The 45,928-nt window shown below is 72.4% G+C and carries 42 protein-coding genes and 1 riboswitch; of the genes, 18 read left to right on the top strand and 24 right to left on the bottom strand.

What is annotated here, in order from left to right:
* Positions 1–324 precede the first annotated feature (324 nt).
* The 3 genes from MXD60_RS19035 to corA all read right to left on the bottom strand — a co-directional run bounded on the left by MXD60_RS19035 (position 325) and on the right by corA (position 3,976).
* Entirely contained in the window at positions 325–1,428 is a 1,104-nt protein-coding gene (locus tag MXD60_RS19035; protein WP_518468250.1) for a C40 family peptidase, read from the bottom strand.
* A 4-nt stretch (positions 1,429–1,432) separates the two neighbouring features.
* A riboswitch (cyclic di-AMP (ydaO/yuaA leader) is annotated at positions 1,433–1,609 on the bottom strand.
* A 344-nt stretch (positions 1,610–1,953) separates the two neighbouring features.
* Positions 1,954–2,337 (bottom strand): hypothetical protein, encoded by a 384-nt coding sequence (locus MXD60_RS19030; protein WP_248820671.1) that lies wholly within the window; start codon positions 2,335–2,337, stop codon positions 1,954–1,956.
* A 430-nt stretch (positions 2,338–2,767) separates the two neighbouring features.
* Positions 2,768–3,976 carry a magnesium/cobalt transporter CorA gene (gene corA / locus MXD60_RS19025; protein WP_248820670.1) on the bottom strand — a complete coding sequence of 403 codons (1,209 nt, stop codon included), beginning with the start codon at positions 3,974–3,976 and terminating at the stop codon, positions 2,768–2,770.
* Positions 3,977–4,312: 336 nt separating this feature from the next.
* Here corA and MXD60_RS19020 point away from each other — a divergent pair, with 336 nt between their 5' ends.
* The gene (locus MXD60_RS19020; protein WP_248820669.1) at positions 4,313–5,026 is read left to right on the top strand and encodes a PhzF family protein; all 714 of its coding nucleotides are present in this window, start codon (positions 4,313–4,315) and stop codon (positions 5,024–5,026) included.
* 63 nt (positions 5,027–5,089) lie between these two features.
* On the opposite strand, the gene MXD60_RS19015 is transcribed toward MXD60_RS19020, so the two are convergent.
* Positions 5,090–5,473 (bottom strand): hypothetical protein, encoded by a 384-nt coding sequence (locus MXD60_RS19015; protein ID WP_248820668.1) that lies wholly within the window; start codon positions 5,471–5,473, stop codon positions 5,090–5,092.
* A 182-nt stretch (positions 5,474–5,655) separates the two neighbouring features.
* On the opposite strand from MXD60_RS19015, the gene MXD60_RS19010 reads away from it, so the two are divergent.
* The 6 genes from MXD60_RS19010 to MXD60_RS18985 all read left to right on the top strand — a co-directional run bounded on the left by MXD60_RS19010 (position 5,656) and on the right by MXD60_RS18985 (position 11,110).
* Entirely contained in the window at positions 5,656–6,435 is a 780-nt protein-coding gene (locus MXD60_RS19010) for a hemerythrin domain-containing protein (RefSeq protein ID WP_248820667.1), read from the top strand.
* A gap of 140 nt (positions 6,436–6,575) precedes the next feature.
* Positions 6,576–7,772, top strand: a complete 1,197-nt coding sequence (locus MXD60_RS19005; RefSeq protein WP_248820666.1) for a PP2C family protein-serine/threonine phosphatase — start codon at positions 6,576–6,578, stop codon at positions 7,770–7,772.
* Positions 7,772–9,445, top strand: a complete 1,674-nt coding sequence (locus MXD60_RS19000) for a sensor histidine kinase (protein ID WP_248820665.1) — start codon at positions 7,772–7,774, stop codon at positions 9,443–9,445. The genes MXD60_RS19005 and MXD60_RS19000 overlap by 1 nt, the downstream gene beginning before the upstream one ends.
* Entirely contained in the window at positions 9,442–9,882 is a 441-nt protein-coding gene (locus tag MXD60_RS18995) for a response regulator (RefSeq protein WP_248820664.1), read from the top strand. Before MXD60_RS19000 ends, MXD60_RS18995 begins: the two co-directional genes overlap by 4 nt.
* Positions 9,883–9,928: 46 nt before the next feature.
* Complete coding sequence (locus MXD60_RS18990; protein ID WP_248820663.1) at positions 9,929–10,588, top strand: TIGR03085 family metal-binding protein; 660 nt, start codon at positions 9,929–9,931, stop codon at positions 10,586–10,588.
* A gap of 42 nt (positions 10,589–10,630) precedes the next feature.
* Positions 10,631–11,110: an NUDIX hydrolase gene (locus tag MXD60_RS18985; RefSeq protein WP_248820662.1), complete on the top strand. Its 480-nt coding sequence runs from the start codon at positions 10,631–10,633 to the stop codon at positions 11,108–11,110.
* A 26-nt stretch (positions 11,111–11,136) separates the two neighbouring features.
* Here MXD60_RS18985 and MXD60_RS18980 read toward each other — a convergent pair whose 3' ends face one another.
* A complete protein-coding gene (locus tag MXD60_RS18980) occupies positions 11,137–12,453 on the bottom strand; it encodes a glycoside hydrolase family 26 protein (protein ID WP_248820661.1) in 1,317 nt (438 codons plus the stop codon).
* 537 nt (positions 12,454–12,990) lie between these two features.
* Here MXD60_RS18980 and MXD60_RS18975 point away from each other — a divergent pair.
* Both MXD60_RS18975 and MXD60_RS18970 read left to right on the top strand, forming a co-directional pair.
* The gene (locus tag MXD60_RS18975) at positions 12,991–13,479 is read left to right on the top strand and encodes a CD225/dispanin family protein (protein WP_248820660.1); all 489 of its coding nucleotides are present in this window, start codon (positions 12,991–12,993) and stop codon (positions 13,477–13,479) included.
* A 6-nt stretch (positions 13,480–13,485) separates the two neighbouring features.
* Positions 13,486–13,881 (top strand): CD225/dispanin family protein, encoded by a 396-nt coding sequence (locus MXD60_RS18970; protein ID WP_248820659.1) that lies wholly within the window; start codon positions 13,486–13,488, stop codon positions 13,879–13,881.
* Here the strand turns inward: MXD60_RS18970 and MXD60_RS18965 are convergent.
* The 7 genes from MXD60_RS18965 to MXD60_RS18935 all read right to left on the bottom strand — a co-directional run bounded on the left by MXD60_RS18965 (position 13,850) and on the right by MXD60_RS18935 (position 20,151).
* Positions 13,850–14,575: a cytochrome b/b6 domain-containing protein gene (locus tag MXD60_RS18965; protein WP_248820658.1), complete on the bottom strand. Its 726-nt coding sequence runs from the start codon at positions 14,573–14,575 to the stop codon at positions 13,850–13,852. The two genes, MXD60_RS18970 and MXD60_RS18965, sit on opposite strands and share 32 nt — an antisense overlap.
* Positions 14,562–15,221 (bottom strand): molybdopterin-dependent oxidoreductase, encoded by a 660-nt coding sequence (locus MXD60_RS18960; protein WP_248820674.1) that lies wholly within the window; start codon positions 15,219–15,221, stop codon positions 14,562–14,564. Before MXD60_RS18960 ends, MXD60_RS18965 begins: the two co-directional genes overlap by 14 nt.
* Before the next feature lie 122 nt (positions 15,222–15,343).
* Positions 15,344–16,018 carry a CD225/dispanin family protein gene (locus MXD60_RS18955; RefSeq protein ID WP_248820657.1) on the bottom strand — a complete coding sequence of 225 codons (675 nt, stop codon included), beginning with the start codon at positions 16,016–16,018 and terminating at the stop codon, positions 15,344–15,346.
* Positions 16,019–16,132: 114 nt separating this feature from the next.
* Positions 16,133–16,954, bottom strand: coding sequence for an ABC transporter (locus tag MXD60_RS18950; protein WP_248820656.1), 822 nt, complete (start codon positions 16,952–16,954; stop codon positions 16,133–16,135).
* Entirely contained in the window at positions 16,951–18,036 is a 1,086-nt protein-coding gene (locus tag MXD60_RS18945) for an ABC transporter ATP-binding protein (RefSeq protein WP_248820655.1), read from the bottom strand. The genes MXD60_RS18950 and MXD60_RS18945 overlap by 4 nt, the downstream gene beginning before the upstream one ends.
* 133 nt (positions 18,037–18,169) lie before the next feature.
* Entirely contained in the window at positions 18,170–18,811 is a 642-nt protein-coding gene (locus MXD60_RS18940; protein WP_248820654.1) for a response regulator, read from the bottom strand.
* Positions 18,808–20,151, bottom strand: coding sequence for a sensor histidine kinase (locus MXD60_RS18935; protein ID WP_248820653.1), 1,344 nt, complete (start codon positions 20,149–20,151; stop codon positions 18,808–18,810). The genes MXD60_RS18940 and MXD60_RS18935 overlap by 4 nt, the downstream gene beginning before the upstream one ends.
* A 136-nt stretch (positions 20,152–20,287) precedes the next feature.
* On the opposite strand from MXD60_RS18935, the gene MXD60_RS18930 reads away from it, so the two are divergent.
* Both MXD60_RS18930 and MXD60_RS18925 read left to right on the top strand, forming a co-directional pair.
* Positions 20,288–20,731: a hypothetical protein gene (locus MXD60_RS18930; protein WP_248820652.1), complete on the top strand. Its 444-nt coding sequence runs from the start codon at positions 20,288–20,290 to the stop codon at positions 20,729–20,731.
* On the top strand, positions 20,728–21,384 hold the full coding sequence (locus tag MXD60_RS18925) for a dTMP kinase (RefSeq protein ID WP_248820651.1): 657 nt from the start codon (positions 20,728–20,730) through the stop codon (positions 21,382–21,384). Before MXD60_RS18930 ends, MXD60_RS18925 begins: the two co-directional genes overlap by 4 nt.
* A 29-nt stretch (positions 21,385–21,413) precedes the next feature.
* Here MXD60_RS18925 and MXD60_RS18920 read toward each other — a convergent pair whose 3' ends face one another.
* Together MXD60_RS18920 and MXD60_RS18915 are read right to left on the bottom strand one after the other, a co-directional pair.
* Positions 21,414–21,866 carry a hypothetical protein gene (locus MXD60_RS18920; RefSeq protein WP_248820650.1) on the bottom strand — a complete coding sequence of 151 codons (453 nt, stop codon included), beginning with the start codon at positions 21,864–21,866 and terminating at the stop codon, positions 21,414–21,416.
* 156 nt (positions 21,867–22,022) lie between these two features.
* Positions 22,023–22,961, bottom strand: coding sequence for an acyl-ACP desaturase (locus MXD60_RS18915; RefSeq protein ID WP_248820649.1), 939 nt, complete (start codon positions 22,959–22,961; stop codon positions 22,023–22,025).
* 194 nt (positions 22,962–23,155) lie between these two features.
* On the opposite strand from MXD60_RS18915, the gene MXD60_RS18910 reads away from it, so the two are divergent.
* Positions 23,156–23,920, top strand: a complete 765-nt coding sequence (locus MXD60_RS18910; protein WP_248820648.1) for a response regulator transcription factor — start codon at positions 23,156–23,158, stop codon at positions 23,918–23,920.
* On the top strand, positions 23,917–25,515 hold the full coding sequence (locus tag MXD60_RS18905; protein WP_248820647.1) for a sensor histidine kinase: 1,599 nt from the start codon (positions 23,917–23,919) through the stop codon (positions 25,513–25,515). Before MXD60_RS18910 ends, MXD60_RS18905 begins: the two co-directional genes overlap by 4 nt.
* A gap of 105 nt (positions 25,516–25,620) precedes the next feature.
* Here MXD60_RS18905 and MXD60_RS18900 read toward each other — a convergent pair whose 3' ends face one another.
* From MXD60_RS18900 to MXD60_RS18885, 4 genes are all read right to left on the bottom strand, one after another.
* Complete coding sequence (locus MXD60_RS18900) at positions 25,621–26,898, bottom strand: cytochrome P450 (RefSeq protein ID WP_248820646.1); 1,278 nt, start codon at positions 26,896–26,898, stop codon at positions 25,621–25,623.
* A gap of 74 nt (positions 26,899–26,972) precedes the next feature.
* Positions 26,973–28,454 (bottom strand): CoA-acylating methylmalonate-semialdehyde dehydrogenase, encoded by a 1,482-nt coding sequence (locus MXD60_RS18895; protein ID WP_248820645.1) that lies wholly within the window; start codon positions 28,452–28,454, stop codon positions 26,973–26,975.
* 112 nt (positions 28,455–28,566) lie between these two features.
* A complete protein-coding gene (locus MXD60_RS18890; RefSeq protein WP_248820673.1) occupies positions 28,567–29,730 on the bottom strand; it encodes an amidohydrolase family protein in 1,164 nt (387 codons plus the stop codon).
* 198 nt (positions 29,731–29,928) lie between these two features.
* The gene (locus MXD60_RS18885; protein ID WP_248820644.1) at positions 29,929–30,810 is read right to left on the bottom strand and encodes an alpha/beta fold hydrolase; all 882 of its coding nucleotides are present in this window, start codon (positions 30,808–30,810) and stop codon (positions 29,929–29,931) included.
* A 233-nt stretch (positions 30,811–31,043) separates the two neighbouring features.
* Between MXD60_RS18885 and MXD60_RS18880 the strand changes: the two genes are divergently transcribed.
* Positions 31,044–31,880: a FadR/GntR family transcriptional regulator gene (locus MXD60_RS18880; RefSeq protein ID WP_248820643.1), complete on the top strand. Its 837-nt coding sequence runs from the start codon at positions 31,044–31,046 to the stop codon at positions 31,878–31,880.
* Here MXD60_RS18880 and MXD60_RS18875 read toward each other — a convergent pair.
* Positions 31,787–32,890 (bottom strand): helix-turn-helix transcriptional regulator, encoded by a 1,104-nt coding sequence (locus MXD60_RS18875; protein WP_248820642.1) that lies wholly within the window; start codon positions 32,888–32,890, stop codon positions 31,787–31,789. The two genes, MXD60_RS18880 and MXD60_RS18875, sit on opposite strands and share 94 nt — an antisense overlap.
* A gap of 98 nt (positions 32,891–32,988) precedes the next feature.
* On the opposite strand from MXD60_RS18875, the gene MXD60_RS18870 reads away from it, so the two are divergent.
* Positions 32,989–33,408, top strand: coding sequence for a VOC family protein (locus MXD60_RS18870; protein ID WP_248820641.1), 420 nt, complete (start codon positions 32,989–32,991; stop codon positions 33,406–33,408).
* A 32-nt stretch (positions 33,409–33,440) separates the two neighbouring features.
* On the opposite strand, the gene MXD60_RS18865 is transcribed toward MXD60_RS18870, so the two are convergent.
* Positions 33,441–33,977: a DinB family protein gene (locus MXD60_RS18865; RefSeq protein WP_248820640.1), complete on the bottom strand. Its 537-nt coding sequence runs from the start codon at positions 33,975–33,977 to the stop codon at positions 33,441–33,443.
* 98 nt (positions 33,978–34,075) lie between these two features.
* The gene (locus tag MXD60_RS18860; protein WP_248820639.1) at positions 34,076–34,612 is read right to left on the bottom strand and encodes a DinB family protein; all 537 of its coding nucleotides are present in this window, start codon (positions 34,610–34,612) and stop codon (positions 34,076–34,078) included.
* A gap of 229 nt (positions 34,613–34,841) precedes the next feature.
* Between MXD60_RS18860 and MXD60_RS18855 the strand changes: the two genes are divergently transcribed.
* A complete protein-coding gene (locus MXD60_RS18855; RefSeq protein WP_248820638.1) occupies positions 34,842–37,775 on the top strand; it encodes a tetratricopeptide repeat protein in 2,934 nt (977 codons plus the stop codon).
* 18 nt (positions 37,776–37,793) lie between these two features.
* Here the strand turns inward: MXD60_RS18855 and MXD60_RS18850 are convergent, their stop codons facing one another.
* Complete coding sequence (locus MXD60_RS18850) at positions 37,794–38,234, bottom strand: hypothetical protein (protein WP_248820637.1); 441 nt, start codon at positions 38,232–38,234, stop codon at positions 37,794–37,796.
* Between the two features lie 68 nt (positions 38,235–38,302).
* Positions 38,303–39,472, bottom strand: coding sequence for an amidohydrolase family protein (locus tag MXD60_RS18845; RefSeq protein ID WP_248820636.1), 1,170 nt, complete (start codon positions 39,470–39,472; stop codon positions 38,303–38,305).
* A 362-nt stretch (positions 39,473–39,834) separates the two neighbouring features.
* Here MXD60_RS18845 and MXD60_RS18840 point away from each other — a divergent pair, with 362 nt between their 5' ends.
* Positions 39,835–41,235: a type I glutamate--ammonia ligase gene (locus MXD60_RS18840; protein WP_248820635.1), complete on the top strand. Its 1,401-nt coding sequence runs from the start codon at positions 39,835–39,837 to the stop codon at positions 41,233–41,235.
* 155 nt (positions 41,236–41,390) lie between these two features.
* Positions 41,391–44,831 (top strand): pyruvate carboxylase, encoded by a 3,441-nt coding sequence (locus MXD60_RS18835; protein WP_248820634.1) that lies wholly within the window; start codon positions 41,391–41,393, stop codon positions 44,829–44,831.
* A gap of 66 nt (positions 44,832–44,897) precedes the next feature.
* Here MXD60_RS18835 and MXD60_RS18830 read toward each other — a convergent pair.
* A partial coding sequence (locus MXD60_RS18830; protein ID WP_248820633.1) for an HNH endonuclease occupies positions 44,898–45,928 on the bottom strand: 1,031 nt, incomplete at its 5' end.

Below are 45,928 nucleotides of genomic sequence, written 5' to 3'. Positions count from 1 at the left end.
GAGGGCGGGGGGGCGGGCGGGGGCCTGCCGGCCGGAGGGACGGCAGATGGGGGGCCCAGCTGACGTCCGTCCGGTCGGAAGGACAGCAGCCGACGAAGGCGGGAGCGCGCGACCGAGGGTCAGTCGGTTCGCCGCGAAACAAGGCGGGGTGGGGGGGCTCCGTTCGCGACCGAAGGGGGGAGGTCGCGAACGGAGCTACCCAGGGCCTGCTGGACGTGGACGGTCAACCGACACAGTCGTCAGCAGACGACAGTGCTCAGCAAACCGAAGCCCGAGGCGGCATCGTGGGCGCCCTGGCACGCTCGGGTGGCGCGCGGGAAGGTTCTAGACTCGCCCGACGTAGTACGAGGTCGTGTAGATGGCCTGCAGCTTGACGACGCTGCCGGTGTGCGGCGCGACCCACATCATGCCGTCGCCGGCGTAGATGCCGACGTGGTAGATGTTGCCGGGCGTGCCGAGGAAGATCAGGTCACCGGGCTGCTTGTTGTACATCGAGACCCGGGTGGTCGCGGCGAACTGGGCGTCCGTCGTCCGCGGCAGCGTCTTGCCGAGCTGCTTGTAGACGTACTGGACGAGCCCGGAGCAGTCGAACGAGCTCGGGCCATCGGCGCCGTAGACGTACGGCTTGCCGGCCTGTAGGGAGGCCAGGTAGACCGCCTTGGCACCGAGGCCGCTGGCGGGCAGGGGCACGTTGACGTTCACCGACGGGATGGCGGCGATCGCGCCGATTCCCGCGGCCGCCGCTCCGGCGACCTGAGCGGCGCTCGGGGTCTGCACGGTGAGGGTGGCGTCGTTGGCCGAGTGGGCCGACTGCAGGGCGTCCGTACCGTCGAAGATCGCGGTGACGTTCGTGGTGGTGAGTACCCGCGCCGTGTAGGAGGCGTAGCCCTGGGCGTTCGTCTGGAGGTGCTTGAAGGTGGCCCACCCGGTGGGGAGCTTCACCTGCACCTTGACGAGCTGGTCCGCCAGCGGCTCGTGGGTGGCCTCGTTGAACAGCGAGAAGCCGACTTCGACCGGCTGGTTCGCGGCGACGTGGAGGTCCGGGTTGGTGACCCGCAGGCCGACCTGGGCCTTGCCGGCCAGCGGCGGGGCCTCGAGCCCGATGGACGTCCCGAGAGCGGCGCCGGTGCCGTGCGAGCTGACGGCGGCTGCGGCGATGCTGCCGCCGAGGGCGGCGCGGGAACCGATCTGGGTGGCGAGAGCGACCGGGGCCGTGTTCGACGACTCGTCCCGCACCGTGTCGGCGTGGGTGTCGGTGGCGCAACCGGCGAGGCCAACACCGGCGACGGCGACGGTCCCGGTGGTCATCGCGGCGAAGGCGCGTGCACGGGCCCGACTACGGGCGGCCGGCTGAGGTGACGGGGCGCGGTGACGGCCGCGACCGGCAACTCGCGAATCTTCGTCGAGCTCCAGGCTTTGCGCGGACAACAAGTATTCCTTCCCGTACGCCTGCGAAGTGAGCTGTCGGGTTCGGGCTGGGCTGCCCGGTCCGAGGCGTGGCCTTCACGCACTCGGACTTCACCCCGAGACCAGCACCGCGGATCGGTGCCGGCCGGTGGAGGTGGGTCCCCCGCTCCTGCCCCAAGTGACGACTCGGAGGGGACACCTGGGCCGGGGGCAGGATTCGGCGTTCGGCCCGGTGTTGTTTCGTGACGTCGGCAGTGAGACTAGTCCACTCGGATGGGGCGGGTAAACACTAGTCCTTCCCAACTACAGGCAGTGTGCACCGAAGTGCCACCCGCCCCGGGGCTGTCCCCCGGGGGTGGCGCGGCCACCGTGGCCGCCGCTCCGTTCCGAAAAACCCCTCCTGTGCTGCGATTTCCGGCGAACGAAGGGTGAGCGGCGGGGAGCCCGTCGCCGATTAGGACGGAGGTGGTCCCCCGGTGTCCCGCGGGGGTCCCGGCGCAGCCGGTTGCGGAAGGTGCCCGCGTGAACGGCGGTGGTACCGGCTGCTCAGCGACCCCGACCGCGGCGGGTCAGGAAGCCCGCGGCGTCGAGCACCTGGAGTTCGACGGCGAGCTCGTGAACCTCCGGCGGCAGTGAGCGCTGGTGGGCCAGCGCGGTCAGGGCGGCGCGCGCGTGGTCGGCCAGTTCGTCGAGGGCACGCTGCCGCTGGCGCATCCGGGCCCGCTCCTCCTGGATGGTGCGCACGGTGTCCTCCTGCCAGCGACGGGTTCGCAGGATGTGCTCGCTGGCGTCGGCGGCCTGGCGTTCGGCGTCCTCCAGTCGGTTGAGCAGCCCGTCGAGGACCTCGAGCCGGCCGGCCAGTTCGACCATCAGGTCGTCCCGGTCGGGCAGCGTGGCGGTCTCGCGCCGCTTGGGGTCAGACGAGGGCATGTACTCCCCTGGCGGGTGGCGGGATCGGGGGGTGACCGCACCGAGCGACGGGTACGCGACCCGGCTGCTCCGACACGGTTGGTTACGGTAACCGACAGGGGCGCCCGGGTGTAACCCATCGTACGGATTCGTCGGGACTGTCAAGTAATAGCAATAAAGAGCTATGGACCCTCTGTCGGTGGCGCATGCTCCGAGTTCATCGTCCGTCCGGTTCGTTTGCGTGATCAGGCTGCGGGACGCGGGCTGCCGCGGTACCCACCGTGCCGGCTCCGGTACGGCAAACGGGGTCGTCGGCCTCGGCTCCCACCGGTCGGGCGCACCAGGATGTTGGCCGCGATACCCGGTCGGGGGCGGCTGTCCGGACGTTCGCCCCCCGTCGGCCGTCACCTTCCGTCACACCCGGCCGGTCTCGATGCCTCCCGGGTCCGGCTTACAACCAGCCGTTGCGTTTGAAGGCCCGATACAGGCAAACGCAGGCGGTGGCCATCACTGTGAGAACCGCGGGATATCCCCATACCTGATGCAGCTCGGGCATGTGGTCGAAGTTCATTCCGTAGATTCCGGCGAGCGCGGTCGGCACGGCCGCTATCGCCACCCAGGCGCTGATCCGGCGCATGTCCTCGTTCTGCTCGATGGCGAGCTGGGTGAGCGTGGCCTGCAGCACCGAGGACAGCAGCTCGTCGAAGTGCCCGATCCGCTCGCTGACCTGTTCCAGGTGGTCGGCGACGTCGCGGAAGTAGCGCCGCATCGCCGGCTCGACCAGCCGTGGGCTGTCCGAGAGGAGCGTGCGCAGCGGACCGGCGAGCGGCTGGACGGCGTGCTTGAGCTCGAGCAGCTCCCGCTTCATCTGGTAGGCGCTCTCGGTGGCCGGGTTCCGCTCGCGCCGGAACACGCCGGCCTCGATCTGGTCGACGTCCGCCTGGATTCTCTCGACGGTGTCCACGTAGTCGTCGACGATGCGGTCGCAGATCGCGTACAGCACGGCGGTCGGACCGTGCCGCAGCATCTCGGGCGCTGCCTCCAGCTCGCCGCGCAGCCTCGTCATCTCGCCGTGGCTGCCGTGCCGCACGGTGACGACGAAGTCCTCGCCCAGGAAGATCATGATCTCGCCGGTGGTGACCACCTCCGACGTGCCCGTGAGCTCCTGGTGCGCCACGTAGGTGGCGGTCTTCAACACCATGAACAAGTGGTTCTCGTACTGCTCCAGCTTGGGCCGCTGGCCGCCGGTCACGGCGTCCTCCACGGCGAGCTTGTCCAGGCCGTACTCCTCGGCGATCGTGGCGAGCTGCTCGTAGGTCGGCTCGAACAGGCCGAGCCAGGCGAAACCGGCCCGCTCGGACCGGGCCAGCCGCAGCGCGTCGCAGTGGTCGACGTCCATCGTCACGCGCCGCCCGTGGCTGTACACGCCGCAGGCCATCACCCTGCCGTCGGGCGCGGTCGGGATAGGCGCCGACCGGGGCCGGCGGCGCTTGCGCCCGACCCGGACCAGCGACACCGCCGGACGGCTCAGCGCGCCGGCGAGCCGGTGCGCGTTCACCGAGGCATGCTCCAGGGCGTCCAGCACGGGATGCTCCGCCTCGTGGCGCCTGGGGCCGCCCGGTTCCGCTGCCCGCGGTACCGCCGCGTCGTCTCGCGTCATCGCGTCCTCCCTGAGATTCGGCAAGCCTGAGATTCGGCAAGCCTGAGATTCGGAATGCCGGGTCCGGCCGGTCCGGTTCCGGGCGGCGGCGGCCGCCCATGTCGGGCCCGTCCCATGGTGACGTCCCATGGTGGCAACGCGGCGACCGTGGTCAGAGGGCGATCCCCGCACCCTGACCACATGGTCAGGTTGACTGTGTCAGCGTGGACGGAAACCGGTGGCGGTGGTCCGTCTGGTGCGTACTGGCAGAACTCGCGTACAGGCAGAGCTGACGGACTGGCCCGGGCTGCCGGAATCACCCGGGTCAGCGTGCTGACGGGCTGATGGGAGGCGAAGGTGACGGAGATCGAGGTACGCAGACTTCGGGTTTTCACCGACGAGACCGGTGCCGCGGGCAGTCTGCTCGACGTCGTGCTCGATGCCGTGAAGCTGCTTCCCGATGCCCGGGAGCGGGCGGTGGTCGCGCGGCGCCTCGGTGCCGTCGCCACGGTCTTCGTCGACGACGTGGAGCTCGCCGAGCTGGAGGTCTACACCCCCGGACGGCAACTGCCGACGGCGGGTGACGCCCTCGTCGGCGCGGCCTGGTTGCTGGGCCGGCTGCTTGGCGGGCATCCGGCGGTCCTGCGGCCGGCCGGCGGTGACGCGGTGAGCTGGCAGGAGAACGGTCGGGTGTGGGTGCGTGCGGCGCTGGCCGGACTGCCCGGCTGGACGCATCACCAGGTGGCCTCCCCGGCCGAGGTCGACGCGCTCACGCTGCCGCGCCCGGCCGGGGAGGACCTGCGCCAGGTCTGGGCCTGGCTGGCCGAGCCGGCCGGGCGTGTGCGGGCCCGGGCGTTCGGCGAGCGGCACGGGGTCGCCGAGGACGAGGCCTGCGGGTCGGCGTCGATGCTGCTGGCCGCCGCGCTGGACCGGCGGTTGGAGATCCGTCACGGGGTCGGGTCGGTCGTGCTGGCCGCGCCCGGGCCGGCCGGCTTCGTGGACGTCGGCGGCCTCGTCGTCGAGGACGAGACGCGGCTCATCGACGATCTGGACGAGCTCCTCGCCGGCTGAGCCCGCGCCGGCGGCGGCGGCGCCGCGGCCTGGGCCGGCCGCGGGCCGAGGTCGGTTCCGGACTCAGCCGGCCGCGTCCGCGGGGCAGCGCAGCCCGCGGGTCCAGGCGCCCTCGGCGATCTCCCCGCGGGCGTCGATGATCGCCCAGTCGATGATGTCGGCGCTGGGGATCCGCAGTAGCGCGCCCATCCGGATGTGGGCCAGCGACGGGTGGGCGCCGTCGTTCAGGCTGCGCCCGCGCAGCAGGGCCGGACTCGGCCAGCTGGACACCCGCGCCCAGGGCCATTCGGCTTCGGCCCCGTCCGGGATCGCCACCTGATGTCGGACGATCAGGCTGCCCAGCGGCGGAAGGTCATGGCCGAGGAACCGGCGGCGAATGTCGGCAAGACGCGAGCGAGCGGCGAATATCGCCTGGTCCCGGGCTAGGGGGACATTGCTGGCAGCCATGGGTGCGATAGTAGTCGAAAGCTGTCGCAGGGTAGGCATCCCGGCGGGAGTCTGGCACGGTTCGTTGACGAGGGGATTGCAATACGTGAGGCTGGTCGGGATGCGCTCCTGGTCGGTGGGGCGTAACTTCGAGGTATCGGCGACTTTCCGTAAGGAATCTGTCTCTTACCGGCGAGGTGACCATGGCTGAGGCGTTGATGACCCTGGTGGACGCGGCGCACTCCGATGCCGCCCGCCTCGTCGGGATGGCCGACGGCCTCGGTGCCGCGGCCGGTCCGTCGGAGGGACCCGCGTCCGACCCGCGGCAGGCCCTGCACGCCAGTGACGCCGCCGTCGCGGCGATCTCCGCCCACCTCGGTGTGATGGAGGCGGTGGTCTACCCGGAGCTGGCCCACCGGGTGCCGGGCAGCCGGGCGCGGGTCGCCGAGCTCGGCCGGCTGGCGCGGCGCTGCTCGTCGGTGATGCGGGGGATCGAGCAGTACGTGCAGGGTGATCTGAAACACCCGGCGGACAGCGTCGCGAGCCTTCGCCACGACCTCGCCGGGCTGCTCGAAGCGCACACCCGGGCCGAGGACGACCTGCTCCGGGAGTTCGATGCACGCCTGACCGACCCGGAGCGGGACCGCCTGCTCGGACGCTTCGCCGCCGCCATGCGCCACGCCCCGACCCGCCCCCACCCGCACCTCGGCCACGGCGGCGCCGGGCGCGGCAGCCTGGCTCTTCGCCTGCTGGGCACCGTCGATCACCTGCTGGACGTGATGGACGCCCGCGAGGTGGCCGGCGCGCCCGTCCGGGAGCCCGCGCCCGCCGGGCTGTGGGGCTGGTACCTGCTGGGCCGCCCGACGTCCGTGGCCCCGGAGTGGCCGGCGTCGGAGTCGTCGGCGTCGGAGATGCCCGGGACCAGCGCGGAGCCGGCCGGACAAGGCACAGATCCCCGACGGACCAAGGCCGATATGCCCTGACCTGATGGTGAAAGATTGCTGACCGCGGTCCGCCGGGCTGCCCGTTCGGTGCTCCCGTCCGCGCGATCGCCCTTCGACATGCCATGCTTCGGGTCCATGATGGGCCAAAATGGCCCGCGCATCGCACTGCCGAGGAGAGAGTGTCAGCAACCGAGAGCGCCGCGGTCCGCGCGTCGGAGTCCGATCCGGCGAACGTGATCTGGCCGATCCTTCTCGTCGAGGATGACGACGCTGATGCCTATCTGGTGTCAGAACTGCTCGACGAGGCCGCGGCGCCGGTCGAGGTAACCCGGGTACGTACCGTGGCCGAAGCGGTACGCGGCAGTGCGGGCAGCGCCTGCGTCCTGCTGGACCTGGGCCTGCCGGACAGCGAGGGCCTGTCGGCGCTGCGCCGGCTGCTGGCGGTCGAGTCCGGCGCGCCGGTGGTGGTGCTCACCGGTCTCGTCGACGAGTACCGAGGCGCCGAGGCGGTGGCCGGCGGCGCCCAGGACTACCTGGTCAAGGGCCAGGTGAATGGTCGTGACCTGGTGCGCGCCGTGCGCTACGCCATCGAGCGCAAGCGGGCCGACACCGCCGCCCGGGCGCTGCGCGAGTCGGAGCTGCGCGCCAACGAGCGGGCCCGCCTCGAACGCGGCCTGCTTCCGCGCCCCCTCTACGACGACCGCCGGCTTCGGCACACCGCCCGCTACCGCCCGGGCCGGCGCCAGTCGCTGCTCGGCGGCGACTTCTACGACATGGTGTCGACTCCGGACGGCACGGTGCACGTCCTGCTCGGCGACGTGTGCGGGCACGGGCCGGACGAGGCCGCCCTCGGGGTGAGCCTGCGCATCGCCTGGCGCACCCTCGTGCTCGCGGGGGTCCCCGAGGCCGACCGGCTCGGCTACCTGCAACGCGTGCTGGTCAGCGAGCGTCTCCACGACGAGATCTTCGCGACGGTCTGCGCGCTGTCGGTCGCGCCCGACCGGGAGAGCGCGCGGATGCGCCTCGCCGGCCACCCGCCGCCGGCCCTGCTGCACCCGCGGCTCGCCGCCCTGCCGGGCGCCGTTGTCGGCCCCGCCCTCGGCATCCTCGACGAGGACCTGACCGAGGAGGTCCACGTCGAGCTCGGCTCCCGCTGGGCGGTGCTGCTCGCCACCGACGGTCTGCTGGAGGGGCGCGACGGCCCGGGCGGGGAACCCCTCGGCTGGGAGGGCGTGCTGCCCGAGATCTCCCGCCTGTGGCCGGACGGCGGCCCGGACCACCTGCTCGACAGCCTCATCGACCGGGTCGAGGCCCGCAACGGCGGTCCGCTCACCGACGACGTCGCTCTCCTTCTTCTGCTGTGGGGGGACGACTGATGACCGCGGCGCCGGAGCTGGCCTCGCCGGCGGGACAGGCATCCCCGGCCGGGGCGCCGCCGCGCGGCTGGCTGCTGCGCCGTCGCCTCGGGGTGACCTACGCGGTCGCGGCGGTGGTGCTGCTCGCCATCGCCGGGACGGTCGCGTGGTCACTGGTCCGGCTCGAGGACGCGATCCACACGCGCAGCGACGAGCTCGCGCCCGCGCTGCTGAGTTCCACGCAGCTCGTGAGCAGCCTGGTCGACCAGGAGACCGGCATGCGCGGCTACCTGCTGCAGGGCACCGAGGACTACCTCGAGCCGTACAACAACGGGCGGCGGCAGGAGCCGGTCTACCTCGCCGAGCTGCGTCAGCGCCTCGCCGGTCGGCCTGATCTGCTGGCCGAGGTCACGGCGCTGAACCAGCGCACCCACGCCTGGCACACCGAGTACGCCGACTCCGCGATCGCCGCGGTGCGCGCCCGCGGCACGGCGGCCGCGAAACAGGTGCCGCTGCTGCGCGGCAAGATGCTGTTCGACCAGGTCCGGGCCGCGGCCGACGACCTGGGCACGGCCTTGCGCACGCGGGCGGTGATCGCCCGCCACAACGTCACCGGCGCGACGCGGTCCCTGGTGGTCGCGCTGTCGATCGGCGCGGCCGTGCTGATCGCGCTGTTCGCGGCGATCGCCTGGGCGTTGCGGACCTGGGTGACCCGGCCGATCGAGCGGATCGGCCGGGATGCCCGCACGGTCGCCGCCGGCGAGCTCGACCACGTCGTCGAACCCGCCGGCCCGCCGGATCTCGCCGCGCTCGCCGCAGACGTCGAGTCGATGCGCCAGCAGCTCCACGGCGAGCTCGGGGTGGCGCAGGCCGCCCGGGTCGCGGTGGAGACGCAGGCCGACGCGCTGGCGCGGTCCAACCGCGACCTGGAGCAGTTCGCCTACGTCGCCTCGCACGACCTGCAGGAGCCGCTGCGCAAGGTGGCGAGCTTCTGCCAGCTGCTGGAACGGCGCTACGGCGACAAGCTCGACGAGCGCGGCACCCAGTACATCGCCTTCGCCGTCGACGGCGCGAAGCGGATGCAGCAGCTCATCAACGACCTGCTGGCGTTCTCCCGGGTCGGCCGCACCACGGAGAGCTTCGTCGAGGTGCCGCTCGGGGACCTGTTCGGCCGGGCCACCACCACCCTGTCGCTGACGATCGAGGGCCTGCGGGCCGAGGTCACCGCGGACGAGCTGCCCGTGGTGCGCGGCGACCCGGTGCTGCTCACCCAGCTGCTGACGAACCTGATCGGCAACGCGCTGAAGTTCCACGGTGACGATGCGCCGCGGGTGCACCTCGGCGTGACCGAGCAGCCGGATCACTGGGAGTTCACCTGCCAGGACAACGGCATCGGCATCGACGCCGAGTACGCGGAGAAGATCTTCGTCATCTTCCAGCGACTGCACGGTCGTGAGGTGTACGAGGGCACGGGCATCGGGCTGGCCCTCTGCCGAAAGATCCTCGAGTTCCACGGCGGCCGGATCTGGCTGGGCGCCGACGCCCGCCCGGGCACGACGTTCCGCTTCACGCTGCCGCGCCAGACGGCGCTCGCCGCCGCGGTGGAGCCCGTCGCCCCCGTCGACGTCCTGGCCGCCGCCGCCAGCGCCAGCGAGGTCGCCCCGATCACCAGCTCACCCGGAGGATCCCCGTGACCGAACCGATCGTCCCTGTCGAGGTGCTGCTCGTCGAGGATGACCCTGGCGACGTCCTGATGACCCGGGAGGCCTTCGAGGACCACAAGCTGCGCAACCACCTGAACGTGGTCAGCGACGGGGTGGAAGCGCTCGCCTACCTGCGCGGCGAGGGGCAGTACGCCGGGGCCACCCGCCCCGACCTGATCCTGCTCGACCTCAACCTGCCGCGGCGCGACGGCCGGGAGGTCCTGCGCGAGGTCAAGGGGGACGAGCGGCTGCGGCGGATCCCCATCGTGGTGCTCACCACCTCCGAGGCGGAGGAGGACGTGCTGCGCAGCTATGACCTGCACGCCAACGCGTACATCACGAAGCCGGTGGACTTCGAGCGGTTCGTGGCCGTGGTCCGCCACATCGACGAGTTCTTCGTGACTGTCGCCCGGCTCCCCGGTCAGTAGTGCCACCTGCCGCGGCGGCGGCCGATCCATCGCCTAGAGTGCGGACATGGCGACCGGATCGCAACCCGCTCCGCGGCGGGCGCGCGTGCAGCGGCAGGCACTGGCCGAGCTGCTCACCGAGCTCGGCCCGGGGCATCCCACCCTGTGCGCCGGCTGGACCAACCATGATCTGGTCGCTCACCTCGTCACCCGCGAACATGTGCCCTGGGCCGCCCCGGGCCTGGTGATCGGTGGCCTGCACGGCCTCACCGAGCGGGCCGAGCGGGCCACCATGCGCTCGCACACCTACCCCGAGCTGGTCGAGACCTTCCGCGCCGGGCCGCCCTGGTGGCAGCCGACCCGTATCGGGCTGTTCGACGACGCGACGAACTTCGTGGAGTACTTCGTCCACACCGAGGACGTCCGCCGCGCCGTCCCGGGGTGGAAGCCGCGGGAACTCGACGAGACGGGCCGGGGCGCGATGTGGGCGGCGCTGCGGCTGATCGGTTTCGCCGGGTTCCGCCGGGCGGGTGTCGGCGTGGTCGCCGAGCGCGTCGACCGGCCGGGTCGGCGTGTCCTGCGCTCCGGTGAGCCCGGTGTGGAGATCGTCGGCATGCCGGAGGAACTGGTGCTGTACGCGTTCGGTCGGACGACCGTTGCCCAGGTCGAGCTGCGCGGCGCCGAGACCGAGGTCGAGCGCCTGCGGGACACTCCGGTCGGCCTTTAGCCACGGCCACGGCCACGGCCGCCGGCTGCGAGGCTGGTGGGTATGCCCCTGAAGTCCCGGTTGGCCGCGCGCGTCGTGCTGGTCGACCCCGCCGACGCGATCCTGCTGCTCGAATCGCACGATCCGACCCTCGCCGCGGCGCCCCGCTGGTGGCACGTGCCCGGGGGCGGTCTCGACCCGGGGGAGACCGCCGAGCAGGCCGCGGTCCGGGAGGTGTTCGAGGAGGTCGGCTACCGGCTCGCCGAGCCCGGCCCGGCGGTCGCCACCCGCCGCTCGTCCTTCACCTACCTGGGCCGGGACTACCGGCAGGCGGAGACGTTCTTCGTCGCCCGGGTGCCGCACCGTATCGAGCTCGACGCCTCGTCCTGGACGGAGACCGAGCGTCGATCGATGCTCCGCTGGGCCTGGTGGACCATGCCGGAGCTGCGGGCCACGGCGGAGACGGTGTACCCGACCGCCCTGGCCGGGCTGGTCGAGGGGTGGCTGCGGTCCGGCCCGCCGGCGCGGCCGATCCGTCTGTAGGACGGGGCCGCGCCGGCGGGCCGGGCTCACCACAGCGAGGCGTAGGTGGCGGCGCCGCTCGGGTTCTCGGTCGGGTTGATCAGCGACGAGTGCACGTTGCCCGCCGCGGAGTCGTTGAAGTACGACTCGTAGGCCAGCACGTCCTTGTTCGCCTTGAACGTGTTGTACATGTCGCGGATGTAGACGGGGTTGTCGCCGCCGGCCTGCCCGGCCTTGCCCGCGCCGGTGTCGGACTTCCCGACCAGGCCCCATTCCGGCACCGAGAACTGCTTGCCGTGCACGCGCGCGAACGCGATCACCGAGCACAGCCCGGTGTCCTGGGCGCACTGCGAGGCGAACGCGACGTCGGTGGTGCTCGCCGGCCACTGGTCGTAGCTGTCGATGCCGATGATGTCGACGTAGGCGTCACCCGGGTAGACCGACCAGGCGCCGCCGCTGTGGGCGTTGAGCGCCCAGTCGATACGGGCCTGCGGGTCGGTCGAGCGGATCGCGCTGACGACCTGCCGGAAGCAGTTGACCCAGGTGGTCGCGTTGGTCCTGGACACCGACCAGGGGAACCAGTTGCCGTTGAACTCCCAGGCGAGCCGGGTGATGGTGGCTGGCCGGCCCTTGCTGACCAGCCAGCGGCCGTAGTCGGCCCAGTGGCTGGAGTAGGCGCCGCTCGCGCAGGAGTTCATGTCGCCGCCGCCGGTGGGGAAGAACGGCTGCGAGATCACCCAGGTGCCGCTGAACGTGGAGAACTTGTCCGGTCCGCTGCCGACCCACGGATTGGTGATGGTCTGCCAGCTGCTCCGGTCGGCGAAGGTCATCACGACGGAGGCCGGCGAACCGCGGAAGGCCTCCCATGCCTGCAGCTGCTTCAGCGAACCGGCGGCCACGCCGCTCATGCCACCGGGCACCGAGCCGCCGCCACCACCGGCCGGCACGGCGGGGGCCGCGGGCACCGTCGGGGCCTGCGCGGCCCGGGTGGTGGGGGCCGGCGAGGTAGCCGGCCGCGTGGTCGTGGTCGTGACGGGTTGGCTGCCAGTGCCCGTCGCCCGTGGGTCTCCCGGGGTCGCGCTGGCGGTGGGGATGGTGGTGGGGGTGCCGGCCCGTGCCGTCGTGCTGGGCTTCGGGGTGGGCGTGTTGTGATGCGGCCGGATCCGGGCGGCGGCGGCCTCCACGGTGGCGGAGCCGTCGCTGGTCTCGTCGGTCGGGACGAGGGTCCAACCCAGTCCCGCGGCCAACAGGGCGAGCACGCCGAGCGAGGCGATCCAGGCAGGGTGTTGCGGGCGGCGGCGGCGGCGACGGGAGCCGGCGCGGGCGGTAGGCGAGTTGGGCGGACGCTCCACTCGGTGTTTCACCGCGGTATCCCTCCGTGCGTGGCGTGTCGGCGTCAGAACCCCCCCGGGTCCCGGGCTTCGAGATCGAAGCTCATGACCTCCATGTCGCGCAGCGGCCAGAGATGTGGGTGTGTGGTCGGGATACCCCCTCGGTCTCCCGACCGTTTTCCTGGTCAGATGTGACCAGACATTACACGGACGATTTTCATGCTGCCGTCCTGGCATGAGAGTTATGCACGATTTGCCCTAGTCATCGATCCGTGAGCGATGTGTGGTCCTTGTTCTATTGGTGGGTTTCGCCGTCCAACGGTCATGAGGGGTTCCCCGTGAGTGCACGTCCGGCCCGGCCGAACCGACCGGGCCGACCGGCCACGGGCCGCCACGGACCCCGGGAGCGTGCAGCTGACCGCGCCGCCGAGCTTCCGCCGGACGGCGTGGGACAGCGTTGGTTGTGCCACAATGTGCGCGGTCCGGGCGCCGCCGCGAGGTACACATCCGTGACCGCGTGGGCCTCGTCCGGCCCGCGCCCGCCCCGCCGCATCTCCAGGAGCCCGCCGTATGTCCCAGCCACCCGAGTACCCGCCGGGCGGATATCCCCAGGGTGGTTACGACCAGGGCCAGGGCGGTTATGGCCAGGGAGGGTACGGCGCTCCGCAGGGGTACGGCCCGCCCCCGGGTGGTTACGGTGCGCCGCAGAGCTACGGGGCACCGAACTACGGCGGCCCGGGCGGGTTCGGCCCGCCGCCGCCGTACGGCCAGCCCGTCCCGAACTACCTGTGGCAGTCGATCGTGGTGACGGTCCTGTGCTGCCTGCCGGCCGGTGTCGTCGCCATCATCTATGCCACCAAGGTCGACGGCCGCCGGGCGGTGGGCGACGTTGACGGCGCCCTCGACGCATCCAGGAAGGCGCGCCTGTGGTGCATCATCTCGGCTGTCGCCGCGCTCGTGCCCCTGATCATTCTGATTGTTGTGGGCGTTTCCGGCGGGTTCAGCACGAGCAGCAGTTCGAGCTCGTCGTACTCGACGCTCGGACCCGTCTCCGTCTGAGCCGCCGTGTCGAGCCCGCCCGGTGAGCCGCGGGGCCCGCTGTCCCCGGGCTCCCGCGGGGCGCTCTGGCTGGAGCGGGGACGGGCCTGGATCCAGGGAACGCCACCCGCGGAGCTGGTCCCGCGCGACGCCGCAGCCGACGCGGAGCTGCCCGTGCGGACCTACCTGTGGCAGTCCCTCGTCGCGACACTGTTGTGCTGCCTGCCGACCGGAGCCGTCGCGCTCGTCCACGCGTCGATCGCGCAGAACCGGTTGCAGTCCGGCGATCTCGCGGGGGCCCGGCAGTACTCGGCGCGGGCCCGGCGCTGGTGCGGCGTCTCGCTCGTCGCGTTCGTCGCGGTGCTGCTGCTCTACCTCGTCGCCGTTGTGATCATCGTGGCGGTCGCGCAGCATCGGAGCTGACCGGTCGGTCCGGCGGCTGCTCGGCCGGCGCGGCCAGCCAGGCAGGGTGTTCCTGGGCGGCCCACCAGGCGGGGACCAGGCCGGTGCGGATGCCGAGCCGGGCCGACGGGTCCGCCGCCGCCATCCACAGATGGCCGAGCACGCCGAACAGCAGGCCGTACGCGAGCAGGTCGTGCACGAACGTGGCCCCGGTGCGGTAGGCGACCGGCAGCGCGCCCAGCGGGCCGGCACCCCATTGCATGATCACGCCGGTGCCGAGCATGACCAGGATGCCGCCGGCGACGAACGCGGCGTAGAGCTTCTGCCCGGCGTTGAACTTCCCGACCGCACCGGCGACCCGCGCCCGCTCCCGGGCCCGCCGCCAGGCGCCGAACCGGACGTTGGCCCGCAGCCACGCCCCGTCCGCGGCGGTGAACCGGTTGAGCGCGCGCGCCTCGCGGCGGTAGGCGGCCGAGCCGACGGCCGCCAGCATCGGCACCGGCAACGCGAGGCCCGCGTACAGGTGCACGGTCTCGACCAACCGGCGGCGCCCCACCAGTTGGGACAGCGCCGGAAGGTAGAGCACGGCGCCGGTGAGCAGGCAGCAGCCGAGCAGCGCCGCCGTGCACCAGTGCACCAGGCGCGGCACCCGGCCGAACCGGTGGACCAGGCCGGACGCGCGCGGGTCAGGCCGGGTCGGCTCAGGCCGGGTCATCGTCGCGGCCGTTCGAGCGCCCGATCCAACCGTCGACGTCGTAGCCGCGACGTTCCCAGTAACCGGGCTCGACCGCCCCCACGGCTTCGATCTCGCCCAGCCATTTGATCGACTTGTAGCCGTACATCGGTGCCACGTACAGCCGGACCGGCCCGCCGTGGTCATAGGTCACCGGCGCGTCCAGCATCCGCAGCGCCACCAGCACGTCCGGCCGGGTGGCCTGGGGCAGGGTGAGGCTCTCGGTGTAGCTGCCGTCGAAGGAGCGCAGTGTCAGTGCCCGCGCCGAGGGCTGGACGCCGACCGCGGCGAGCAGGTCGCTCAGCAGCACCCCGGACCAGCGCACGTGGTCCACCCGCCAGCCCGTGACGCACTGGAAGTCACGGACGAGGGTGGTCTGCCGCATCCCGCTGAGATCGGCCAGCGACAGCGTGCGGGCCTGGTCGACCAGGCCGTGGACGCGCAGCCGGTAGTCGGCGGGTCCAAGCTTCGGCACACTGGAGGTCACCGAGTAATACCGGAATCCGCCCACCGGCACGAGGTCGGTGAGCCCCGTCGGGTCCCCGCGCCGGATCGGGGCGATGACCCGTTCGGCCGCCTGCTCGGCGCGCCCGCCGAACGCGACGCCGACGGCGCCCAGGGTGAGCATCCCGAGCACGACGCGACGTCCGACCGGCGAGCCCTCTGATGTCACCTTGTCAGTGAATCATCCGGGTCGGTGAAGCCTCGGGCGCCGGGTCGTCCCGGGGTCGTGCGCCCGCGGCCCGGATGTCAGCCGGGGGCGTGGCCGCCGGCGTAGCTCAGCACGCTGACGAGGATCGCCCCGACCACGGTGCCGGTCAGCGACCAGGTCCGGCCGAGCCGCGAGCGCCGCCGGGCAGCCTCGAGATCGCCGTGGGTGAGCAGGTCGGCCGTCCGGATCGCGTGCACCAGGCCGACCGCGCCGATCGGCGCGCACAGGATCGTGGCGACGATCGAGAGCACCAGGTGGTCGTGCACCCGCGGCGCCCGGTGGCTGTGCGGGCGGGGTGACGGATCCGCCGCGGCGGGCTCGGCGTTTCGGGTTGGCGGGGAGTGCTGGGCCTGCGGGAAGTGCTGGGTGGGCACCGTCCAGAGGCAGGCCGTTGTCCGGGGAGGAGGGGGGACCGGGTGGTGGCGCGCGGTCGCTCCGAGTCGGGTCTGGCCTGGCTCGGCTGGCGGCGGGACGACTGGGCGCGCGTCGTAGTCGTCCCGCCATTTCTCCAGCAGTTCACGGCTGGCGGTGACGAGCTGGATCGTGCGGACCGACTCGGGGCCCCGGCTGACGGGGCTGTCCGGGTGGTGGGCGCGGACCTTCGCCCGGTAGGCCCGGCGGATCTCGGCGCGGTCCGCTCGGCGGCTCACTCCGAGCACGTCGTACGCGTCGGAGTCGCCGAGCTCGCGAAGCAACCGATCGTACGGGCTCACCGTGGTGAACGTCCAGCGGCCATCGTTGGATCTCCCTTGCCACCAGACGGATACTCTGGGTGCTAGATCCTAGCCGGAACGTGTGTGATTACCCGGCTTCGTGTGGCCTTGATCTCACGCGGTGACGTCTCGGCGTGTCAGCGTGACCGCGCCCAACGCCGCAGCTCCAAGCGCGTAGGCCAGGCTGACGGTCAGTGCCGTCCCGTAGCTCGCGTCGGCGATGCCGCCCTGCCCCACCGCGTCGAAGACGAGACCCGGAAACACGTGGGTCGCGCCGCGCCACGAGCCCTGAACGATGTGTTCGAGCGGGAACAGCCAGGCCACGCCGACCGCCAGCGTGAGCGCGGTGGAGCGCAGCACGAGCCCGAGCACGGTGCCGGCCACCCCGAAGAACGTCGACGCCAGCAGGACGTTGCCGTACCCCGACCCGAGCGCGGCGGCGCCGTCGGCACTCCACCAGGCGCCCGTGTCGATGCCGCGGATCCGCGCGACGGCGTATGCCACGCCGACGCTGAGCGCGAGCGCCGCCGCCAGCGCGACCGCGACCAGCGTCAACATCACCGCCAGCCGGCCGGCGAGCCAGCCGAGCCGGCGGGGTTCGCGCAGGAACACCGTCCGCAGCGTCCCCTGGCTGTACTCGAGGGTGATGGTGATCGCGAAGACCAGGAAGATCAGTAGTCCGGTGAAGGTGCTGCCGCCGGTGAAGCCACGGGCGATCCCGGTTGCCGTGGCGAGCTGGTCGGTCGTGACGGCGAACCCGGCCGGACCCTCGACCGGCCGGGTGCGGGGCCGGGCCGGATCGGCCAGGCTGACGATCAGGACCGTCGAGAGCACGGTGAGCGCGCCCAGCAGACCCATCCCCACCACCGTGCTGGGGCGCCACAGCTTGATCAGTTCGGCCCGGAACGAGCGTCGCACGGCCAGGACGAGGTTCATCGGCTGGTCTCCTGATCGGTGCCGCGGGGCTCGGCGGCGGCCTGGGCGACCAGACCCTCGTAGCGGTCCTCGAGGCTGTGGCGGTGTGGCGTCATCTCGATCAGGGTGATCCCGCGGGAGGCTGCGGCCCGGTTCACGGCGGCGAGCAGCCGGGTGTACGCCCGGGGGTCGTCCGGGTCCGTGGCGAGACCGGCCACCACGGCGTCCGCCCGGCGGACCGCCGGCAGGTCCAGGCCCGCGAGCAGATCGGCGAGTGGGGCGACGTCCTCGTCATGCTCCGGGCGCAGGACGACCTCGACGGTCTGGCTCGCCATCAGCCGGTCGGTCGGCCCCTGGTAGGCCAGCCGGCCGCCCTCGACGACGATCAGCCAGTCGCAGATCTGCTCCACCTCGGCGAGCAGGTGGGAGGAGACGAGCACGGTCCGGCCGCGGTCCGCCCGCGCGTCGGCGGTCGGCTCGGCCGCGTCAGGCCCGGGCCGGGTCGCGAGCGAGCGGATCAGTTCCCGCATCTGCCGGATCCCGATCGGGTCCAGGCCGTTCGTCGGCTCGTCGAGAATGAGCAGGTCCGGGTCGGTGAGCAGGGCCGCGCCGATGGCCAGGCGCTGCTTCATCCCCAGGGAGTAGGACCGCACCCGGTCGTCGCCGCGACCGGCGAGCCCGACCTGGTCCAGGATCGCCTCGACGCGCGCCGACGCCTGGCCGCGGTCCAGCCCGGCGAGGGCAGCGAGGGCGGCGAGGTTACGCCGGCCGGATAGCGCCGGGTAGAGCGCCGGGCTCTCGATCAGCGCGCCGACCCGCGGCAGGTAGGCCACCGGCGACCGCAGCGGCTCGCCGAGGACACTGCCCTGCCCGCCGCTGGGCCGGACCAGGCCGAGCAGCATCCGCAGCGTCGTCGTCTTGCCTGCGCCGTTGGGCCCGACGAAGCCCGCGACCGCCCCCTCGGGAATCGTGATGTCCAGGCCACGGACAACGGTCCGCCGCCCGTACCGCTTCGTCAGGCCGCGCACGTCGATGGCGACGCGCTCGGGCGGCGGGATGGGATGGGCGGCCACCGCGGGGCGGCGGCCGGTCGTTGTCGTCATGCCGATCAGCGTCCCGGCCGGCGGACCGCCCGTCGTCCGTCCCCAGGCGGCATCCGGCTACGCAGCCGGACGCAGTCCGGCCGCCGCATCGAGGCGTAGCAAGCCGCACATTCTCACGCCAGGCTGTGGCGTGCTAGGCGAGGCCGGCCTGGTGGGCGAGGACGGCCAGCTGGGCGCGGTCGCGGGCGGCGAGTTTCACCATCACCCGGCTGACGTGGGTGCGGGCGGTCGCCGGGCTGATGACCAGCCGGGCGGCGATCTCGTCGTTGGACAGGCCGCGGCCGACGAGGCCCATCACCTCCCGTTCGCGGACGGTGAGGGCGTCCAGGTCGGGGGCGTCGAGCGCCGGGCGGCGGGCGAAGGTGTCGATGACCAGGCGGGTCACCGTGGGGGACAGCAGGGATTCGCCCGCGGCGACCACCCGGATCGCGCGCAGCAGGTCCGCCGGCTCCGCGTCCTTGAGTACGAAGCCGGACGCGCCGCCGCGCAGCGCCGCGAAGACGTACTCGTCCACCTCGAAGGTGGTGACCATGACGACTCGGGTCGCGGCGAGGTCCGGATCGGCGGCGATCGTCCGCAGCGCCGCCAGACCGTCGAGCACCGGCATCCGGATGTCGAGGAGCGCGACGTCGGGGCGGGTGGCCCGGACGGTGTCGACCGCGGCCCGGCCGTCCTCGGCCTCGCCGACGAGCTCCAGGTCGTCCTCGGTCTCGATGAGCACCCGCAGCCCCAGGCGCACCAGCGGCTGGTCGTCGGCGATCACCACCCGGATCACCGGCGGGCCGCCGCGGGTCCGGAAGGGTCGGCTGGTGCGGGACGGTCGGACTGCCGTGGACGTTCGGACTGTCGCGGGTCGTCTGCCGGGACGGGCAGGTCGGCGCGGACCTGCCAGCCGCCGCCGGCCGGGCCCGCGGTCAGGGTGCCGCCGAGCTCGGTGGCGCGTTCGCGCAGGCCGGCCAGACCGCGGCCCGTGACCGGGCCGTCCGGCGTCGCTGGCTCGGGCGTCACCGGCTCTGGCACCGGGGCGAGAGAGGCGATCGGGTCGGGGCTGTCGACGATGCGGACGGTGAGCCGGTCGGGCGTGATCGTCAGTTCGGCCCGGACCCGGGTGTCGCCTCGCCGGGCGTGGCGCAGCACGTTCGTCAGGGACTCCTGGACGATCCGGAACGCCGCGAGGTCGACGTCCGCGGGCAGTTCGGCGAGCCGCTCCTGGTCGCCGTCGATGATCAGCTCGATGGGGATGCCGCACATCCGTACCTCACGCAGGAGGGACGGCAGGCGGCGCAGGCCGGTCAGCGGCGGCGCGGGCGGTGCCGGCGGTGGGGGAGCGGCCGGTTCGCCGAGAGGTGTCGTGGATGCTGGTTCCGGCGGGTCGGTGCGGGTGAGGGCCAGGGTGGAACGCAGCTCGTCCAGGGCGTCGACGCTGGCCCGCCGGATCGCCTCCAGGGCGAGCTGGGCCTGTTCGGGCCGGCGGTCGAGGACGTGCAGGGCGACGGCGGCCCGCAGCGAGATGACGGACAGGCTGTGCCCGACGACGTCGTGCACCTCGCGGGCCAGCCGCAGTCGCTCCTGCTCGATCCGCCGCCGGGTGGCCTCCTCCTCGGCCTGGGCGGCGGTGACGCGGTTGCTGCGGACGAGGGTGCCGACGAGGGCCGGCACCCCGCACAGCAGGATCAGCCCGGCGGCCTCGAACGGCGTCGCCCAGCCGGTCGGCGTGTAGCCCCGGACGGCGGCGACCGTCCAGCCGGCCGCGATGACCAGCCCGGCGGCGGACGCGGCCCGCCAGGCCGTCCGCCGGCCGTGCCGCAGCCCGACGGCCATCGAGGCGATCACCAGCGGCACGAACGACGGCCCGTGCGGGTAGCCGGCGGCCGTGAACGCGGCGAGCAGCAGGCTGGCCGCCGCCAGCGCTCCCAGCGGGGACCGCCGCCGCAGCGCCACCGTGGCGGTGAGCAGCACGAGCAGCACGAAGGCCGGGGCGTCCAGCGGGTGCGCGGGCGGCACCTGCTCGTGCGCGGCGCCGTGCGAGCCCCCGATGGTCACCGCGGCGGCGCCGAGCAGCACTGCCGCGTCCCGGGCGGCGGCGCGCCGCCCGCCGCAGCCGGACCAGGTCATCTCGCGACGGTAGCGGGCGAGGGCGGTGACGGCATCCGTCCCGGGACGTACCCGGCCTACGGCGGACCGCGTAGGCGCGTCCGTCTTGCTAGTCTCCTGACGGATCTGGGCGGGCGCCGGGTGCCGAGGAGGTCGCATGCTGCTGTCGGGAACGCCCCCGACGATGCTGTCCCTGTGGTACCTCGCCGCCTGCCTGGCCGAGCGGGGTGACCGGCTGGAGTACCGGCATCCCCTGGTCGCGGTCCGCAATGTCAACAACGTGGTCGTCGGGGGTCTGGACGTGGTGCGCGGCGAGCCGGCGGCGTCGGCGGTCATCCGCGGGGACGGCTGGTGGTCGCGGCCCGTGCTCGGGACGGCCGCCGCCGGGATCCCGCCGGTCGAGGCCCGGGTGCTGACCGGCCTGTGGGCGAGCTTCCAGGGCAAGGCGGCGGCGGTGGCGCTGCTGCCGGCCGACCTGCGTTTCGCCCGCGTCGAGGCCGCGGCCGCCTGGGCCGGGGTGTCGCCGACGCTCGCCGGTCGCCTGCTGAGCTGGTCGGACGCGGTTGCCGAGCACTTCCGGCGACAGCCGGTGGTCGGATGATCATCGCGATCGAGGGGGTCGACGGAGCGGGGAAGTACACGCTGACCCGCCGGCTCGTCGCGCGGCTCACCGACGCGGGCCACCGGGTCGCCACCCTCGCCTACCCGCGGTACACGGTGGCGCCGCTCGGCCCGGCCCTGCGCGATCTGCTGGCCGGCGACGCGCGGCTCGCGGCCCTCGCCGCGGCGCCCCGGGCGACGGCGATGATGTTCGCCCTGGACCGGGCGGCGTCGCGACCCGAGCTCGACGCCCTGACCGCGGCCAACGACGTGGTGCTGCTCGACCGGTATGTCGCGTCGAACGCCGCCTACGGCGCGGCCCGGCTGCCGCTCGCCGAGCGCGCCGACTTCCCGGCGTGGGTCGCCGAGCTGGAGCTCGGGTCGCTGGCCCTTCCCGCGCCCGACCTGCAGGTCCTGCTGCAGGTTCCGGTTGCCCGGGCGCGGGCGGACGCCGCCGCGCGGGCCGACGGCGACCCGGCGCGGGCGCGGGACGTGTTCGAGGTCGACGACGGCCTGCAGGCCCGGTGCGCCCGGATGTACGCCGATCTTGCCGCGCGGAACTGGGTCTGCCCGTGGCTGGTCGTCAACCGGGAGTCGGGCGTGGCGTCCATCGAGGAGTGGCTGGCCGCGCGCGCTGCGTCGCGCCGGCGCTGACGGCGTCCGGCCGTCAGGAGTGTCCGCACTCAGCAGTCGAGGACGCAGGTCGGCAGGGTGACCGGCGGCAGCCGCAGGCCGGTGCTGGGGGAGGCCGACGGGTGGCGGCGCGGCAGGGAGAACTGTCGCGGCGCCACCATGGCGACGGTGGGAGCCGGGGTCGGCCGGACGGCGGTGTCCGCCGGCACGGGCCCGGCCCCCGACGCGGAGTCCTTGCGCCCGGTGCTCGGGGGCGTCGCGGCGGCCGTCGCCCGGCCCGGGCTCGCGGTCGAGCCCGACGCCGCACCGGCGGTCCGGCTGCCGGCGGTGCCGGCCGAGGTGGCCGTGGCCGTGGTACCGGCCCCGCCGGTGTCGTCGGCGGCCGGGGACCCGTTCGGCTGATTGATCAGCACTGCGATCGTGACCGCGGCGATGGCGACGATCCCCAACCCGAGTTGCGGGAAGCTGAGTCCGGGTTGTCCGTTGCGGCGATGCAGGCTCACCGAGGCTCCATCCGTCGACGATCGCGACGGCCGGACCGTAGCACGCATGGGCTACACCAGGACACTCTGCAGTAACAGGACACTACGGACAGGCGCCGGAACGATCCGGGCCGGCCCGGCGTGCGCCTGACCGCGACCGCAGGTCAGGCCCGCAGGTCAGGCCGAGGCCAGCGCCTCGGACCGCCGCTCGGCCCGCGCCACGGTCCGGTCGAGCTTCTCCTGCTGCTGGGTGGCCGCCGCGTCCAGGCCGGCGAGGAACGCCGCGACGTCGTCACGGGCCTGCTCGCCGTCGGCGTCCAGCCCGTCGAGCTCGAAGAACCGCCACTGGCGCAGGATCGGCGTGACCACGTCGTCATGGTGGATGCGCAGGTTGTAGATGCCGGCGCGGGCGATCTGGATGGCCTTGCGGCGGAAGTCGCGGATCCCGACCCCGGGCATCTGGAAGTCGAGGATCTCGTCGCGGATCGCCCGCACCGTCCGGGACGGTTCGAGCTCCAGCGCGGCCGCGACCATGTTCCGGTAAAAGATCATGTGCAGGTTCTCGTCGGTGGCCACGCGGGTGAGCAGCTTCTCGGCGAACGGCTCCGCGCAGGCCCGGCCGGTGTTGCGGTGGCTCACCCGGGTCGCGAGCTCCTGGAACGACACGTAGGCCATCTCCCGCAGCGCGAAGGCCTCCTCCCGGTCGAAGCCCTGGCTCATCGCGAACATCCGGTCCCGCTCGAGGCCGATCGGGTCGGCGCCGCGGGTGACCATCAGGTAGTCGCGCATCGCGATCGCGTGGCGACCCTCCTCCGCCGTCCAGCGGTGCACCCAGGTTCCCCAGGCGCCCTCCTTGCCGAAGCCCTCCGCGATCAGCCGGTGGTAGCTCGGGAGGTTGTCCTCGGTGAGGAGGTTGAGCTCGAAGGCGATCCGCGCGGCCGCCGGCAGCTCCGACTGCCCGGGCTCCCAGGGCAGGACGTCGAAGTCCCGGCCCAGGCTCCAGGGGACGTACTCGTGCGGCATCCACTCCTGAGCCACGCTGAGGTGCCGGTTGACGTTGGCCTCGGCGACGGGCTCCAGCTCGCGGAGCAGATCCAGGTCCGTGGGGGAACTCATTGGGAAACAGTTCCAGAACAGCAGGCTCCCAACCATGGCCACCGGGTGTGGATTCCCGATCGCCGGACTGTTCCGCGGGATCAGTCGGCGCACTGCGCCCCGGCGCTCACATGAAACTCTCATGCTGCTCCGATGGACTTCGGGGCCAGGCGCCGCACCGTCTCGGCGGGAGACGACCCCGACAGGAGGCCGACATGGCGCGAACCCCGCGGGTGCTCGTCGTCGACGACGAGCCGAACATCGTCGACCTGCTCCGGATGGCGCTGCGCTTCCACGGCTTCGACGTGCTGACGGCCGGCACCGGCCGGGCGGCGCTGCGCCTCGCCGTCGAGGAGGCGCCGGACCTCGTCGTCCTCGACGTGATGCTGCCAGACGTGGACGGCTTCGAGGTGTGCCGCCTGCTGCGCGCCGGCGGCCAGGCGGTGCCCGTCGTCTACCTGACCGCCCGGGACGCCCACCGGGACAAGATCGCCGGGCTGACCTACGGCGGCGACGACTACGTCACCAAGCCGTTCGCCATCGACGAGCTGGTCGCCCGGGTGCGGGCGGTGCTGCGCCGGACCAGCCCGCCGGACACCGACGAGGGCCCCGGCGAGTCCGGGACGCTGCGTTTCGCCGACGTCGAGCTCGACCCCGACACCCATCTCGTCACCCGCGCCGGCGAGGCGGTCGAGCTGTCGCCGACGGAGTTCTTGCTGCTGCGGTACTTCCTGACCAATCCCAACCGGGTGCTCTCCCGCCTGCAGATCCTCGACGCGGTGTGGAGCCCCGACTTCGCGGGTGAGCCGACGGTCGTCGACCAGTACGTCAGCTATCTGCGCCGCAAGCTCGGCCGGCATGGCCCCGCCCTCATCCACACCCAGCGCGGCTTCGGCTACGCCCTGCGCCTGCCGCCGCCGCCGCCGGCGTCGCCGCCGCCGCCGGCGTCGCCGCCGCGGTCGGCCGGGGCGGGACGATGACGCTGCGGCTGAAGCTCATGGCGGGCCTGGTGGCCCTGTGCGCACTGGGCCTCGCCGCCGCCAGCGCGGCCAGCGCCTTCGCGCTGCGCTCCTACCTGTACGACCGGGTCGACCAGCAGCTCACCCGCCGCGAACTGGTGGGCGGTATGCCGTTGGCGACGCTGATCGCCCGGGCGGGGGCGCTGCAACAGGCCCGGCTCGAACGCGCCGCCGGCCCCACCGACTATCTCGTGGAGGTTCGCGGCGCGGACGGCCGGATGCTGCGGGTGACCGGTTCGGCCAGTCCGCCGCCGCCGAGCACCTGGCTGCTGGACGCGGCGGCGAGCGCCGGCCAGAGCCGGCCCGGGGCGTCCGGGCTCTCGGCGCCCTTCACCGTCGTGGCCAGCGGCGACCGCTACCGGGCGGTGCAGCGCACACTGCCGGACAGCACCCGGGTGCTCGTCGCGCTGCCGCTGCGTCCGGTCACGGAGACCGTGCGCCGACTGGTGCGGGTCGAGACCGCGGTCGGCGGCGCCGTCCTGGTGATCATGGCGGTGCTGGCCTGGTTCTGGCTCAGCCGCGGCCTGCGCCCGTTGCGGCAGATGATCGGCACCGCGTCCGCGATCGCCGCCGGCGACCTCGACCTGCGGGTCCCCCCGGGCCCGGCGCGCTCCGAGACCGGCCAGCTCGCCGCCGCCCTCAACGCGATGCTCGGCCAGATCCAGACCGCCTTCGCCGACCGGATCGCCTCCCAGGAACAGGAACGCCGCTTCGCCGCCGACGCGGCCCACGAACTGCGCACCCCGCTGACCTCCATCCGCGGCTACGCCGACCTGCTGCGGTCCGGCATGGCCCCACCGGCCGACGCCGACACCGCCCTGCGGCGCATCCAGGAGGAGGCGGTCCGGATGGGCACCCTGGTAGACGGCCTGCTCTACCTTGCCCACCTGGACGAACTGGCCCACCTGGACGAACTGGCTCACCTGGACGAACTGGCCCACCTGGACGAACTGGCCCACCCGTCGGAGCCCGATCCGTCGGGGCGCAGTGCGCCGCGGCGCACTGCGGACCCGCCGCGGCGCACCGAGCTCGACCTCGCTGCCATCGTCCGGGACGCGGTCGCCGACCTGCGCGCCGCCGCCCCCGATCGCCCGGTGCACGCGGACCTCCCCGCGACCTGCCTCGTCCTCGGTGACGCCGACGCGCTGCGCCAGCTGGTCGGCAACCTGCTGACCAACGCCCGCGTCCACACCCCACCCGACGCCTCGGTCGAGATCCGCCTGCGCCCGATCCCACCGGCGGCGACGAACCCGGCTGTCGCCGCCGGGCCGTCGCCGTCGCCGCAGCCCGTTCCGCCTGCTCTGGGGGCCGTGCTCGACGTCATCGACCGCGGCCCGGGCATGCCGCCCGAGGTCGCCGAGCACGTTTTCGACCGCTTCTACCGCGCGCCGGACAGTCGGGCGAGTGGCCGGGGCGGCAGCGGCCTCGGACTGTCGATCGTCGACGCGACGGCGCGGGCCCACGGCGGCCTCGTCGAGGTCACCAGCATCGTCGGCACGGGAACCGCCTTCCGCGTCCTGCTGCCCGGCACTGGTATGGAACCCTTCGCGTCTTGATGCGGACCGGCCCTGCCAGTACCTGAGACGGACAGATCGTCGATGACGATCCCGGACGGACAGAACGACGACGCATCCGGCGCCGACGCGAGTGCGATACACACCCTAGGCGACCGGTGTGAATTCCAGGTGCAGTTCGCTCAGGCCCCGTAGTAGCCAGGTCGGTTCGTAGGCGAACTGCCGGTTGCCTGCTGGCCCGTGGTGTTGTTCGGAGAGCCGGATATCGCGGGTGCGGTCGAGGATGCGCTCGAGAGTGATGCGGCCTTCGACGCGGGCCAGGGGGCCGCCGGGGCAGGTGTGGACGCCCCGGCCGAAGGCGAGGTGCTGGCGGACGTTGTCCCGGTCGACGCGGAACTCGGCGGGGCATTCGAAACGGCGCGGATCGCGGTTCGCCGCGCCGTTGAGCAGCATGACTGGGGTGCCCGCCGCTACTTCGACGCCGCCGATGGTGGTGCTGCGTCGGGCGAGGCGGAAGTCGACCTTGACCGGGCTTTCGAGGCGAAGCGTCTCCTCGATCAGTTCCGGAATGCCGTCGGGACGCGCTCGCAGTTCGTCCTGCGCCTCCGGGTGCTCGGCGAGGTACTTCAGCGCGGACGCGAGCAGCCTGGCGGTCGTCTCCTGGCCGGCGGCGAACAGGAACGTCGCCGCACGGACGACGGAGATGACCTCCGGGGTGGAACCGTCGGGGTAGGTCGCTAGCGCCATCTTGGTCAGGACGTCCTCGCGTGGCTCGCGCCGGCGGTCCTCGATGTACTGGGTGAACCACGTCTCCAGCCAGCCCAATGCGTCCCGGTCTTTGTCGCCGTGGTTCTCGTTGCCGATCTCGGCGGGTTTGGGACTGAGGCCGAAACCGTCGCGGAACCGCTGGTGATGCTCCGCCGGCACGCCGAGCACGTCGGCGACGGTGAGCATCGCGAACGGCTGCGAGTACTCCCGGACGAACTCACACCGCCCGCTGGCCAGGAACTCGTCGAGCTGCCGGTCGGCCAGCGCCAGGATGAACGACTCGTTCTCCTTGAGGCGTGCCGGCGTGAGCAGCCGCATCAGCAAAGCCCGTTCGCGGGTGTGGTCGGGCGGGTCCATCGTGACCATGTGCTCGCTCATCGGCAGCTGGTCTCGGTAACGATCGACGAGGTCACTGACGTCGTCACCCTCGAGGGGGACAGGGAACGTCGCGTAGGGACCCGCGAACGAGTTGCACGAGGAGAAGGTGTCGACGTTGCGGTACACGTCGTTGGCCTCGTCGTATCCAGATACCGCCACGACGCCGAGATGCGGCAGCGGCAGCACCGGACACTGCGCCCGCAGCGACTCGAAATACGGATAGGGGTCTTCGACGAGGGACTTGTCGTTGAAGAAGTCGATCGTAGTCCAGTCGGGCATCGCGCTCTCCTTCGATCTTTCAGTTGCGGGCGTGCCGACGGCGTTCGTGGGCGCCCCGCCTACGGGGCCGCGAGTTACCGGTTCGTGGGGAAGCCGAGGTCGACAAGGCTCGGGGTGGCATCGGGCCACCTCGTGGTGATGACCTTGGGACGGGTGTAGAAGCGGATTCCTTCCGGCCCGTAGATGGGCGCGTCCCCGAACAGGGAGGCCTTCCAACCGCCGAAGGAGTGCCAGGCGACCGGAACGGGCACGGGGACGTTGATGCCGACCATCCCCACCTCGACATCGCGGGAGAAGCGCCGTGCCGCGCCACCGTCGCGGGTGAACACGGCAACGCCGTTGCCGTACGGGTTGGCGTTGACCAGGGCCACGGCCTCCTCGTACGTGTCGACGCGGACGACGCTGAGCACAGGGCCGAAGATCTCGTCGTCGTAGACCGGCATGCCGGGCCGGACCTGGTCGAGCAGAGCGCAGCCTACGAAGAATCCGTCACCCTGATCGGTCGCGCCGTCCACGACGACCAGAGCCCCGTTGTCCGCGGCCGCGTCTATGTAGGAACGGACGCGGTCCCGATGTTCGCGGGTGATGAGGGGGCCCATCATGGACGCGTCGTCAACGGCGGGACCGACGACGACGTCGGGGATCCGGGCGGCGATCGCCGCGACGAGCGGATCGGCGACAGCTCCGACAGCGACCACGACCGAAATTGCCATACACCGCTCGCCGGCTGATCCGTATCCGGCGGAGACCGCCGCGTCGGCGGCGGCCGCTATGTCCGCGTCGGGCAACACGACCAGGTGGTTCTTGGCTCCGCCGAGGGCCTGGACCCGCTTGCCCGCGCGGGTCCCGGTCTCGTAGATGTGGCGGGCTACCGGTGTGCTGCCGACGAACGACACGGCGTCGACATCCGGGTGGCCCAGGAGCGCGTTGACCGCGGTAGCGCCGCCTTGCAGCACGTTGAACACGCCGTCGGGGAAGCCGGCGCGCCGCACGAGCTCGGCGAGCAGCAGCGAGGCCGAGGGATCCTTCTCCGACGGCTTGAGGATGAAGGCGTTACCGCAGGCGAGGGCATTGGCCATCATCCACAGCGGCACCATGACCGGGAAGTTGAACGGTGTGATGCCAGCGACGACGCCGACGGGATGCAGCTCGGTGTGGACGTCGATCCCGCGGGAGGCCTCCGTACTGTGCGAGCCCTTCAACAGGTGCGGGATGCCGCAGGCGAACTCCACGCACTCCAGCCCGCGAGCGACCTCGCCCAACGCGTCGGTGTGGACCTTGCCGTGTTCGCCGCTGACGAGTCTGGCGAGCTCGTCGCGGTGGCCGTCGAGTAGCTCGCGCAGCCGGAACAGCAGGGCCGCACGCCGGCTCAGCGACGAGTCCGCCCAGCCCACCGCGGCGTGCACGGCGGCTTTCACCGCCTCGTCGACCACCGCCTGGGAGGCGAGGTGGACCTGGCCGATCTGTACGCCCCGGGCCGGGTCGTACACCGGCCCGAAGTGACCCGATACCGAGAGCACGGGCCGGCCATCGATCCAGTGTCCCAACGTCTTCATGACTCGTCGCTCCTGACTGCGCTCAACGGGGCACCGGCCTGCCCGCTGCCGGCAGGGACGGGGCGGCAACGGGGAGATGTGTCACCGGCTGGCCGGCACTCGGCGCCGGCGCTCAGAGCCGGTAGAGCTTCCTCGCGTTTTCGCCGAGGATCTTCGCGCGGGCCTCGCCAGACAGCGTCGCCAGCTTCGCCTCGACGCTCTGCAGCGGGTTCGGGTAGAGGCAGGTCGGGTGCGGGAAGTCGGTCTCGAACAGGATTCTGTCCTCGCCGACCGCCTCGATGAGGGCCGGTAGCTTGTTTCGGTTGTTCTCGAACCAGAAGGTGGCGTAGATGTTGCTGCGGAAGTAGTCCGAAGGCATCTTCTTCAGCTGGGCCAGCTCGTCGGGTGCGTTTTCGGCCATCTCGTAGTCGAGCGCCTCAAGAATGAACGGGATCCAGCCGACGCCGCTTTCCACCGACACGGTCTGCAGGTCTGGGTGGCGGTCGAAGATACCCGCGAGGATCAGGTTCGTCACTACCCGTGCGTTACCGATGAAGAGCAGCGTGCCACCGATCGCGAGCTTGGTGTTCGGCCCGTGGGACTCCCACGGGTACTTCCCGTAGAACGTCATGCCGGTGATGCTGGCGCCGATGTGGAAGTGCACCGGAAGCCGCAGCTCGGCGCAGACCTCCCAGAACGGGTCCCATGCCCGGTTCGCCAGGTCCGGTGATCCCAGATCCTGCGGGTCGGAGGTCATGTTGACGCCGCGAGCCCCCAGCGCGGCGACCCGCTTCGCCTCGTTGACGCACAGGTCGACGTCCCATGCGGGCATCAGTGGCAGCGGCAGCAACCGGTTGTTCGACTCGCTCTGGATCTCCGCCATCGCGTCGTTGTAGATCTCGATGGAGAGCCTGGTGAGGGCGGGGTCGTCCGACAGGCCGAGGTCCTGGCCGCCGAGACCGATGGTGCTCGGGAAGATGATCTGGGCGTCGATGCCGCACTCGTCCAGCACCTGGAGCCGGACGCTCGGGTCGTGGGCTCCGACGTGTATCTCGTCGATCGTCCATTCGAACAGCGCCTTGTTGGCGCTCTCCTTCTTGCCGTCGCGGCCGATCACGCCACCGGCGCTGTAGATGCCGACCGGCTTCCCGTCGAAGACCCACATCTGCTGGCCGTCGATTTTCTCCACGCGTGGAACCCGGTCGCGGAACTGGGCCGGTGCGCGCTTGGTAAAAAGATCGGGTGGTTCGGACCAGTGTGAGTCCGAGTCGACCACGAAGAGACCGTTACTCGTCATGGGTGCCGATGCTAACTGCCCGCCGAGCGGCGCGCAATTGTCTCTGACTGACATGGAACAACGGCTCCGCAGGTCCTGGAAAATCATGGCTGATGGCGCGCCGAAAAGTTATTCGGAACGCGCGGCAAAACCGTGCAGCGCCCTCTGGGCGGCGCGTTGGAAGGTCGGTTTGACCAGACCGGACCTTCGCTCGGCCTGTCAGGCTTCGTCGAAGAACTCCAGGAGAAGGGGGGCTGCCAGCACCCATGGACCGAACAGGTCGCCAGTGCCCTCGCTCGCGGCGACGAGGGCGCGCTCCCAGGCATTCTCGGGCCAGGGCGGCTCGACCAGGCGGGATCCCTCGATGAGGGAGTGCACCTCCAGAGACGTCCGCTTCGGATGATCGTAGTCCTTCTCACCACCACGGATGATCAAAGCGGGGACCTTGATCTGGTCGAACTCCCAGTCACTCACTCCCGGGATGGGCTCGTTGGGTTTCGGAACGAAGGCGTCCAGCCAGCGGTTCATCACCCGTTCGAACCTCGCACTGCCCAGCGCGAGTAGCCGGTCAGTGTTGCGCGGGTTAACGGCGATGGCGTCGGCCCACCCGCCCGCGGCACCGGACATCTTCAGGATGCCCTCGATCCCTTTGGCCCGGACGGTCCGCAGCTCGTCGAGGACGTACACCTGCGCGAGCGACATGGTGCTGAACGTGCCCCCGACGATCGACCACACCGCGAGCCTGCGAACCAGCTGAGGCCACATCATGGCGAAGATGATCGAGTCGCGCGCGCCCCCGGAGCCCCCGGCCACCAGGACCTGCTTCAGGTCGAGCGCCCGCAGCATCAGGCCCAGGGTCTCGGCCCGCATGTGGGACTCCGAACGCCCGTACAGCTGGACGTCGGACTTCCCGCAGTTCGGCCGGTCCCACAGCAGGACGCGCTTGCCGCCCTCGGCCAGCGCATACGCGAGTTCGTGCAGGCCGCCGGCATCCTTGCCGAAGCGGCCTCCCGGGGTGAGGACAACGATTTCGCCCTCCTTCGGGCCGACGAACTCGTACACGACGACCCCGCCGTTGATCTCGATCTCCCGATCAGCCACGGCCCTCCTCCGGCATCTCCTGAGCATCCGTCGCATCCGGTGTCCTCGTACTGGGGACGCACGGACCCCGGACCGCGACACGCCCGGCTCCCGGCGAGTCCGTCCTAGTCGACTCGCCCAACAGGCTAAATCATATAGATTGATCATTTGCGACGCAACGAACATCTCAATCATTCGGATGGCGGGGCGCGTGCTGCTACGGTTCCAGTCCTATGGGGCGAGAGGAACGGCAGTTGATCGTTGATCAGCGTGCGCCGCACGTCCATGTGCCGAAGGTGGCGGAGCTCGTCGCCGCCGAGTTCCGTCGCCGGATCGTCGGCGGCGAGCTTCGCGAAGGTGCCGAGCTTCCGCGAGAGTCGGACATGCAGGAGGAGTTCGGCGTCAGCCGTCCGAGTCTGCGCGAGGCACTGCGAATCCTCGAGACCGAGGGCCTTGTCCGCATCCGTCGCGGGAAGATCGGTGGCGGCGTGGTCAGACGCCCGACCGTCACCACCGCCGCCTACCACCTGGCCCTGACCCTCAGGGCCAACTCGGTCACGCATCAGGACCTGGCCACCGCCCGGCTGGCGATCGAGCCCAGCTGCGCCGCGTTGGCGGCAGAGCTGTCCGATCGACGGACCGTCGTCGATGAGCTCACCCGCCTCGTCGACGAGAGCGAAACCCTGCCCTCGATCTCGGCGTTCACCGCGGCAGCCCAGGCGTTTCACCTTCGGCTGACCGAGCTGTGTGGAAACACGACCATGACGCTGCTCGCGGGCACGTTGGAAGCCGTCTGGAGCTTCCAGGAGTCCCGGGTCGCCCGGGTCACCCTCGACGCCGAGGACCGGCCGGACCAGTCGGACGTGCTGAGGATGCGCAGACGGGCCGTCACGTCACACCGACGCCTCATCGCCGCGATCGACGCCGGCAACGGCGATCGGGCCAGCCGCGAGATGCGCAGACACATCACCGACATGCAGCAGAGCGTCATCGGGACCTACGGCCCCACTGTGATCGATCTGGCCACGACACCGACCGCGGGATCGCCGCACCCACGGGCGCAGCCGTCCGCTTCTGCCAGCGGTTCCTGATTCGAAGCCGGCGCCCCATAAAGGGTGGCGAGGGCCCTGGCGGCGTGGATGAGGGCGGCGCGCAGGTCGGGTGGGTCGAGGACTTCCAGATCGGGGCCCAGGGTTAGCAGCTCGCCAGTGGCGTGGCGGACTGATTCGATCGGGATGTGGGCGCGGACCCAGCCGTCCGGCTCGGGTTTACCCGCGGTGTCCGCAATGGCGCGGCTGACCGCCGGGGGCAATCGGTACGGCGCCATTGCCAGGCCGGTCGGCGACAGTCGGATCGTTGCCTGGGCTCGGTAGACGCCAGCCTCGTAGCGCGCGGTCCAGGTGGTCCAGTAGGCGGCGAGGTCGAAGTCGGCGGGGCGGTCGAACCGATCGTCGGTCATTGTCAGCGACAGGATCCTCCCGACGCGGTACGTCCGCGGTTCCGTGGAACTCCCGTCCGGCGGGGCGGCCGGGCTGGCGGCGGCCACCAGGTACCAGGTGCCGCTCTTGAGGACCACGCCGAGCGGTTCGAGGAGCCGTTCCACCTCCCGCGGCGTTCGCCAGCGCTGGTAGACGACCCGGACGCGACGCTGCGACCACACCGCGGCGGCCACGTCGGCGAGTGCGGGGGTGTCCTCGGTGCCGCGGAACCAGCCGGGCGCGTCGAGGTGGAAGCGTGCGCGGGCTCGGCCGGCCCGCTCGCGCAGCGGCTCCGGGAGCGCTGCCAGGAGCTTCAGTTCGGCGGTCGCGGCGAGCGCGCCGAGGCCGAGGTCGTCGGCGGCGGTCGGCAGGCCGGCGAGGAACAGCGAGTCGGCCTCGTCGGCGGTCAGGCCGGTGAGGCGGGTGCGGTAGCCGGCGAGCAGCCGGTAGCCGCCGGCGGCGCCGCGGTCGGCCACGACCGGAACCCCGGCCTCGGCCAGGGACTCCAGGTCACGGTGGACCGTGCGGACGGAGACCGCCAGCTCCTCGGCGATCTGGCGCGCAGTCAGCTTGCCGCGGGTCTGCAGCAGCATCAGGACGGAAAGCAGCCGGCTGGCGCGCATGGGGCTGATTCTCGCGCAGCAATCCTGACAGGAGAAGTCAGGTTTCCGGTCGAGGATGGGTCAGGTCAGCGACTCGCCAGACCGGAAAGAGGATCACTATGGGTGCGACGGAGACCGTGGCGACGGCTACCTGGGCTGGCCTGATGTTGGACTGTCCGGATGCCAGGGCGCTGGCCACCTTCTACGGCGAGCTCACCGGCTGGGGCGTCGCGGGCGCCGCCGACGGCGACGGCCCCTGGGCCTACCTGACGCCGCCCGGGACGGAGATCATGATCGCCTTCCAGCAGGTGGCGGACTATCGGCCGCCGCGCTGGCCGAGCCCGGACGCGCCGCAGCAGTTCCACCTGGACTTCCGGGTCGCCGACCTGGCGGCGGCGGTCGGCCTGGCGGAGCGGCTCGGCGCCACCCAGGCGGACCACCAGCCCGGCGGCGAGCGGTGGCGGGTGATGCTGGACCCGGCCGGCCACCCGTTCTGCCTCTGCCCGCCCGCCCCCGCCGAGCCGGCGCAGGCCGGCTGACCAGCGGGGCGGGACGTGATCGGCGGTTGGCCTCAGCCCATGGTGCGGCGGCCGTCGATCGTCTCGCGCAGGATGTCGGCGTGGCCGCTGTGCTGGGCGGTCTCCCCGATCAGGTGCACCAGGACGCCCCGGGCCGACCGGTACGCTCCCGGCTGGAACCAGGGGCGCGCGGGCAGCAGGTGGGTGTCATCGAGGCTCGCGACCTCCTCGGTCACGATCCGCTCGGTACGGCGGGCGACCGCCTCGTAGTACGCGAGCACGCCGACCAGCGTCTCGCCCGGCAGCAGGTCGAACTCATCCGCGCGGGTCGCCAGGTCGTCCTCGAACGCCTCCGGGCCGCTGAGCACGAAGGACAGCCAGCGCTCCTCGACGAGGGCGACGTGCTTGACGATGCCGGCGAGGTTCAGGGCGCTGACCGTCGGCCGCCGGCTGGCCTGCTCGTCGTCCAGGCCCTCCACGGTTTCGAGCAGGAAGGCGCGGCGGGTGGCCAGGGTCTCCAGAAGTACGGCCCGCTCCGGGTCGGTGGTCGGCGCGGGCGTCTCGGTCGTCGTGCTCGTCGCGGTGGTCATCGGGTGCCTCCCAGGGTTGTCGCGTCCTCGTCGTCACCGACCCTAGGAGTAATTGAGGTCAGAACCTGACCGCAATCAGCTCGGTCATCTCGGGGCAGTCAGCCCATGGTGCGGCTGCCGTCGATCGTCTCGCGCAGGATGTCGGCGTGGCCGCTGTGCTGGGCGGTCTCGCCGATGAGGTGCAGCAGGACCTGCCGGACCGACCACCGCGCGCCCGGCTCGAACCAGGGGGCCGGGGGCAGGGGATGCGCGTCGTCGAGGCTCGCGACCTGCTCGGTGATGATCCGCTCGGTGCGGCGGGCGACCTCGTCGTAGCGCGCGAGCACGCCGGCGAGCGTCTCGCCCGGCTGCAGATCGAACTGCTTCTCACGGTCGTCGCTCGCGCCGGCGAACGCGGTCGGGCCGGCGAGCACGAAGCCCAGCCAGAGTTCCTCGACGAAGGTGACGTGCTTGACGAGGCCGGCGAGGTTCAGGGCGCTGACGGTCGGCCGCCGGGTGGCCTGCTCGTCGTCCAGGTCGCGCACGGTGTGGCGGAGGAACGCGCGGCGCCCGGCGAGGGTGGTCAGCAGCTCCGTCCGCTCGCTGTCGCTGGCCGGGGCGTGCGGCTGGCTCGTCGTGCTCGTCGCGGTGGTCATCGGGTGCCCTCCAGGTCGTCGTCGCGTCCTCGGCATCACCGAGCCTAGGAGGGATTGCGTTCCGCACCTAACCGAAATTGGGGCGGCAACAGCGCGGCGTGACGTCGCGACCGACCGTGTGCCGATTTGTGTCCGCCCCATCACTCTTCCGGATCGGAGCGGTGAGAGGATATGACCGTTTACGGCGTATCGCTGACTCGAGCGGGCTCTTTTTCCAGGGGGTGGGCCGGTGGCGGACGGTCTGTCCCGCGCGGAGATCGATGCGTTCGCTGCGGCGTTCTCGCGGCAGGCGTCGGCGCGGCTGGTCCTGATCACGGCCGGTATCCCCGTCGAGCGGCACCCGTGGGAGTCGCCGAACTCGATGGAGTTCTGGTCGACGGTATCGACCGAGCTGTCGAACGGCATCCTGACCGGTGGCCGGGCGCGGCTGCTGGCAGCGGCGCGCCAACTGAACCCGGACCAGCTGCGGTCCACCTCGGCGGCCGCCGCCGCCGACGGGTCGGGCGCGGGCGGCCAGGGGCTTGACGGGCCGGCGGCGGGCCTCGCCCTGGGGCCGGTCGCGTGGGAGGTACCGCGGACGGCCGGGCGTCTCGTCGGCCGGGAAGCGGCCAGTGCTCGGCTCGACGCGGCGGTGGCCGCCGCGCCGATGACCGCGGTGACCGGGATCGCGGGAATCGGGAAGACCCGGCTGGTCGCCGACTACGCGCACCGGCACCGCGCCGACCTTGACGTGGTCTGGTGGGCTGACGCGGGGCGCGGCGAGCTGATCGGGGACCGGGTCCGCGAACTCGCCCCGCGGCTGGACCTGCCGTCCCGCGCCGAACCCGCGGCCGTGCTCGCCCAGCTCGACCGGACCGGCTGCCGATGGCTGCTCATCCTCGAGGACGCGGCGGACCCGGCCGAGCTGCCCGGCTGGCTGCGGCCGGCCGACTCCGGCCGGATCCTCGTGACGTCACGCAACCCCGACTGGGACCAGGTCGGCGAGGTCGTCGCGCTCGAGCCGTTGGAACGGACGGAATCGGTGGCACTGCTCGCCGATCGGGTCCCCACCGTCGACCGGTCCGGGGCCGCCCTGATCGCGCAGCGCCTCGGGGATCATCCGCTGGCCCTGGAACAGGCGGCCCGCCGGATGGGCCAGGACCGCCTCCCGGCCGACCTCTACCTGGCGGTCCTGCGCGACACCCCGGAGCGGGTGCTCGGCGAGGGAGACGTACCCGGACGGCCCGGGGTCACCGTCGCCACCCTGTGGGACGAGCCGATCCGTCAGGTGGCCGCCGAACATCCCGCGGCCAGCGAGCTGCTGCGCGTCGCCGCACACGCCGACGACACCCCCCTGCCACTGTCGGTGATCGATTCCGACCCGCTGGAGCTGGCCGGTTCGGTCGCCGCCCTGGAACGCGCCGGCCTCGCCCACCGCGACGGCTCCAGCCTGGCCCTGCACACCCTGGTCCGCACCGCCGTCCGCGCCGACACCGGCCCTGACCAGGCCGACCGGTACGTCGACACGCTCGGCCGGCTGCTGCACGCCGCCCTGCCGGAGAACATCGCCGGCAACCCGGCCGCCTGGCCGACCTGGCGCGAACTGCTCCCGCACGCCCTCGCGACCCTGGAGGCGACCGAACCGTCCGCCGACACCCCGCGCACCGCCTGGCTGGCCGAACACACCGCCGCCTACCTCGCGGAGCAGGGCCATCCCGACCGGGCCGTCCCCCTCGCCACGCGGGCGGCCGCCGCCCACGAGCGCCTCGACGGCCCCGACCACCCGGACACCCTCACCGCCCGCGAAACCCACATCCGCGTCGCCCTCGAAGCCGGCCGCGTCGACGAAGCCGGCCCGCTGGCCGCCCGCAACGCCACCGACCGCGAACGCGTCCTCGGCCCCGACCACCCGGACACCCTCACCAGCCGCGATTCCCTGGCCAGGGCCTACCAGCAGGCCGGCCGGCTCGACCACGCGGGCGCCCGCTTCCAGGCCAACCTCGCCGACCGGGTACGAGTCCTCGGCAACGAACATCCCGCCACGCTGGAGAGTCGCCATCGACTCGGGGCCGTTCTCGACGACGTCGGCCGCAGCGACGACGCCACCCGGATCCTGCGTTCGACCATGACCGCGCGTGATCGCATCCTCGGAGCCGACCACCCGGACACCCTCCGCGGACGTCACGATCTCGCGCTCGCCTACCGCAAGATCGGAGCGACCGGCGACGCCGCGCCCCTGTTCGACCAGACCCTGGCCGCCCGCGAACGCGTCCTCGGCCCGAACCATCCCGACACCCTGAACACCCGCCACCAGCTCGGCATGACGTATCACCAGGCCGACCGCGCAGACGAAGCGGCTCGGGAACTCGACGAAGCCCTCACCGGCCGCGAGCATGTCCTAGGGCCCGACCACCCCCGCACGCTCGACTCCGCAAACGCCCTCGCCCGCGCCCACCTCGACGCCCGGCGGCCGGAGGCGGCCGTTGCCCTGTTCGACCGTGCCCTGGCCGGCCGCGAGCGCGACCTTGGCCCCGACCACCCGGAGACCACCGAGAGTCGACGTGGCCTCGGCACCGCCTACCTGGCGAGCGGCCGGCCGGACGACGCGACGCCGCACTACGAGCGCGTGCTCGACCGCCACGAGCGGGTGCTCGGCGCGGCACATCCGTCGACGCTGGCGGCCAGGGACGAGATCGCGAACATCTACCGGAACGCGGGGCGGCCCGAGTCAGCCCGCCACCATCTCGAACGACAAGTGAGTGAACGCGCCCGAACCCATGGGGTGGCCGATGCCCGGACCCTGCGCGCCGTGGATCAGCTCGCCGAGGTCCACGGCCAGACCGGCCGGCTGCCCCAGGCCGTCGACCTGCGGGAACGCGCTCACGCCATCCGCGAGCAGACTCTCGGCCCCCGCCACCCCGACACCCGCGTCAGCCGCGACGCCCTCGCCGGCACCTACCGGCAGGCCGGCCGGGCCGCGGACGCCGTCCCGCTCTACCGGCAGGCCCTCAACGACGCGATGCGCGAGGAGGGACCCATGCATCCCGACACGATCGGGGCCCGCCGCACCGTTGCCGACAGCGCGGAGCAGGCCCGGGGCGAGCGGTCAGCGGGCCTCGAACGGCCGGCCCTGCCCGAGCGCACGCCGCCGGCAGAGCCCGGTCGTCTGCACCCCGGCCCGTGACGGCCGGCCGCGCGTGGGTCAGCGCGGGTCGCCGGAACCGTCTGGCCGCGAAGGCGTGTCATCGTCCTCGGTAGGCCGACCGAAGTTCTCCAGCCGGTCGAAGAGGCTCTGCCTGCCGCCGTCTCCTGCCGGCCGCGCGTCCGTCTGGCGATCCGCATCCTCTCGCGAGTCGGTCTCGCTGCTCCGTCCGGCTGCCTCCCGCTCTGCCAGCAGCTTGTCGATCAACTCCCGGTTTATGCGGTCGAGCAACTGCTGACCCCATTCCGCTTCCTGCCGGGCGGCGCGTTGTTGGGACCATTCCTCGTCCATCCGGGCGTTCGAGGCGTGGCTGAACGAGCCGTCCCAGTCGACCGGGCGCAGCGGGGGGTCGGGCTTGGGGGTCGGTGTGGACTGGTCCGCGGCGGAGTCGTCGGCGGACGGGTCGGGGTCGGGCTGGCTCTCGGCAGGGGCGTCGGTCATGGCGGTCCTCCGGTTACTGAGACTGCCAGTGATGATCCCACTGCTGCCGGTTCGCCGGTATCGGGTGGTCAGGACAGGCCGTAGACGCGGTGGGCGTTGTCCGTGCAGATCATTCTGGCGATGCGGGTGGCGTCGGCGGGGGTCCAGGCGTCGTCGTCGATGCCGTCGTTGAGGAAGGTGCCCAGGCCGCGGCGGAACAGGACGGCACCGAGGAGGAACAGTTCGGCGAGGGCGAAGGCGTCGGTGGAGAACAGGAACTTGGCGAACGGGGCGAGTTCGAGGGCCTGCGCGATGAGCGCGGCGGAACCGCGGCCGGTGTTGTGTACCGCGAGGCCGAGGTCCAGGTGCACGTTCCCGAAGACCTGCGCGAGATATGCCGCCTCCCGGTGGTACGGGTAGCAGTGCAGCAGCAGCACGCCGACGCCGGTCGGGGCGATAGCCCGCAGCAGGCCGGTGAGCAGCAGCGGGTTGCCGCGGGCGAGGTCGAGGTCGCTGTCGCCGTAGCCGGCGTGGATCTGCACCGGCAGTCCGGCGTCGACACCGCACCAGATGAGGAACGAGTGCAGCAGCGGGTCGTGGAGGCGGATCGGCGCACCGGCCCGGATCTCGTTGATCCAGGTGCGGGTGGCGGCGGCGACCGCTCGCTCGCTGGGCCGCCGCGCCGGCAGGTCCAGCCCGGCGCGGTACGCGGCGACGGACTTCACCGCGACCGTCGACGGGCTACGGGCGGCTATTCGGTCGCGTACCGTGTCGGCGAGGTGGCTGAGGCCGATCTGGCCGGTGAGCACGTCGACGGCGGCGAGCTCGGCGACCCGTTCGAGTCGCAGGACGTCACGCCCACGGCCACCGGTGAACGCGGCGAGCTCGGTGGCGCTGGTCAGCGGCTCGGGTTGGAAGCCGGTGTCCACGCAGAAGATGGCGATGCCCGCGGCGGTGAGCAGCCGGCGGTGGACCTCCTCGTAGCCGAGTTCGGCCCGGCGTTCCAGGTAGGTCTCCGGGTCGGCGTGCGGCGGGAGGTCCAGGACCGGCGCGCACCAGCGGCGCAGGGCGAACCCGACCTGGCTGTCGAACACGGTCGTCCCGGCCGGGCCGGGGGCGTCGGCCTCGGTGAGCATGCTCTCGAACTCCGGGCGGGTCAGGTCGCGCTGGACGAGTCCATGACAGTGGTGGTCGACCAGCGGATGATCGACCAGCGGGTGGCCGACGAGTGGATGATCGGCGAGTCCGAGGCGCTCCATCCTTGGGAGATCCCCCTGGAGGGGCCGCTCATGCCTCGCAGCCTTGGCAACGGAGAGTCATCTATGTTTGTGCACATGACTTGTGGATAACCTGTGGATGACTACGGTCTCCCTGGGGACAGTCGGAACGATAACCCGTGATGTTGGCGTGTTCTCATACTTTCTTGTTGGGAAGACAACTGTGGAAAACCCGGCTTCGCAACGGGCGTGACGCACGGTTACGGGCAGAGTGATGCGCCTCTGTCGCGACATTCCGTGACAGCCGTCGGGGTCGAGCTGGCGTCTGCTCGCGCGTCCCGCGCGGCGGACTGCCCGCGGGCGCGCAACCATGACGGCCAGACGGCATCCGCGGGAGGCGATGGATGAACGGCACCCCGGGCGGCGGGCGGGAGCGCGAGCGGCTCGCCGCGGCGGCCCAGAACGCGGCGACGGACCTCGCGGTCCGTGGGGTGGTCTGCGTGGCCTGCACCTTCGTCGACAACAGCGGGATCAGCCGGGTCAAGGCGGTCCCGGTCGGCCGGCTGGACGCGGCCGTGCTCTGGGGGATCGGCGCCTCGCCGGTCTTCGACGCGTTCCTCGCCGACGACTGGATCACCGCCGGCCGCTTCGCCGGCGGCCCCGTCGGCGACCTGCGGCTGCACCCGGACCTGAGCCGGCTGGTCGTGCTCGCCGCCCAGCCTGGCTGGGCCTGGGCGCCGGCGGACCGATGCGACCAGGACGGCGCGCCGCATCCCCAGGACAGTCGGGAGCTCGTCCGGGTCCAACGGAACCGCCTCGCCACGCGCGGCCTGCGCGTCGTCATGGCCTTCGAGATCGAATGGGTGGTCGCCCCCGCGGCCGAAACCGGGTTCGTCCCGGCCACGCGGGGTCCCGCCTACGGGATGACCCGGGTCGTCGAGCTCGGCGACTACCTGCGGGACGTGGTCACCGCGCTGACCGAGGAGGGCCTGGCCGTCGAGCAGATCCACCCCGAGTACGCCGCCGGCCAGTTCGAGGTCTCGGTCGCCGCCCAGGATCCGCTCGAAGCCGCGGACACCTGTGTGCTGGTCAAGGAAACCGTGCGCGGCGTCAGCCTGCGCCACGGCCTGCGCGCCTCGTTCGCGCCGCAGGTCGTCGCGGGCGAGGTGGGCAACGGCGGCCATGTCCATCTGAGCCTCTGGGACGAGCGTTCCGACGCGAACCTGATGGGCGGCGGCGACGGCGGCCCGGTCGGGCTGACGGCGGTCGGCGAGGCGTTCGCCGCGGGCATCCTCGCCCGGCTGCCCGCGCTGATGGCGCTGGGTGCCCCGACGGTGGCCTCCTATCTGCGGCTTTCCCCGTCCCGGTGGGCCGGCCCGTATGCCTGCTGGGGGCGGGAGAACCGGGAGGCCGCGGTGCGGATGATCCCCGGGCCGCCGGCGGCCGGGGGGCGCGCGGCGAACGTCGAGGTGCGGTGTTTCGACCTGGCGGCCAACCCGTACCTGGTCACGGCCGGCCTGCTCGCCGCCGGGCAGGCCGGACTCGCCGCGGACGCCCGGCTGCCGCCGCCCGTCGACGTCGACCCGGCCGCGCTGGACCCGGCCGAGCTGGACCGGCGCGGCGTCCGACGGCTCCCCACGAGTCTCGCCGCCGCCGTCGGCGCGTTCGAGGCCGACGATGTCCTGCGGGCGGCGTGCGGCACCGCGCTGCACGACACGATCGCCACCATCAGGCGGGCCGAGATCGACCGGTTCGCCGCCGTCGACGCCGAGGCCCTCGTCGCCACGACCCGCTGGCGGTACTGAGTGGGCCCGCGTTCCGGGCCCGCCGAGGTGCGCCGGTGGGCGTCGAAGCAGGAGATGTTCGTCCCACGCCGGCACGAGTGACCCCAGTCACGTTACTTTGGCGCGTGTGCGCGTCACGACCCCACAATGAGGCGCACCCGTCCGAGGAGCCGCGTGTGCACAAGGTTCTGGTCGCCAACCGTAGCGAAATCGCCGTCCGCGTCTTCCGAGCAGCCCACGAACTGGGCCTGCGCACGGTCGCCGTCTACACCCCGGAGGACGTCTCCGCCCTGCACCGGACGAAGGCCTCCGAAGCATATGAGATCGGCGGTCCAGGGCATCCCGTCCGGGGCTACCTCGACATCGACGCCCTGCTCGCCGTGGCCAAGCAGGCCGAGGTGGACGCGCTGCACCCCGGCTACGGGTTCCTCTCCGAGTCGGCGGTGCTCGCCGAGGCGTGCGCGGCGGCGGGCATCACCTTCGTCGGCCCGCCGCCGGCGGTGCTGCGCCTGACCGGGGACAAGGTGGCGGCCCGCGACGCGGCGATGGCGGCCGGACTGCCGGTGCTGCGGGCGTCCGCGCCGCTGCCCGACGGAGCCGGCGCCGCCGAGGCGGCCGAGCAGGTCGGATTCCCGCTGTTCGTGAAGGCGTCCGCCGGCGGCGGTGGGCGCGGTCTGCGCCGGGTCGAGCGGCCCGCGGACCTCGCCGACGCGGTGGGCAGCGCGTCCCGGGAGGCCGCCGCGGCGTTCGGCGACGGCACCGTGTTCCTGGAGCAGGCGGTCACCCGGCCCCGGCACATCGAGGTCCAGGTGTTCGCCGACGGCTACGGCAACATCATCCATCTGTACGAGCGGGACTGCTCGGTGCAGCGCCGCCACCAGAAGGTCGTCGAGATCGCCCCGGCGCCGCGCCTCGACGAGGCCCTGCGCGCCAGCATCTGCGCCGACGCGGTCCGCTTCGCCCGGCACGTCGGCTACGTCAACGCCGGCACCGTCGAGTTCCTCCTCGGCGCCGACGGCAGCTACACCTTCATGGAGATGAACCCCCGCATCCAGGTCGAGCACACGGTGACCGAGGAGGTCACCGGCGTCGACATCGTCGCGGCGCAGCTGCGCGTCGCCAACGGGGAGAGCCTCGCCGACCTCGACCTGGCGCAGGAACGGATCACCCTGCGTGGCACCGCGATCCAGTGCCGGGTGACCACCGAGGACCCCTCGGACGGCTTCCGGCCCGACACCGGCACGATCAGCTTCTACCAGTCGCCAGGCGGCCCCGGCGTCCGCCTCGACGGGGCGACGTATGCCGGCGCCGAGGTCAGCCCGTACTTCGACTCGCTGCTGGTGAAGCTGACCTGCCGCGGCGGCACCCTGGAGAAGGCCGCCCGCCGTGCCCGTCGGGCGCTGGGCGAGTTCCGCATCCGCGGCGTCCGGACGAACATCGACTTCCTGTCGATGCTGCTGGCCGACCCCGACTTCCTCGACGGCGGGGTGACCACGTCGTTCATCGACGAGCGGCCTGAGCTGCTCGCGCCCGGCCGCGGCACCGACCGCACCAGCCGCATGCTCGCCCGGCTCGCGCAGAGCACCGTCAACGGCTTCGCCCGCCCGGCGACGCCGCTGGTCGACCCGCGGATCCGCCTGCCCGAACTGCCGTCGCCGGCGGCTGGCGTGGCCACGACCGTGGAGGTCGGATCGGGCGCGCCGGTCGGCGCCGGACTGGCCGTGCCGGCCGGCTCGCGCCAGCTGCTCGCGGAGCTCGGGCCGGCCGGCTGGGCGGCCCGGCTGCGTGCGCAGGAGACGTTGGCCGTCACCGACACCACCCTGCGTGACGCCCACCAGTCGCTGCTCGCGACCCGGCTGCGCAGCTTCGACATTCTGGCGGCCGCGCCGACGTTCGCGGCGCTCACCCCGAACCTGCTCAGCCTGGAGGCGTGGGGCGGGGCGACGTACGACGTGGCGCTGCGCTTCCTCGCCGAGGACCCGTGGGAGCGGTTGGCGGCGCTGCGCTCCGCCGCACCGAACATGTGCCTGCAGATGCTGCTGCGCGGCCGCAACGCCGTCGGCTACACCCCGTACCCGGATGACGTGGTGCGGTCGTTCGTCGCCGAGGCCGCCGCCACCGGCGTCGACATCTTCCGGATCTTCGACGCGCTGAACGATTTCGAGCAGATGCGCCCGGCGATCGAGGCCGTTCTGGAGACCGGCACGGCGATCGCCGAGGGCACCCTCTGCTACACCGGCGACCTGTCCGACCCCGGCGAGCAGATCTACACCCTCGACTACTACCTGCGCCTCGCCGACCAGCTCGCCACCGCCGGCGTGCACGTGTTCACGATCAAGGACATGGCCGGGCTGCTGCGTCCCACCGCCGCGTCGACGCTGGTCACGGCGCTGCGCGAGCGGTTCGACCTGCCCGTCCACCTGCACACCCATGACACCGCCGGCGGTCAGCTCGCCACCCTGCTCGCGGCCTCGGCAGCCGGGGTCGACGCCGTCGACGCCTGCGCCGCTCCGATGTCCGGCGGCACCAGCCAGGTGAACATGTCGGCTTTGGTCGCCGCGACCGACCACACCCCGCGGGCCACGGGCATCGCCCTGTCGGCGCTGTCGTCGATGGAGGCCTACTGGGAGGCCGTCCGCGACCTGTACGCGCCGTTCGAGGCCGGGCTGCGGGCGCCCACCGGCGCCGTCTACCGCCACGAGATCCCCGGCGGGCAGCTCACGAACCTGCGCCAGCAGGCGATCGCCCTCGGCCTCGGCGACCGCTGGCCGGCTGTCCAGGAGGCCTACGCGGTCGCCAACGAGCTGCTCGGCAAGCCGATCAAGGTTACGCCGACCAGCAAGGTCGTCGGCGACCTCGCGCTGTTCCTGGTCGGCGGCTCGGTGGACGTCGACACGCTGCGCGAGTTCCCCGAACGCTACGACCTGCCCGCCAGCGTGCTCGGCTACCTCGCCGGGGAGCTCGGCACCCCGCCCGCCGGCTTCGCCGAGCCGTTCCGCGAGCGGGCGCTCGCCGGGCGCCACCCGGCCCCACCGAACGCCGCGCTGGACGCCGCCGACGCCGACGAGCTCGCCGCCGGTGGCACCCGCCGGCGCGCCGCGCTGTCCCGGCTGCTGTTCCCCGGCCCGTGGAAGGACTACCTCGGCGCCGTCGACAGCTACGGCGACTCGTCGGTGATCCCGACAGAGGGCTACCTGTACGGCCTGCGCCCCGGGCAGCCCGTCGGCGTCACCCTCGAAACCGGCGTCGAGATCATGGTCGAGCTGGAGACCCTGTCCGAGCCGGACGACACCGCCATGCGGACCCTCTACCTGCGAGTCAACGGCCAGCCCCGGCCGGTGCGGGTCCGCGACGCGTCGATCACCGCGACCACCACCGCGGCCCGGCGCGCCGACGCGGGCGACCCGAACCAGATCGGCGCCGGCCTGCCCGGCATCGTCACCTTCGTCGTCGCCCCCGGTGACACCGTCGCCGCCGGCCAGAAGCTCGCCGTCGTCGAGGCGATGAAGATGGAGGCCGCCGTCACCAGCCCGGTTGCCGGCACCGTCGCGGAGCTCGTCCGCACCAGCGGCGACTCCGTCGAGGTCGGCGACCTGCTCCTCGTCCTGCGGCCATAGACGCGGCAGGCGGGTCCGGGATCTTTCCGGGCCCGCCCCGCCAGGCGTGGCGCCACTCCGTCCCCGTCACCCCCCAGGCGACCACCGTTGGAAGAGGACGAAGAGTGATTCGTCGAGGCTGAAGGGTCCGCCGTCGCGGGTGTGGATGGTGGTGGGGGTGATGTGGTCGGTGGCGGTGGTGAGGTCCGCGGTCGTGCGGCTGGGACCGGGCGGTGGCGGGGTGCTGGTGAGGATGGTGTCGCCGTGGCGATTGTGGACGGTGACGGTGCCGTCGGGTGTTCGGGTGAGGGTGAGGTCGTGGTCGTGGAGGGCGCGGTGGTGGGTGCCGCAGACGAGGAGCAGGTTGTCGATGTCCGTGGCGCCGCCCTGCTCCCAGGGGGTCAGGTGATGAATATGCAGCCATCGGGTGTGGTCGCAGGTGGGGTACTGACAGCGGCCGTGGTCGCGGGTGTAGATGGCGTCGCGGAGGCTGCGGCTGGGGAGTCGTCGTCGGCGGCCGAGACGCAGGGGGTTGTGATGGAGGTCGGTGAACAGGGCGCGGAGGTGTCCGTCGCAGCCGAGGCGGCGGATGACGGCGGCGGGTAGGCCGAGGGTCCAGCCGCCGATGGTCCCGGTCCCGGCGGGTAGCCCGCCTGTCGGGGCGGTGCGCGGCGGAACACCATGATCGCCGCTGGTGGGTGAGCCGGGTGCGGCGGGGGGTGCGGGATCAGCGGTGATGTGGATGTTGAGGGTGTGGTGGGGGTCGGTCAGGGTGGGGGCGCCGTGGTGGAGGAAGGCGTCGGCGAGGGCAACGAGGGCGTCGGCGTCGCGGGTGCGGTGGCGGGGTCCTGGCAGAGGCGTTCCGTCGGCCAGGGGATGTTGGTCTGCGGGTTTCGGGTCGGTGTTGTCGGTGTCGGGGGGATTGGTGGGTGGGGTGGTGGTGTCGAGGCTGGTGGCGGCGGCGTCGAGGGCGGTGAGGATGAGGCCGGCGTCGTCGGGGGGTAGGACGGCGGTGAGGCGGACCATGCCGTTGGGTTCGGCGCGGAGGGTGAGGCGGCGGGTGTCGCGTTGGGTGGCAGGGTCGGTGGTGATTGCGTGGGCGGCGGCGACGAGGCGGT

This window comes from Frankia sp. AgB32, assembly GCF_023243045.1.
Taxonomy (GTDB): Bacteria; Actinomycetota; Actinomycetes; order Frankiales; family Frankiaceae; genus Frankia.
This window is presented reverse-complemented; position numbering and strand designations above follow the sequence as displayed.

Bases quoted from the DNA above. Each gene is read 5' to 3' on its own strand.
- MXD60_RS19030 (WP_248820671.1), bottom strand. From the start codon at position 2,337: ATGCCCTCGTCTGACCCCAAGCGGCGCGAGACCGCCACGCTGCCCGAC.
- corA (WP_248820670.1), bottom strand. From the start codon at position 3,976: ATGACGCGAGACGACGCGGCGGTACCGCGGGCAGCGGAACCGGGCGGC.
- MXD60_RS19015 (WP_248820668.1), bottom strand. From the start codon at position 5,473: ATGGCTGCCAGCAATGTCCCCCTAGCCCGGGACCAGGCGATATTCGCC.
- MXD60_RS19010 (WP_248820667.1), top strand. From the start codon at position 5,656: ATGGCTGAGGCGTTGATGACCCTGGTGGACGCGGCGCACTCCGATGCC.
- MXD60_RS19000 (WP_248820665.1), top strand. From the start codon at position 7,772: ATGACCGCGGCGCCGGAGCTGGCCTCGCCGGCGGGACAGGCATCCCCG.
- MXD60_RS18990 (WP_248820663.1), top strand. From the start codon at position 9,929: ATGGCGACCGGATCGCAACCCGCTCCGCGGCGGGCGCGCGTGCAGCGG.
- MXD60_RS18985 (WP_248820662.1), top strand. From the start codon at position 10,631: ATGCCCCTGAAGTCCCGGTTGGCCGCGCGCGTCGTGCTGGTCGACCCC.
- MXD60_RS18975 (WP_248820660.1), top strand. From the start codon at position 12,991: ATGTCCCAGCCACCCGAGTACCCGCCGGGCGGATATCCCCAGGGTGGT.
- MXD60_RS18965 (WP_248820658.1), bottom strand. From the start codon at position 14,575: ATGACCCGGCCTGAGCCGACCCGGCCTGACCCGCGCGCGTCCGGCCTG.
- MXD60_RS18960 (WP_248820674.1), bottom strand. From the start codon at position 15,221: ATGCTCACCCTGGGCGCCGTCGGCGTCGCGTTCGGCGGGCGCGCCGAG.
- MXD60_RS18950 (WP_248820656.1), bottom strand. From the start codon at position 16,954: ATGAACCTCGTCCTGGCCGTGCGACGCTCGTTCCGGGCCGAACTGATC.
- MXD60_RS18945 (WP_248820655.1), bottom strand. From the start codon at position 18,036: ATGACGACAACGACCGGCCGCCGCCCCGCGGTGGCCGCCCATCCCATC.
- MXD60_RS18935 (WP_248820653.1), bottom strand. From the start codon at position 20,151: ATGACCTGGTCCGGCTGCGGCGGGCGGCGCGCCGCCGCCCGGGACGCG.
- MXD60_RS18930 (WP_248820652.1), top strand. From the start codon at position 20,288: ATGCTGCTGTCGGGAACGCCCCCGACGATGCTGTCCCTGTGGTACCTC.
- MXD60_RS18925 (WP_248820651.1), top strand. From the start codon at position 20,728: ATGATCATCGCGATCGAGGGGGTCGACGGAGCGGGGAAGTACACGCTG.
- MXD60_RS18915 (WP_248820649.1), bottom strand. From the start codon at position 22,961: ATGAGTTCCCCCACGGACCTGGATCTGCTCCGCGAGCTGGAGCCCGTC.
- MXD60_RS18910 (WP_248820648.1), top strand. From the start codon at position 23,156: ATGGCGCGAACCCCGCGGGTGCTCGTCGTCGACGACGAGCCGAACATC.
- MXD60_RS18905 (WP_248820647.1), top strand. From the start codon at position 23,917: ATGACGCTGCGGCTGAAGCTCATGGCGGGCCTGGTGGCCCTGTGCGCA.
- MXD60_RS18900 (WP_248820646.1), bottom strand. From the start codon at position 26,898: ATGCCCGACTGGACTACGATCGACTTCTTCAACGACAAGTCCCTCGTC.
- MXD60_RS18895 (WP_248820645.1), bottom strand. From the start codon at position 28,454: ATGAAGACGTTGGGACACTGGATCGATGGCCGGCCCGTGCTCTCGGTA.
- MXD60_RS18890 (WP_248820673.1), bottom strand. From the start codon at position 29,730: ATGACGAGTAACGGTCTCTTCGTGGTCGACTCGGACTCACACTGGTCC.
- MXD60_RS18875 (WP_248820642.1), bottom strand. From the start codon at position 32,890: ATGCGCGCCAGCCGGCTGCTTTCCGTCCTGATGCTGCTGCAGACCCGC.
- MXD60_RS18870 (WP_248820641.1), top strand. From the start codon at position 32,989: ATGGGTGCGACGGAGACCGTGGCGACGGCTACCTGGGCTGGCCTGATG.
- MXD60_RS18865 (WP_248820640.1), bottom strand. From the start codon at position 33,977: ATGACCACCGCGACGAGCACGACGACCGAGACGCCCGCGCCGACCACC.
- MXD60_RS18860 (WP_248820639.1), bottom strand. From the start codon at position 34,612: ATGACCACCGCGACGAGCACGACGAGCCAGCCGCACGCCCCGGCCAGC.
- MXD60_RS18850 (WP_248820637.1), bottom strand. From the start codon at position 38,234: ATGACCGACGCCCCTGCCGAGAGCCAGCCCGACCCCGACCCGTCCGCC.
- MXD60_RS18845 (WP_248820636.1), bottom strand. From the start codon at position 39,472: ATGGAGCGCCTCGGACTCGCCGATCATCCACTCGTCGGCCACCCGCTG.
- MXD60_RS18840 (WP_248820635.1), top strand. From the start codon at position 39,835: ATGAACGGCACCCCGGGCGGCGGGCGGGAGCGCGAGCGGCTCGCCGCG.